Below are 55247 nucleotides of genomic sequence, written 5' to 3'. Positions count from 1 at the left end.
GTGCGGAGTTCGTCCAGGTTCACGCTGTCCGAGATGCCCAGGTGTTCCACGACGATCTCGGGGAGGTCGACGGGGTCCACCGCCATCGCGTACGCCGCCTTCGTGAGCGCCGCGACCAGCGGCTCGCGCACCTCGTGCTCGTCGGGCGCGCTCGCGGCGACCGTGTCGCGGTCGTGCGGACCGTCACCCCGCGCGGTGGCGAAGGGCGCGGCACGATGCTCCTGGAGGAAGCGCATCAGGCGCTTCTCGGAGAGGGAGTCGGTCACCCAGCGCGGGTGTTCGGACGCGTTCGCCGGGCCGCCGATCAGCAGCTTCAGGGACTCCGCCGCGTACACCTCCGGCTGCTGGATCAGCCAGCGGTGGTAGAGCCACCAGCGGATCCGCTCCACCGAGCCGTCCGCCACCTTGGCCTGCTCCAGGGCGCGCAGCCTGCGCTTGATCCGCGGGAAGCCCAGGGCGAACTTGCGGAAGCGGTCCCGGTCCGGGACCGGGCCCTTCGCGTCGTCGGCCAGCACGTCGCGGCGCCGCTCCGCCTCCTGCGCCCAGAAGGTCTGCTCGACCAGCGGGAGGAGGACGGCGAGTGCGGCCTCGGACGGGGACAGTTCCACGCCGTCCGCGAGCCGGTGCGTCAGGAAGCCGAGCCTGTCGTGGGTGCGCAGGGCCAGTTCGGAGTCGTGCCACGGGTCGGCGTGCAGGGCGGTCGCCGCCTTCTCGTACCCGGCGGCGAGACCCGTCGCGAGGGTGCCGCAGAGCTCGTGCAGGGTGTCCCGCGCCGGGCCCGGGCGCGTGCGCTGCCACACCGGGTGCTGGGCGACCGACCGGATCCACGGGTGGGTCTCGGTGTGCCGGTCGGGGCCGGGGAGGAGGGGGAAGTCCTGCTCGCCGGGCGGTAGTTCGGAGACCACTCTGAGGTGTTGCGGGGCGCGGGCCGGCTGTTTGTGCTGCTTGTACGCGCGGTGCAGAGCCGTGACGCGGGTCTGCGCCTCCTGGAAGAACTCCTGGAGCCGCATCGCGTGCGGGTTCTTCTCGATCACGTCGCCGACCGCGCGGGTGAACAGGCTGAACGACTCGCCGGGCGCGATGCCGGTGTCGGAGCCGGGCGCCGCGGTCTCCGACTCGCGTACGAACAGCGACTGTTGCGACGCCGAGCATCCGTACACGTACGCCACCTTGCGGCGCAGCGAGGCGGCGACCGCGCGGCGGGTCCAGCTCCGCATGCCGGGCGGGCCTGCCTTGGCGTCCCGTTGGACACCCTCGCGGCAGGCGTCGATGAGGAAGACGACGTGGCTCGCGGGCGACTCCTCCAGCTCCCGGCGCCAGTCGATCTCGACGCACGCGTCGGAGAACGGCTCGACGGCGTAGGTCGCGTCCTCGGGGACCAGGTAGTCCCGCCCCTCGAAGTGGAAGCCGTGCCCGCTGAGCAGGATCCACAGCGTGTCGTCGGCCCGCGCGTCCCGCAGGAACGCGCGGGCCTGGGCGTGCACGACGCTGGGGATGATGCCCCGCTTGCTCTCGACGATCTCCGCCGACCGGAAGCCGCGGTCGGTGAGGACGTCGCGCAGCCGCGCCAGGTCGTCCTGGATGAACGGCAGGCTGTCGAGGAGCGGCTCGTCGTAGTCGCTCGCGCCGATCAGCAGGGCCTTGTGCGCCACCGTCGCGCGCTCAGGCCGTCGGGCGCTTGAACGTCAGGGTCAGGCCCCTGGTCCCCTGCACCTGTCCGGTGCCGATGAGCTGGATGGAGCCGCTCGCGGTCACCTGGAAGGACAGCTGTGCCTCCGCGAAGGCGAGCGTGTCGTCCCGGTCCGCGACCTCCTTGAAGACCTGCTGGAGCGCGTCGACCGTCTCGGCGAGGTTCTTGCGGAGCGGTCCCAGGGGGACGGAGCGCAGTACGGAGTCGCCGTCCCGGCTGAAGAGGCCCTTCGAGTCGGCGCCGGGTCCTTCGAGGTCCGTGTCCTCGTCGGTGGCCTCGACCCAGAAGGCCAGCGACCGGCCCTCGATCCGGCCCTCGATCCGGTCCGTCGCGTCGTCGTTCGCCGTCGTCATGCTGTCCCACCCCTGGTTCGTGAGCCCCGGGGTCGCCGTGATCCGGGGCTCCGTCAACTCTAGTTCCAGGAGGGGATTTTGGTGACCTCGTCGGCCGGGCCCGGCGGGGTTGCCGGGTCCGCCGGGGATGTCGTGACGGCGCGGCTCGGAGCCTGGCGGTGCCGGCCCGGGGGGAAAGGAAGGGCTCAGGCCCGGCGCAGGCCGTACGCGTGGTGCGGGGCGCGGTCCGGGAGGCGGGTGTAGCCCGCCGCCGTGGCCACCTTCTGCGACGCCGTGTTCTCGGGGGTCGTCAGGGCCAGCAGAGAGGTCACCTCGGGGTGGGTGAGGGCCCAGGTGGAGAGCGCGCGGAGGGCCGTCGTCGCGTAGCCGTTGCCGCGGGCCTGCTCCACCAGGTCGTAGCCGACCTCCGCGCACCCGTTGTCGTCCGGCGGCCCGTGGAAGCCCATGCCGCCGACGGCCACCTCGTCCGCGGTGCGCACCAGTGCGTACACGCCCCACCCGGGCCGGTGCACCCCGGCGACGTACTTGTTGAACACGCTGCCCGCGGCCGCCCGCGTACCTCCGAAGGGCCCGCCGCCCAGCCACGTGAGCCCGCCCGTGCCGCCCTCGGCGAGATCAGCCGCCGCCGCGGGGGTGACCTCGCGCAGGGAGAGCTCGCCCGCGGGCAGCACGTGCGGGTTGTGCCAGCGCCACCGCGTGACGCGGGCGCGGCCCGGCAGGTCGCCGCGGCCCGTGGCCCACAGCAGGGTCGTCCAGGGCGTGCCGCCCGCGGGTGTCGGCGGGACGTGCGGGAAGAGGTGGGACAGGACCGCCTCGGGGAGCGTGGCGGGCGGCTCCGCGTCCACCCCGAGCGCCTGGGCGATGTCGTGCGTGTGGAGGAGGACCTCCGCGACGCCCATCGCCGCGAAGCCCGACGCGTCCGCGCCGCCCGACGGGTAGGAGTGGTAGGCGCGGACACCGCGCGGTGTCGTGCGGACCACCGCCGACAGCAAGCCGGCGGCCGCCTCGATCGCGTGGACCGCTCCCTCGGGGCCCGTGCCCACGTCGAGGGCGGTGTCGAGCGGCACCCAGCCGTCGGAGGCGCGGCCCGTCAGCTGGCACGCGTACGCGGCGAGGACACCCGCGATGTGTTCGGCCGTCTTCAGGCAGCTCCAGTCGACCCCGTCCGCCTTCACGCTCCAGTCGCGGTCGGCCGCCGCGCGCAGCACCGCGGTCGCGTGCGCGACGGCCTCGTCGATCCGGTCCCCACCCATGTGCAACATGGAGGAGAGCGTACGTACGCGTGTGGTCAGGGCGACAGCAGTTTTAGTTCCGTCGCCAGGTTCTCGCGCGCCGGGCTCTCCCAGTTCGACGTCCCGTACGGGGTACGGAACAGCCGGGGCAGTGCCATGAGCTGCCGCAGGACCTCCGCCCTGCCCTGCCGGAACGCCTCGTCCGGCACGAAGGCGTACTCCTCGCGGACCGCCGCCGCGTACGCCGCGTACGTGTCCGAGGGCGCCGCGAGGATCGCCAGGTCGGCGTCGCACAGCGTCTCGCCGTTGGTGTCGCCCTCGGCGGGGTCGTGCGTGACGGTGAGCCGCACCAGGCGGGCGACCTCCGCCGTCCGTTCCTCCGTCAGGCCCGCCTCGGGCAGTGCCCGTTCGGCCAGGCGGGCGGAGCGCTCCTCGTTCTCGGTGCGGTCGGGCGCGTACACCGCGTCGTGGAACCACGCGGCCAGGCGCACGAGTTCGGGGTTCTCGGCGTGCTCTTCCAGTACGTCGATGTGGTCCAGGACCGCCGCCAGGTGGTCGGTGGTGTGGTAGCGGCGCTGCGGCTCGGCCCAGCGGGCGAGGAGGCGCTCCGCGTAAGGGGCGGGGTCGGCGCCGGACGCGCCTCCGCTCGCGCGGAGCAGAGTCGTGGCCCAGCGGGCGTGGAGGTCCTTGTCGTCGGCCATGGATCCGACCCTAGCCCGAGGACCCCGGCCGTACGGTTTCACCGTTGCCACGGGAGCCCGTACACGGTTGGCTGCCGCCATGACCACGATCGACGAGAAGACATACGACCCCGAGCGCGCGGGACGCCTCCTCCGCGCCGAACGCGACGCCCTCGTACCGCTGTTGCGGGCCGCTCCCGACGACGCGTACGCGATCCGCACCTGCTGTCCGGGCTGGACCGTGCGGCATGTCGTCGCCCACTGCGGCTCGGCGCTGATGCGCGTGGTGGAGGGCCGCTTCGAGGAGGGCGTGTACTCGCCCGAGTGCAACGAACGCGACATCGCCGAGCGCGCCGACTGGTCGCACGCCCGTGTCGTGGACGAGCTGGAGCACGCCATGACGGAGGCCGGGCCCGTCCTGGCCGCCGCCAAGGGGTATCTGGACGGCGTCGCGCTGGGCGAGTGGGTGCACGCCGGTGACGTGCGCGAGGCGTGGGGGAAGCCGGGTGCGTACGGGGGCGACGGGCTCGACGACGCGCTGGCGCTGCTCGAACAGTTCAGCAGGTCGGCGCATGCCGCGTCGCCGCTGCCGCTGCACGCGGACCTCGACGGCAGGGACGAGCCGCTGACCCTGGGCGTCGCCGACGGCAAGCGGCCGCCCGCCCGCTACATCGGGGACGCCCCGACGCTGATCCGGCTGTGCACGGGGCGCCCGCTGGCCGGCACGCGGTACGAGCTGGCGGGCGCCACGGAGAAGGAGTTGTCGCTGTTCGGCTGAGGGGGAGCCGGGGGGAGTAGGGGGAGCCGGGGCGGGGGTGGAGGGGAGGAGCGGGAGCCGGGAGGGGGCTTCGGCAGTGGCGTTCGGGCGGCTTCCCATCAGTGCTGGTGGCCGCCGCCCTCCCCCGCCCCGCCGTCCTTCTCCACCCCGCCGTCCCCCTTGTCCGCCGCCCCACCCACGTACACCGTGAACGCCGCCGTACGGACCTCGCCCCCGTGCTTGAAGTCCAGGAACAGGCGGTACGCGCCCTTGCTCGGCGCCGCCGTGCCGAACGAGATGCCGGGGCCCGCCTCCGTCCTCCCGTCACCCGGGGTGCCGTTCGGGTGGACGTGGAGGTGGGCGAGGTCACCGGAGCGCAGCGCCACCAAGTGGCCGTACGCCCCCAGGTAGGGCTGCAGGTCGGTCACCGGCCTGCCGTTCTTCGCCACGCTCAGCGTGAGGTCGCCGCCCGCGCCCGTCTTGAGCTCGCCCTTCAGCGTGACGTCGTAGCCGTCGACCTTCGTGGTCGTGGTGCGCGCGGGCAGTTCCCGGGGCTCGTACGCTCCCGCCACGCCGAGGTCCGCGCCCAGCGTCAGGCCTTCCTTCGCGCCCTCGGGACGGAAGTCGGCGAAGACGCGGTAGCCGCCCGCCTCGGGGAGGCGGACGTCGGTCGACCAGGTGCCGTCCGCCGCGCGCGTCGGGTGGAGGTGGCGGTAGGTCGTCAGGTCGCGTGAGGCGACGACGAGGTGCAGCTCCTTGTCATGCTCCCGTGCGTACGCGGTGACGTTCCGGCCCGTCGCGTCCTCGACGACGGTGAAGCTGAGCCGCTGCTTCTTGTCCGCGGCGATGCGGGCGTCGGCGAGTTCGAGCGTGTAGCCGCCGTCGGAGATCTGCAGGCCGCCGGGCGTGTGTCCGGCTGCTGTGGGTTCCTCTTCCTTCTGCCGCGCGGGCTCGCCCTCCCCCTCGCCCTCGTGCTCTCCGTGCCGGGCCGTCGGCGCCTTGTCCCTGTCCGTGACCGGGTCGATGCCCGTGCCCACGCCGTACGCGGTGCCGAAGGTCGCTGCGACGGCGGCGGCGAATGCGGTGATCTTCAGGCCGGTGTTCATGAGGGCTCCTCCGGGGTTCGGGTCGGTGGTACGTAGGTCGAAGATACCCCCAGGGGGTATGAAGTCAAGCGGAGGTTTTGCTTGCTTCAGTTACCCCCCAGGGGTATACATGGACTCGTCAGCGATACCCGGCCCGGGTATCGGCGTCCCACCCGTACAGGAGACCCAGACATGGCCACCACCACCCCCGGTGCCGCCGCGGCGGCCGCGTCCGCGGCAGAGGTCGAACTCGCCATCGGTGGCATGACCTGCGCCTCCTGCGCCGCCCGCATCGAGAAGAAGCTCAACCGCATGGACGGCGTCGAGGCGACCGTCAACTACGCCACCGAGAAGGCCAAGGTCACCTACCGCGGCGACGACGTCTCCGTGCGGGACCTGATCGCCACCGTCGAGGCCACCGGCTACACCGCGCGGGAACCCGCCCCCGCGCCGACCGGGAACGCCGGTGACGTAAGCGGCGAGGAGGGCACCGGTGAAGGCGGTGAGGACAGTGACGCGCTGCGGCCCCTGCGGCAGCGCCTGACCGCCGCCGTCCTCCTCTCCGTGCCGGTCATCGCGATGGCGATGGCACCCGCGCTGCAGTTCGAGTACTGGCAGTGGCTGTCGCTCACGCTGGCCGCGCCCGTCGTGACGTACGCGGCCTGGCCCTTCCACAAGGCGGCGTTCACCAACGCGCGGCACGGCGCGGCGACGATGGACACGCTGATCTCCGTCGGTACGTCGGCCGCGTTCCTCTGGTCCCTGTGGGCGCTGTTCTTCGGCACCGCGGGCACGCCCGGCATGACGCACCCCTTCGAACTGACCATCGCCCGGAGCGACGGTGCGGGGAACATCTACCTGGAGGCCGCGGCCGGCGTCACCGCGTTCATCCTCGCCGGGCGCTACTTCGAGGCCCGGTCGAAGCGGAAGGCGGGTGCCGCGCTCAAGGCGCTGCTCCAGCTCGGGGCGAAGGACGTCACCGTGCTGCGGGAAGGCGGGCGTGAAGAGACGGTGCCCGTGAGCGAGTTGAAGGTCGCCGACCGGTTCCTGGTGCGGCCCGGCGAGAAGATAGCCACGGACGGCAGGGTCGTCGAGGGCACCTCGGCCGTGGACGCCTCCATGCTCACCGGCGAGTCCGTGCCCGTCGAGGTGGGCGTGGACGACGCGGTCACCGGTGCCACCCTCAACGTCGGCGGGCGGCTCGTCGTCGAGGCCACCCGCGTCGGCGCCGACACGCAGCTCGCCCGCATGGCCAAGCTCGTCGAGGACGCGCAGAACGGCAAGGCCGCCGCCCAGCGCCTCGCCGACCGGATCTCCGCCGTGTTCGTGCCGGTCGTCATCGGCCTGGCGCTCGCCACCCTCGGTTTCTGGCTCGGCAACGGAGCGGGACTCACCGCCGCCTTCACCGCCGCGGTCGCCGTACTGATCATCGCCTGCCCGTGCGCCCTGGGCCTCGCCACGCCGACCGCCCTCATGGTCGGCACCGGCCGCGGCGCCCAGCTCGGCATCCTCATCAAGGGCCCGGAGGTCCTGGAGTCCACCCGCAAGGTCGACACGATCGTCCTCGACAAGACCGGCACCGTCACGACCGGCAGGATGACGCTCCTCGCCACCCACACCGCCCCCGGCACCCCGGCCTCCGACGTCCTGCGATTCACCGGCGCCCTGGAGCACGCCTCGGAACACCCCATCGCCCGGGCCGTCGCCGCCGGTGCCGCCGCCGAGGTGGGCGAGCTGCCCGTCCCCGAGGACTTCGCCAACGTCGTCGGGCTCGGCGTGCAGGGCATCGTCGAGGGGCACGCGGTGCTGGTCGGCCGCGAGCAGCTGCTCGCCGAGTGGGAGATCCGGCTGCCCGCCGAGCTGGCGCGCGCCAAGTCCGAGGCCGAGGCGGCGGGACGTACCGCCATCGCGGTCGCCTGGGACGGCGAGGCGCGGGCGGTCCTGGAGGTCGCCGACGCGGTCAAGGACACCAGCGCCGAGGCCATCGAGCGGCTGCGTGGGCTCGGTCTCACCCCGATCCTGCTGACCGGCGACAACAAGGCGGTCGCCGCGTCGGTCGCCGCGGAGGTCGGCATCGCACCGCGGGACGTGATCGCCGAGGTCATGCCGCAGGACAAGGTCGACGTGGTGAAGCGGCTGCAGGCCGAGGGGCGCAGCGTGGCGATGGTCGGCGACGGCGTCAACGACGCGGCCGCGCTGGCCCAGGCGGACCTGGGGCTCGCGATGGGCACGGGCACGGACGCGGCGATCGAGGCGGGCGACCTGACGCTCGTACGGGGTGACCTGCGGGCGGCGGCCGACGCGATCAGGCTCTCGCGCCGCACCCTCGGCACGATCAGGTCGAACCTGTTCTGGGCCTTCGCCTACAACGTCGGCGCGCTGCCGCTGGCCGCCGCCGGTCTGCTCAACCCGATGATCGCGGGCGCCGCCATGGCGTTCTCTTCGGTCTTCGTGGTCGGCAACAGCCTGCGGCTGCGGGGATTCAAGCCGCTGTCCTGACCCGCCCCCCAGATCATTCCGGTCACCCCGGTGCGAGCGACTCGGCCCGCGCCGGGGTGTTCTGCGCGTAGGCTGTCAATTGGACTAGACCTATGTGACTGGGATCGCGATCAGAAGGAAGAGACATCCATGAGCAAGCGTGCAGTCCTGGAGGTGATCGCCCTCGACGCCGAGGACGCCGTCGCCGCCCAGGCCGGCGGAGCTGACCGCCTCGAGCTGGTGACCGACATGGCCGCGGACGGCCTCACCCCGTCCCGCGAGACCTTCGCCGGAATCCGCTCCGCCGTCGACATCCCGCTGCGCGTCATGCTCAGGCTGGCCGACGGATTCTCCGCGGGTGAGGCGGACGACGCGGACGGCATCGACGCCCTGGTGCGCCGCACCCGCGAACTCCGGAGCGAGGGCGCCGACGAGTTCGTGCTCGGCTTCCTCGACGAGGCGGGCGGCGCCGACATGCCCGCCGTCGAAGCGCTGGTCGACGCCCTCGACGGCTGCCGCTGGACCTTCCACCGGGCCATCGACCGCGCCGCCGACCGCGACGCCCTGCGCAAGCAGCTCGCCGACCTGCCCGGCCTGGACACGTACCTCACCGCGGGCTCCGCCGACGGCGTCGACGACGGTCTGCCGACCCTGCTCGCGGAGTCGGCCCGGCGCGGCGAACCCGGGTACGAGCCGCAGCTCCTCATCGGCGGCGGCCTGCGCCTCGACCACCTGCCGCGGCTGCGGGCCGCCGGTGTCGACGCGTTCCACATCGGCGGGGCCGCGCGCCCCGACGGCTGGTCGGCGCCCGTCTCCGCCGCGGCCGTCGCCCAGTGGCGGGCGGCGCTCGACGACTGACCGTTTTCCCGCGCGATCGATTTCCCGCGTGATCATTTCACCGCGGGACGCGATAGAACTGGGTCGACACTGAGGGGACTTCATGCCGACACCAGAGAACACGCGTCCCGCGGAGCGGACGCTCGTCGCCGGAACGCTGCCCGTGGCCGCGACGCTGCTCACCGGAACGATCGCGCTCTACATCGCGCTCGTCGCGTTCGGGAACATCACCGACTTCGAGACCAACCAGCAGTTCGTACGCCATGTCCTCGCGATGGACACGACCTTCAAGGACAACGGATTGAAGTGGCGCGCGGTGGAGTCCACCGCGCTCCAGGACGCGGCGTACGTCGGGATCATCGCCTGGGAGACCCTGGCCGCGCTGGTCCTCGGCACGGCGACGGTCCTGTGGGCACGGGCCCTGCGCCGCCCCGCCGAGCTGCTCCGGGCCCAACGGGCGGGCAGCATAGGCCTGATGATGATCCTGCTCCTCTTCGGAGTCGGCTTCATCGGGATCGGCGGCGAGTGGTTCGCCATGTGGCAGTCGGACGCCTGGAACGGGCTCGACGCGGCCATCCGCATGATCACGTTCGCGGGCATCGTGCTCATCGTCACGAACCTGCCGGCGGCGACGGCCGGCGCCCGCACGCCGTTCGCCGACGGCGCGGCGGACGGCGCGGCGTCGACGGATGGCGCGGCGTCGACGGACGGCCTCAAGGAGGACAGACCCTAGGACAGACCCTAGGACAGGCTCTCTAAGCCAATTGCCCCGGCAGGTCGGCCGCGTGGACGACGATCAGGCCGGACACCGCACGGGTCAGCGCCACGTACAGACGGCGCAGGCCCGTGCGCTCGTCGGGCTCGCCGGCCACGACGGCCGACGGCTCGTCGAGCACCACGTAGTCGTACTCCAGGCCCTTCGCGAGCGACGCGGGCACGAGTGTGAGCCGGGTGTCGGGCGTCGTCTCCTGACCGGGGTCGAGATACGTGATCCCGGCGGCCGTCAGCGCGTCGGCGAGGGCGGGAACGCGGGCGTCCGCGGCGATCAGGCCGACGGAGCCCTCCTGCCGCAGCGACTCCGCGCACGCCTCGATGCAGCCGGCGTCCAGGGCTCCGGTGTCCAGGACTTCGGCGCCCCCGGCACCCCCGGCACCCGGGCTGTCCCCGATGCCCCCGCTCCCCGCCACCCGGCGCACCGCGAGCGAACCCGGCGACTCACGCACCGAGTCGACCGCCGTGAGCCCGGGCGCGATGTCGGGCAGCAGCCGTGACGCGTACGCGATGACCTCGCGCGGTACGCGGAAACCGGCCGTCAGCTCCTCCACCACGGCGCCGTCCTTGCCGAGGTGCGCCAGCGCCTCGTCCCAACTCCGGGTCGCCCACGGGGTGGTGCCCTGCGCCAGGTCGCCCAGCACGGTCGCCGAGCCGGTCGTACAGCGTCGGCCCACCGCGCGGTACTGCATGGGCGACAGGTCCTGCGCCTCGTCCAGCACCACGTGACCGAGCGAATGGGTGCGCGTGACGAGGTCGGTGGCCTCGTCGATGAGGACGGCGTCCGCGGCGGACCACTTGGCGGACTTCACGCTCCGCGCGGGCTTCGCCCACAGGACGGCCTTCTGCTCGTCGGCACTCAGCACACCGTCCGCGTGCGCGGCGAGGAACTCGGCGTCGGAGAGCAGCCGCAGCACGAGCTTCGCGGGGTCCACGGGCGGCCACACCGCCTTCACGGCCGCCTTCACCGCGGTGTTGCGGGCCACCGCGTCCTGCACGCGGTCGTCCGGCGCCTCGCCCGCCTGCTCCATGCGGACCAGCACGGCGTGCGCGACGCGCTGCGGCAGGGCGTCCCGCGCGGCGCCGTACCGGATGTCCCGGGCGAGCAGCTCCCGGACGATCTCCTCCAACTCGTACGCGGGCACCCGCCACCGGCGCGATCCGCGCACCACCACGACCGGCTCGGTGGGCAGGGTGACGTGCGACCGCAGGGCCTTGCGCAGCACCTCCGCCATGCGGGCGTCGCCCTTGACGAGGGCGGCCGCGGCGTCGTCCGTGCCGCGCACCTCCACGTGGGCGACGAGGTCGTCGACGGTGGCCTGCTTGACCTCCAGCTCGCCGAGGGCGGGGAGGACCTGCTCGATGTAGTGCAGGAAGGAGGCGTTCGGCCCGATGACGAGGGTGCCGGTGCGGGCGAGGCGCTCGCGGTGGGCGTACAGCAGGTACGCGACCCGGTGCAGTCCGACGGCGGTCTTCCCGGTCCCCGGCCCGCCCTGCACGCACACACTGCCTCCCAGCCCGCTCCGGACGATCTCGTCCTGCTCGGGCTGGATGGTGGCGACGATGTCCCGCATCGGCCCCACGCGCGGCCGCTCGATCTCCTGCTGGAGGAGCTTGCTGGTGCGCTCGGCCTCCGTGGCGTCGCTGAGGTGCTCGTCCTCGTACGCGGTGAGGTCCCCGCCCGTGTACCCGAAGCGGCGGCGCAGCGCGATGTCCATCGGGTCCTTCTTCGAGGCCCGGTAGAACGGCTGCGAGACCGGCGCGCGCCAGTCGATGACCATCGGGTCCCCGTCGGCGTCGTGCACGTGCCGCCGCCCGATGTAGAACTGCTCGCCCTCGGCCCCCTCGGCCTGTTCCGCGCCGGGCGCGTGCAGGTAGTCGAGCCGCCCGAAGAACAGTGGGGTGTGCGCGAGATCGGCGAGGGACTTGATCCGCTCGTCGAGCTGCCGCGACAGGACGGCGGCGTTCACCCAGTTCGCGGTGACGTCACGGATGTCGAGGGCCTCGGCGTCCTCACGCATGGCGCGCAGGGCGGCACGGGACGCACCGAGATGCGAACGTTCCCTGGCCAGGGGCCCGGCGGACGGAAGGGAATCGGTGTGGGCGTGCACGGGGTGCCTCCGGCGGTTCTGCGGTGTCGTGTACGGGCCTCTGCTCTGCTGCTGCTCGGGCGAGGTGACCGACCGGTTTCCGTCCGGCCGACGGCGCTCCGCGGGGGAGGCGGGAAGGAGGCATCCTAGGCGGGAGAAGACTGCGGGGGCCAACGAATTAGCCGGGAACCCACGCCCGGGGCTGGGGCAGCCGGTCGCGGGGTCCTTCCAGGGGCGCGGGGAACTGCGCGATCGGCCACGACGGTCGGCACGGGGCAGACGGGCGGCGCTGTTCCGGTTCCGCCCTGGGCGAGGGGCGAGGGCGGCTGGTTGCGGGGTTCTTTTGGGGGCGCGGGGAACTGCGCGATCAGCCACGACGGACCGGCACGGGGCAGACGTGCGGCACTGTTCCGGTCCGGCCCTGGGCTGGGGCGGCTGGTCGCGGGGGGTTCTTTTAGGGGCGCGGGGAACTGCGCGATCGGCCACGACGGACCGGTACGGGAAGACGGCGGCGCTGCCCCGGTTCCGCCCTGGGCGAGGGGCGAGGGCGGCTGGTTGCGGGGTTCTTTTGGGGGCGCGGGGAACTGCGCGATCGGCCACGACGGGCCGGCGCGGGGGAGATGGGCGGCCTTGGTGCGGTCGCGCCCAGGGGGACTGCGCGGGCGGTCACGGCGGGCCCGCGCCGGGGAGGCGAGCGCCACCGCCCCGGCCCCGCTCAGTCGTCCGCGAGTTCGGCGACGCCCGTCACCCGGTGCAAGGGATACGTGCGGACCTCGTCCGCCGTGTGGTCGTAGGCCGTGACGAACCCGCCCTCCACCCGCACCGGAGCGATGACGCGCTGGCTCGCCGTGCCCTCCGCGTTGACGTAGCCGATCCAGAGCGTCTCGCCGGTCAGGACCGCCGCCTGCATCGTGGCGAGGGTCTCGGCCGCCGTCGTACGAGGCAGCCGGCCGTCCGACGGCGACGTCGGAGCCTCCTTGCGCGGCGCCGTGGACGCCAGGTCACCCGCGCGGATGGCCCGCACCGCCGCGCCGATGAGCGTGTCGCCGGGCAGCGGCGGCCCGTCCGGCACCGGCTCGGGGGCCGAGCGGGGAGGCGTGCGGTGGGCGTGGGCGCGGGTGATCAGGACGTCGCCCTCCGCGCTCTCCGCCGCCGGTGCGAAACCCATCGCGCGCAGCCCGTCGAGGAGCGTGCCGGGGTCCGCCTGGGCGGCGAGCACGGTGGGCGCGAGGCGGCGCAGCCGCAGGCTCTGGGCGCGCTTGTCGGCGAGGATCTCGTTGAGGAGGGCCTCGTCGTCGCAGCGGACGTACGCGGAGGCGGCGCCGATCCGCAGGTGGCCGTGTTTCCGCGCCACGTCGTCGATGAGATAGGCGAGGGGCTGCGGGACGGGGGTGCGTGAGTGCGCGGCCAGGAACGCGTGCAGGTCGGACGCGGACTGCCCCGCGTCGAGCGCACGGCGTACGGAACCGGGAGTGAAGCGGTAGACGGTGGCGCCGCCCTTGGACTCCACGTCGGCGAGGACGGCGAGCGCGTCGCCGAGCGGCCGCTCCAGCGGGCCGGGGGCCACGGCGGTGAGGTCGGCCTGGAGCAGGACGTGGTCGAGGGGCTCGGGGAGGAGGGGGGCGAGGAGCCGGGTGGCGTGGGCGGCGGCGAGGCTCCGCTCCGCGGACGTGCTGTCGGAGTCCGGCCACGACAGCAGCGCGCGTCCGTGCGACGACAGCGCCCCCCGCCCCGTCACGCCCAGCAACTCCGCCTCGTTCAGCGTCCACTGGGCGATGCGCGAGCGCAGATCCTGCGGGGCCGGGGTCGGTGAGTCGGAGGGGTTCGCCGCGCCGTCCTGGGCGGGCCGGCCGCGGGAGGCGGAAGGGCGCTCCCAGCGGAGCCGGGCCTGGAGGGACTCGGGGACGGGCGCCGTGCCCTCGGGCAGCGCGGCGGCGAGCGCGAGCACTCGGTGCCGTACCTCGGGGGCCGTCGAGCGGTCCAGGTGCGGGCCGAGCGCGGACAGCGTGCGGTCCTTGCCGTCGCGGCCGCCCACGAGCCCCGCCGTGCGCGTGGCCGCGAGCCAGGCCGTGGCCAGCGCCGTCCAGCGCTCGGCCGCGGGCAGCTCCTGCCACTCGTCGTACGCGGGCGTCGCGGCGTACCGCTCGTCGGCCTCGCCGTCCGAGGCGAGCAGCCCCGCCGCGTAGGCCAGTTCGACCCAGAACGCGGCGAGCGGCTCGGACGTGTCGAGCGCCACCGCCGTCCGCTTCAGGTCGCGCACGCTGAGACCGCCCGCGCGCAGCACCGCGGGCCCGCCCTCGTCCCAGTCCTTGAGGAGCTCCTCGACGGTGGCGAGCGCGGTGTAGGCCTGTCCGGCGGCGGCCGCGTCCACAACCTGTGGACGGTACTCGCGGGCGGCCTCGACGGCCGGCGGCACCGGCTCGGGCGTGCGGTGGGCGCGGCCCGCGCGCAGGTGCAGGGCCGCCTCGCGGGGCAGCACGACCGTGCCGGGCGCGGTGGGAAGCAGCAGGCCCCGGTCGAGGAGCCAGCGCAGGTGGCGTGCGGGGTCGGCGGTGACCTGGCCGTAGGGCGGGCCCCACACGAGCCGGGACAGCACCTCGACGGACTCCGCGGGCGCCTCGTCGAGCAGCGCCGACATCCGCGTACGGTCCGTGAACAGCGCGGTCAGCGACCGTACGGCGGACACCGGGTCGTGGGTGGTGGGCAGGCCGGCCGCCGCGACGATGTCCTGGATCCGGGTCGGGGACATCCCGGCGGTGGCCTCGGCGACGGTGGGGCCGAGACCGGTCGGGGACGGGTGCTGCGGGGCCGGGGCGAGGAGCTCGCGGGCGGTGCGCACGAGCCGCAGCCGGTCGTCGGGCCCCCACACCAGCGCCTGCTCGTGGAGGGTGGCGAGGGCGCGCGGCAGGGCGGCCTCGACGGCGGCGTCCCCGTCGTCCCCCGCGAGCAGCCGGCGCACCTCGTCGTACGAGGCGGGCTCCGACGCCACGGCGAGCACCTCGGCGACCTGCTGCGCGAACCGGTCGAGCCGCTCCAGCGCGCGCACCACGGAGGCCCGGGTCCCGGCACGGGTGGCGAGCTGCGTGAGGTCGTTCGGCACGGGGTTCAGGAGGTCGGGCCGGGCCCGCAGCAGCCCGGCGAGCGCGTCGTCGTCCCGGGAACGGAGCGCTTCGGCGAGGGACCGCGGCACGTCCGCCGCCCGCGGCGGTGCGGTGACGCTCGCGTCGGCGCTGTCCGTGGGCTGCGGCTCGTCGGTGCTCATCCGGTTCACGGTAGCGGGTCGGGCCGAGTCCCCGGTGTGCTGACGCCCGTGCGGGCCGCCCGCACCCGCCTCACCACCCGCCTCACCCCTGCCGTCCGTCGAGCGGCCCGAACACCGAGAGCGCCTCCGTGTCGCTGTCGCGGGCCCGCAGGTAGTGGTCCGCCCAGGCCGCGATGTCGGGGTAGTCGCACTCCCTGGTCAGGCGGGCGACGGCGGCGTCGATGTCGTACCGCGTGGTGCGCAGGTCGATGCCGGGGCCCAGGAGGGCCCAGTGGGCGCCCGAGCGGCCGTAGGGCATGCCGACGCTGCCGGGGTTGACGACCGTGCGGCCGTGGGCGAGGCGGACGAACGGCATGTGGGTGTGGCCGCAGACCACCGTGCGCACGGCGTCCTCGACGCCGTCGAGGACCTCCGCCCACCGCTCGGGGCGGGAGTCGACCAGGACGATCTCCTCGTCGTCGCGGGGCGTGGCGTGGCAGAAGAGGACGTCGCCGAGGCCGGAGAGCGTGAGGCGCGCCGACCGCGGCAGCCGTTCCAGGAGGTCCAGGTGGTCCGCGCCGAGCTGTTCCGCCGCCCAGGGGCCGATGGGGTCGGGGATGGTGTCGCGGTGGCCGCGGCGGTGTTCGAGCAGCTCACGGTCGGCGTTGCCGCTGATCAGGACGGCGCGGTCGCCGAGCCCCGCCAGCAGGTCGAGGACCTCGGCGGGCTGTGGGCCCGCCGTGATGTCACCGGTCAGCACCACCCGGTCCGCCGCCCGCACCTCCGGCTCCGCGAGGACGGCTTCGAGGGCGGGCAGGACGCCGTGGATGTCGGAGAGAACGGCCACTCGGGTCAGCATGATCACCACAATGGGACGCCGTCCCGCCCGGGTACAGCCGCTTTCGCTCCCCGCGTACCGCCGCCGGTGCGGCACACTGGACGTTTGGCCTACGGAAAGGGCGCTCGCGTGAACGGTCCCCTCATCGTCCAGTCGGACAAGACCCTCCTGCTCGAGGTCGACCACGAGCAGGCCGACGCCTGCCGTCGCGCCATCGCGCCGTTCGCCGAGCTGGAGCGGGCGCCCGAGCACATCCACACCTACCGGGTCACCCCGCTCGGGCTGTGGAACGCGCGTGCCGCCGGGCATGACGCGGAGCAGGTCGTGGACGCGCTCGTGGAGTTCTCGCGGTACCCCGTGCCGCACGCGCTGCTCGTCGACGTCGCCGAGACGATGGCCCGGTACGGACGCCTCACGCTCTCCAAGCACCCCACCCACGGCCTCGTGCTCACCACCACCGACCGGCCGGTGCTCGAAGAGATCCTGCGGTCGAAGAAGGTCCAGCCGCTCGTCGGCGCCCGGCTCGACCCCGACACCGTCGCCGTGCACCCCTCCGAGCGCGGCCAGATCAAGCAGACGCTGCTGAAGCTGGGCTGGCCCGCCGAGGACCTCGCCGGATACGTCGACGGCGAGGCGCACCAGATCGACCTGGACGAGGCGGGCTGGTCGCTGCGCCCCTACCAGCAGCAGGCCGTCGAGGGGTTCTGGCACGGCGGCAGCGGTGTCGTCGTGCTGCCCTGCGGTGCGGGCAAGACGCTGGTCGGCGCCGGAGCCATGGCGCAGGCCAAGGCCACCACCCTCATCCTCGTCACCAACACGGTCTCCGCCCGCCAGTGGAAGCACGAACTGGTGAAGCGGACCTCCCTGACGGAGGACGAGATCGGCGAGTACAGCGGGACGCGGAAGGAGATCCGGCCCGTCACCATCGCCACGTACCAGGTGCTCACGACCAAGCGGAAGGGCATCTACCCGCACCTCGAACTCTTCGACTCGCGCGACTGGGGCCTCGTCATCTACGACGAGGTGCACCTGCTGCCCGCGCCCGTCTTCAAGTTCACCGCCGACCTCCAGGCCCGCCGCCGCCTCGGCCTCACCGCGACCCTCGTGCGCGAGGACGGGCGCGAGTCCGACGTCTTCTCGCTCATCGGCCCCAAGCGGTTCGACGCCCCGTGGAAGGAGATCGAGGCGCAGGGCTACATCGCGCCCGCCGACTGCGTCGAGGTGCGGGTCAACCTCACCGACAGCGAGCGGCTCGCGTACGCCACCGCGGAGGCCGAGGAGAAGTACCGCTTCTGCGCCACCACGGCGACCAAGCGGAAGGTGACGGAGGCGCTGGTCAAGAAGCACGCCGGCGAGCAGACCCTCGTCATCGGGCAGTACATCGACCAGCTCGACGAGCTCGGCGAACACCTGGACGCGCCCGTCATCAAGGGCGAGACGACCAACGCGCAGCGCGAGAAGCTCTTCGACGCGTTCCGCCGGGGCGAGATCTCCGTCCTCGTCGTCTCCAAGGTCGCCAACTTCTCCATCGACCTGCCCGAGGCGACCGTCGCCATCCAGGTGTCCGGCACGTTCGGGTCGCGGCAGGAGGAGGCGCAGCGGCTCGGGCGTGTGCTGCGGCCCAAGGCCGACGGGCACGAGGCTCGCTTCTACTCCGTCGTCGCGCGCGACACCATCGACCAGGACTTCGCCGCCCACCGGCAGCGGTTCCTCGCCGAGCAGGGGTACGCGTACCGGATCGTGGACGCGGACGAGCTGCTGGCCGGTTAGCGGGCGGCGGTCAGGCGCCCGCGAGCATCGCCGCCGGGATCACCAGGACCGACATCAGGGCGAACGCCGTCCGCAGCCACGCCGCGCGCGAGCCGCGCGGCGTGAGCCAGCCCGCCGTCAGGCAGCCGACGCCGCCGAGCGTCGCGAGGACGTAGCGGGCCACCACGTCCTGGTGGGCCTGCGAGGAGGCGTCGCCGAGCTCCGCGTCGAGGGCGACCACGTACCAGCCGAGCGTGAGGAGCAGCAGCACGACCGGCGTCGCCAGGGCCAGGCCGAGGACGCGGGACGGGGGCGGGACGGGGTGCGCGGCGGCGTGGGCGGCGTTACGGGCGGCCCACTCGTGGCGGGACTCCGTCTCGGGGTCGTTGTGCATGGAGCGAGTCAACCCGCGGGCGCGGGGCCGGCACCTCGGTCCGCGTACTCAGGTACGTACTCAACATCGGTGGCAGTGCCAGTGCGAGCAGCGCGTACGGGGATGCCAGTGCCTGCTGCCACCACGCCAGGTGGAGGTCCAGGTCGCCCCGGTGCGGGAGCAGCCAGAACGTGCGGGCCGTGAAGAGGAGGGCCACCGCGGCCGCGAGGTACGGGCGGCGCCCGGCGGTCAGGACGGCCAGGAGCGGCACGCACCACACCCAGTGGTGCGACCAGCTGATCGGGGAGACCAGCAGGGCCGTGAACGCGGCCAGGAGCAGCGCGCGCGGCTCGTCGGGCGCGCGACGGACCAGCCACAGGCCGACGGCGGCCGTCACGGCCGCCGGGACCGCCCAGGCCGCGCCCGGCTCCGCGTCGTGCAGGAGCCGCGCGACCAGGCCCTGCAGCGACTGGTTGTCGACGATCCACGCCTTGCCGACCCGGTCCGTCTCGAAGAGCCGTCGCGTCCAGAAGTCGACGCTCGCGGCGGGCAGCACCAGCGCGCCGAGCAGCACGGTGCCCGCGAACCCGGCGAACGCGACGGCCGCCTCGCGGACGCGCCCCCGCAGCAGGAGGTAGCCGACGAACACCGCGGGCGTCAGCTTGATCCCGGCCGCGACACCGACGGCGAATCCCTTGCCGACGGCGCCGGGCGGCCGGGTGAGGTCCCACAGGACCAGGCAGGCGAGCGCGAGGTTGATCTGGCCGAACAGGACGGTCTGGAAGACGGGTTCGAGCCACAGGGCGAGGGCGGTCGCGGCGCAGAGGAACGGCGCGCGGACGGGGAGGCCGACCGGCTTGCAGGAGAGGCGGACCAGGAGGGCGAGGAGGGCGACGTTGCCGACGAGGAAGCCGGTCTTCAGGGCGCCGAGCGGCAGCCAGGTGGTCGGTACGAAGAGGATCGCGGCGAACGGCGGGTAGGTGGCGGGCAGTTCCCACTCGGTGACGGTGAATCCGTACAGGTCGCTGCCGTTGGCGACGGCGGCGCCCTCGGCCCGGTAGACCAGGGTGTCGGCCATCGGGACGTGCTGGACGACGCAGAGACCGGCCAGAGCGGTGAGGGAGACCGCGAGCAGCACACAGGCTGCGGGGAGTGGACGTGCCGTCACGATCCGTGTTGTCACGGCGTGACTTTAGTGGACGGCGGGCCGTGGGCGGTGGTGGACGGGCGGGTGTGCCCGGCCGGGGGCGTGTCAGCGGGGTCGTACGCCCGCTTCCTCGGCGAACTCGCCGAGCACGACGACGCCGAACGCGGCGCTCACGAGGACCTTGGCGGCGCGCAGGGCACCGCCGATGCCGCGCGGGTGCGGGGCGCCGTGCTGCACGGCGCCGGGGTCGGCGGACGAATGGGCGGACGCGGGGGTGAAGGTGGTTGCGCTCATGTGTCCATGATGGTTTTCACGCGCCCCCCGCACATCGGCCTGCGGTGCAACCCGCCCCTCGGTCTGGGGTGCAACCTGCGGCGGAGCCCCTACGCCTTAGGGCGGAGGCCGACCCCTAGGGCCTCCGGAGGAGGTACCGTCGAGAGCGCTGGGTACAACCGCGGCGCGTCAAGGCGGCCGCCCCGGAGGGGACTTCGTGGGGATCGAGAGCGATCAGCTGGTCTACGACTATCTGAGCCGGGTCGGAGACCTGGCCCAGCAGCGGCAGTTGCCGTCCGGTGACCGGATGCGGCTGGTCGCCGACCTGCGGAACCGGATCGACCGGGGCAGGGACAAGGCCGTCGGCGACAATCCGGCCTCCGTCCGCCGCATTCTCGCCCGCCTCGGCACCCCGGAAGAGATCGTGGAGGCGGCGGGCGGCACCTCGGGGGACGTACCGGGGGACGTGCCGGGACACACGCCGGGGCTCACGTCGGGCCCGGCACCGGGCGACGTACCGGCGAAACCGCGCGCCCTGCGCGTACCGAAGCCCCGCCGCGCCACCAGAAAGACACCGGGAGCGGCAAAAGCGCCGGAGGTCCCGGCCTCCCCGGAGGCGTCCCGGATCCCCGCCCCCGGCCACCCGCCCGACCTCTTCGAGGGCGCCGCGCCACCCCACCTCGCGGGCATCGACGAGCTGGGGCCCAGTGGCTCCCAGCCCGACTGGTGGCGCGTGGACAGCAGCCCGTTCGGCCACGCCGACAGTGTCCCCGGCTTCGTCGGCGGCATCGAGATCCCCGAACTCCTCAAGCCCCCGCCCGAAGCGGGCGCCAAGAAGGCCCGCGACGAGGAGGCCGAGGAGGAGACAGAGGACGAGGAGGAGACCGCGTACGAGGAAGCGGCGGAGGAGCCGGGACGGCGCCGGTGGCGACTGCCCCGGGCACGGGCCTCCGACGGCGCGGGGCCGACGTTCAGCAACCCGCTGCTCCTGCTCGCCGCCGCGCTCCTCACCGTCGGCGCGGTCCTCGGCAACCTCGTGGTCCTCGTCGTCGGCTGGCTCATCGCCTACGCCTCCCGCAGGCTCACCCGCGCCGAGGTGAAGTTCGCCGTGATCGGGCTGCCGACTCTCGCGGTGGCGGCCGGGATCACCTGGCTCTGGGGGCGGAGCGAAGGCCGCTGGGGCGACCCGATCAGGGAGGGTCACATGAGCGACGCCATCGCCGACACCTGGCCGTGGGTGGTGCGGGGGGCGGCCGTCGCCTCCGCGCTGTTCCTGCTGTGGAGGTCGCAGCGGCAACGGCCGTGAACAGCCGCGCCGCTACTCCCTCTCCGCCAGGTCGGCCCGCAGCTCGTCCAGGATCCGGTCCGCGGCGGTGTAGCCGATGCCCTGGATCCACAGCTCGTCGTCGACGGTGTGGACGTTGCCGGACTTCACCGCCTTCATGTTCTTCCACAGGCCGCTGCCCACGGTCCGCGTCTCCTTGGACTTCTTCGGATCGCCGTACGTGGAGCGGAAGATGACGTCCGTGTCCGCGAGGTCGATCTTCTCGGGGGACAAGTCGTAGGAGAAGCCGTCCTTGGCCTTCGCGGAGATCGGGGCGCGGCCGAGGCCGACGTCCTTGAGGAGGGTCGCGATGTAGCTGCGGTCGCCGTAGAGGCGGATGTCGGCGCCCTCGATGAAGCGCAGGACGTTGACCTCGGTCTGCTCGGCCTTCGCGGGGCCGCCGATGGCGGCGGTGACCTTCTTGGTGTGTGCCGTGTAGTCGGCGACGACCTTCTTCGCCTCGGCCCGCTTGCCGAGCGCGTCGGCGTGCACCTGGAAGTTCTCCTTCCAGGGGTAGCCGGTCGTCTCCGTCATGACGGTCGGCGCGATCGCCTTGAGCTGGTCGTACTTGGCGGCGTGCCGGATCTTCGACGTCAGGATGAGGTCGGGCTTCAGCGCGGCGATGGCCTCCATGTTCGGCGTCATCATCTCGCCGACGTCCTTGATGCCGCTGACCTTGTCCTTCGGCAGGTAGCCCAGGAACCCGGACGACGCCTCGACGTGCGTGGAGCCGACCGGTTTCACACCGAGGGTGATCGCGGAGTCCAGTTCGGCGGTGTCGAGGACGACGACGCGGCGCGGGTTCACGGGCACCTTCACGTCGCCCATGGCCGTCTTCACCGTGTGGGTCTCGCCGGAGCCCGCGGCCGTGTCACCGGAGTCCGAGGAGCCGCAGGCGGTCAGCGCCAGCGTGCCGGTGAGGGCCAGCGAGCCGGTGAGGAGCGCGCGGCGGTGGAGGGAGCCGCGGAATCGGGACCGGGGGGCGCGGGAGCGGGGCATGGGGACGCCTTTCATGGGGTCAGGCGGGACGGGAGGGGGACGGGGAGGGGAGGGGAGCCGACGCGGACCACGGCGCCCCGGGGACGACCAGCGGGGAGCCGGTCACGGGGTCGGGGACCACCACGCACTCCAGGCCGAAGACCTCGCGCACGAGCTCCTCGGTGACGATCTTCGCGGGCGCGCCCTCCGCGACGACCTCGCCCGCCCTCATGGCGACGAGGTGGTCGGCGTAGCGCGCCGCCTGGTTCAGGTCGTGCAGGACGACCACGATCGTGCGGCCGCGTTCGTGGTTCAACTGGCGTACCAGATCGAGGACTTCCACCTGGTGGGCGATGTCCAGGTAGGTGGTCGGCTCGTCGAGGAGGAGCAGGCCGGTGTCCTGGGCGAGGGCCATCGCGATCCACACGCGCTGGCGCTGGCCGCCCGACAGCTCGTCGACGGGGCGATCGGCGAGCGGGACGACGTCGGTGCGTTCCATCGCCTCCGTCACCGCCTTCTCGTCCGCGTCGGACCACTGCTGCCACCAGCGCTGGTGCGGCTGGCGGCCGCGTGCCACGAGGTCGGCGACGGTGATCGCCTCGGGCGCCACGGGTGTCTGCGGGAGCAGCCCGATCTGCTGGGCGATCCTCTTGGTGGGGAGCGTGGCGAGGGACGCGCCGTCGAGGAGGACGGCACCGCTCCTCGGCTTGAGGAGACGGCCGAGGGCCCGCAGCGTCGTGGACTTGCCGCAGGCGTTGGGGCCGACGATCACGGTGACCCTGCCGTCGGGGATCGCGAGGTCGAGGCGGTCGACGACCGTGCGGTCCTCGTAGGCGAGGGTCAGCTCGCGGGCCGAAAGGCGGGCGGCGGTCACGGCGTGCCTCCTGTGCGGACGATGAGCCAGATCAGGTAGGGCGCTCCGACGGCCGCGGTGAGGACGCCGACGGGCAGCTCGGTGGGGGAGAACAGCCGCCGGGCCAGCAGGTCGGCGAGGACGACGATCAGCGCGCCGAGCAGCGCCGAGCACAGCAGCGGGAGCTGCGCGGTGCGGGTCAGCCTGCGGGCGGTCTGCGGGGCGAGGAGCGCCACGAAGTCGACGGGGCCCGCGGCGCCGGTCGCCACCGAGGCGAGGACGACGCCGAGCAGGACGAGCCCGAGGCGTACGTGACCGAGACGTGTGCCGAGGGCCGTCGCCGTGTCGTCGTCCAGGCCTGCCGCGCGCTGGGCGCGGGCCGCCCACAGGACGAAGGGGAGCAGTACGAGCAGGGTCAGGCCGAGCGGGTTCGCCTCGGCCCAGCCGCGGCCGTTCAGGGAGCCCGTCATCCAGATCTGCGCCTGCTGGGCGATGAGGTAGTCGCCCTTGGTCATGAAGAGCGTCGTCACGGAGCGCAGGGCGATGGCGAAGCCGATGCCGATGAGGACGAAGCGGGTGGCGTGCAGGCTGCCGCGCCACGCGAAGACGTACACGAGGGCGGCCGCGGCGATCCCGCCGAGCACGGACAGGTAGGGCAGGACCGTGTACGAGGTGACGCCGAGAGTCATCGCGCCGACGGTCAGCGCGCTCGCGCCGTGGCTGATGCCGATGATGTCGGGGCTGGCGAGGGGGTTGCGGGCGACGGTCTGGATGAGCGCGCCCGCCACCCCGAACGCGGCGCCGACCAACAGGCCCACCACCATGCGGGGTTCGCGGAGCGTGCCGACGACCAGCTCGTCGGCGGAGGGCCGCCCGAGGACGACCTTCAGGACCTCGACGGGCCGGACGAAGGACTCGCCGACACAGAGGTACGCGAGACAGCTCGCCGCGAGCAGCACCGCGAGGGCCACGGCGACGGCGGCGGCCCTGCGGTGCACGAGGAAGGCGGCGCGGCGCACACGGAGCACCGCGTAACCGGCGGGCCGGACCCGGGCCGGGGCGACGGCGCTCATGCCGCAACCGCCTTGCGGCGGACGAGCGTCACGAGGAACGGCACCCCGATGAGCGCGGTCATCACCCCGGCAGGCACCTCGCTCGGCGGGAAGACGATCCGCCCGACGGTGTCGGAGACCAGCAGCATCACGGGCCCGATGAGCGCGGCCAGCGGCAGCACCCAGCGGTGGTCGCCGCCGATGAGGGCGCGGGCGATGTGCGGGACGGCCAGGCCGATGAAGGCGATGGGGCCCGCGGCGGCCACGCCCGCCGCGGTGAGGACGGTCGCGCCGAGCCCGCCGACGATCCGTACCGCGGCGACGTTCTGGCCGATGCCCTTCGCGACGTCCTCGCCGAGCGCGAGCGCGTCCAGGCCGCGGGCGACCGCGAGGACGAGCAGGAGGCCCACGAGCAGGAACGGCCAGATCCGGCCGACGATGTCGGCGTCGCGGCCGGAGAGCGAGCCGACCTGCCAGAACCGGAACTCGTCGAGCGCGGACGCCTTGGTGGTGAGGACGCCGGTGGTGACGGAGACGAGCAGCGCGTTGATGGCGGCGCCGCCCAGCGCGAGCTTCACGGGGGTCGCGCCGCCCCGGCCACCGGACGCGATGGCGTAGACGGCGACGGACGCGAGCCCGGCGCCGGCGAACGCCCACCAGACGTATCCGGTGAGGGTGTGGACTCCGGCGTAGGCGATGGCGAGGACGACGGCGACGGAGGCGCCCTGGCTGATGCCGAGGATGCCGGGGTCGGCGATGGGGTTGCGGGTGATGCCTTGCAGGGCGGTGCCGGCCAGCGCGAGGGAGGCGCCGACGAGGACGCCGGTCACGGTGCGGGGCACCCGCATCTCGCGTATCACCTCGGCGGAGTCGCCGTGCCCGCCGTGCAGCAGCGCGTCGAGCACGGCGGACGGCGCGATGGCGCGGGCACCGACGGCGAGGCTGAGCAGGACGGCGAGGAGCAGGGCCACGACGGCCGCCGTCAGGACGGTGGCGCGTCGGACGGGCACAGACATCGGCTGGGCTCGTTTCACCGGGAGGTAAGGGTGGGCTAAGTCTAGGGGCGGGCGGGGGGCCCGCCCTCGGCACAATGGGGCGCATGAGCTCACACACGCTGACCGTCGGCTTCGACCTCGACATGACCCTGATCGACTCCCGGCCCGGTATCAAGGCCGCCTATCAGGCGCTTACCGCGAGGACGGGGACGTACGTCGACGCCGACCTGGCGGTCACGCGGCTCGGCCCGCCGCTGGAGGAGGAGCTGCGGAACTGGTTCCCCGAGGAGAAGATCAGGGAGACGGGGGACCTCTACCGCGAGATCTACACCACACACGCCATCGAGCCGACCCTCGCGATGACCGGCGCCCGTGAGGCCGTGGCGGCGGTGCACGCGCACGGCGGGCGCGCGATCGTGGTGACCGCCAAGCACGAGCCCAACGCGAAGCTGCACCTGTCGCACCTCGGCATCGAGGCCGACGCCGTCATCGGCCGGCTCTGGGCGGAGGCGAAGGCGGAGGCGCTGCGCGAGCACGGCGCGACGGTGTACGTCGGGGACCACACCGGCGATGTACGCGGCGCGCGTACGGCGGGCGCGCTCTCCGTGGCGGTGGCGACCGGCCCGTGCGACGCAGCGGAACTGCGCGCGGCGGGCGCCGACGTCGTCCTCGGCGGACTGGCGGAGTTCCCGGCGTGGCTCGACGCGTTCGTGGCGGGGCGGGCCGTCAGCTAGTGCCGGCCCTGGCCTGCCGTCGCTGGAAGGCGATGCCGCGCAGCACCCCGATCCCCGCGATGAGGAACCCGACGCCCATCAGCATGCACACCGCGTACGCGATGGAAGGAAAGGGATCGGTGCCCAGGAACAGCGGGGCCACCGTGACCAGTGTGGCCACGGCTCCGACGAAGAAGACGATTGCTCCGGTCCGGACCATTCCGTCGCCCGGCCCGCTGGAATTCGCTTGGGTTTTGTCACGCACCCGACCAGGGTAGTTCCCAGCGCGAAGGAAGAATCCGGGGACGTCTTGTCACAGGACCACGGACCAATAGTCTTGGTTCCTGGCGGGTCGGGCGACCCGCTGTAGTGCTATCCAGAGCCGTTTTCGCTCCGTCGTTCCCGACGGGCGGGACCGGCACAGACGAGTACGAGGACGAGGACTTCACGTGCCTACCGGCAAGGTCAAGTGGTTCAACAGCGAGAAGGGCTTCGGCTTTCTCTCCCGCGACGACGGCGGCGACGTCTTCGTGCATTCCTCAGTACTGCCCGCCGGTGTCGACACACTCAAGCCGGGCCAGCGCGTCGAATTCGGCGTGGTCGCGGGACAACGCGGTGACCAGGCCCTTTCCGTGGCGATTCTCGATCCCACCCCGTCCGTCGCGGCCGCGCAGCGGCGGAAACCGGATGAACTGGCGTCGATCGTCCAGGATTTGACGACCCTGCTCGAGAACATCACGCCCATGCTGGAAAAGGGCCGCTACCCCGACAAGGCGTCCGGCGCGAAGATCGCGGGCCTCCTGCGGGCGGTCGCGGACCAGCTGGACGTGTAGAGCGGAGACCCGGGGCGAGACCGCCCCGGGCTCGAAGACAGGCTCTCGAGTCCCGCTAGGGAAACGACAGAGCGTCCGGACCGAGGGGCGGTACGAGTCCCTCGGCCGCGGCGCGGGTCAGCAGCCCGCGGACCGCCGCGTAACCGTTCTCGCCGAGGTCGGCCGTGAACTCGTTCACGTAAAGCCCGATGTGCTGGTCCGCCACCGCCGGGTCCATCTCCTGGGCGTGCTCCAGGACGTACGGACGCGAGGCCTCGGGGTCGTCCCACGCCATCCGCACCGAGGCGCGGGCGGCGTCGGCGAGGGAGCGCAGCCGCTCCGCGCCCAGCGACCGCTTCGCGATGATCGCGCCCAGCGGGATCGGCAGGCCCGTCGTGGACTCCCAATGCTCGCCCATGTCGGCGAGGCAGTGCAGACCGTAGTTCTGATACGTGAAGCGCGCCTCGTGGATGACCAGGCCCGCGTCGACCCTGCCGTCGCGCACCGCGGGCATGATCTGGTCGAAGGGCAGCACCACGATCTCGCCGACGCCGCCGGGCAGCGTGTCCGCGGCCCAGAGACGGAAGAGCAGGTACGCCGTCGACTTCTCGCTCGGCACGGCGACCGTCTTGCCGGTCAGGTCGACGCCCGCCTCCCGGGTCAGGACGAGCGGCCCGCAGCCACGGCCGAGCGCCCCGCCGCAGGGCAGCAGCGCGTACGTGTCGAGGACGTACGGCAGGACGGCGTACGACACCTTCAGGACGTCCAGGTCGGACGTCTCGGCGGCGGACGCGGCGCGCTCCGCGATGCCGTTCGTGATGTCGATGTCGGCGAACGTGACGTCGAGGGCGGGCGCGCCCGGCACCCGGCCGTGCGCCCACGCGTCGAAGACGAACGTGTCGTTGGGGCAGGGCGAGTACGCGACGCGCAGCGGGCGGTCGAGGGGGTCGACGAGGCTCTGGGGGCCGGTGGGGCTATCGGTCATGTGTGGTGCAACTCCTCAGTACCGGCGCGAACTTCCCGAACGCGTCGCTCAGCGCGGACAGCGCGTCGCCGATCCGCCAGGCCGCACGGTCGCGCGGGCCGACGGGGTTGGAGACGGCGCGAACCTCGATGACGGGCAGTCCGTGCAGCGCAGCGGCCTCGGCGACACCGAAACCCTCCATCGCCTCGGCCAGGGCGCGGGGGTGCCGCAGCCGCAGGGCGGCGGCGCGCTCGGCGGAGCCGGTCACGGTGGAGACGGTGAGGACGGTGCCGGTCGCGGCACCGCAGGCGTCGGCGAGTTCCCGTACGAGGGACGGCGGCGGACGGTGGGTGACCGCGCCGAAGCCCAGCTCGGTGACGGGCGCGAACCCTTCGGGGGTCTCGGCGCCCAGGTCGGCGACGGTGATCTCGTCGGCGACGACGAGGGAGCCGACGGGGGCGTCGGGCGGGAAGCCGCCGCCGATGCCCGCCGACACGACGAGGGTGTAGGGCCGCCCCTCGGCGACGGCACGGGCGAGTGCGGTCGCCGTGCCCGCCGCGGCGGCCGCGGGGCCGACGCCGACGGCGAGGACGTCGACCGACGTCCCTTCCGGTGCCCGCGGTGCCTGCGCCCCGGCCACCGCGTCCCGTTCGGCCGGGACGGCGGTGGCGACGAGGACGCGCGGGGCGGGCGCGGCGTGCGAGGTCAGGTCAGGAGTCCTTCTCGAACTTGAACGACCACAGGCCCGTCGCCTTGGACTCCGAGCCCTTGCCGCCCTCGAGGAGGCTGACGGTCGACTTCTTGCCGCCACCGCCGTACTGCTGGTTGAAGAAGACGCTGCCCGGGATGACGACGTACGTCTTCTTGCTGGCCTCGGTCAGCGGCTGACCGTTCATCAGCAGCGTCCAGCCCTTCTCGGCCATCTCCGGGTCGACACCGAAGCGGACCTTCTCGTCCGGGTCGATCTTCACGGACTTGACGTCCTTGTCCTGGAGGCAGGACTTGATCTGTGCCTCCTCGAGCTCCTTGCCGTCGTTGTAGCAGGAGGCCTCGGTGTTCACCGAGTCGCTGCCGACGGTGACGGTGGCGAGCGGCGTCGGCTTGTCGCAGGCCGAGAGGACGAGGAGTCCGGCGGAGACGGCGCCAAGAGCGGCCGCGGTGCGGCGGCGGCGCGCCGCGCTGTTCACATTCGCGGCTCCGCCGCGGAGCAGGGAGGTCATGGGCGAAGGCTATCGGGCGCGCCGGGGGGTGCTGTTACGCGGGGGGCATGGGCGTGCCGTCCGGGGCGGGGCGGCGGCGTGGCGGGGTCAGAGGACCCGGGGGCGGGGGCCCGTCCGGCGGGACGACGCGAGCAGGCCCCGTACGGTCGACAGCCAGCCCACCGCCACGATCACCGCCGCCACCGAGAGCCCCAGCGCGCCGATCAGCGGCAGCGCGATGCCGATGCCGCCGCCGACCACCCAGGCCATCTGGAGCAGCGTCTCGGAACGGGCGAACGCGGACGTGCGGACCTGCTCCGGGACGTCCCGCTGCAGCAGCGCGTCCAGGGACAGCTTGGAGAGGGCCTGCGCGAAGCCCGCGCAGGCGCCGAGACAGGCGACGCCCACCGCCCCGAAGAACACCGCGGACGTGATCGCCACGCCGAGCACCACCCCGACCACCGTCACGATGATCAGCTCCGGGGCCCGCGACTTCAGCCAGGCGCCGACGGCCGTGCCCAGCGCGTTGCCCGCGCCCGCCGACACCCCCACGATGCCGAGCGACACCGCCGCGCTCTGCCCGGCCAGCGGATGCTCCCGCAGCAGGAACGCCAGGAAGAAGATGAGGAAGCCCGACAGGCAGCGCAGCGACGCGTTCGCGGCCAGGGCGTGGGTGACGGCCGGCCCGACCGTACGCAGCCCGAGGCGCCGTTTGCGGGACGTGTCGGAGGCCGCCTCGGCGCGGGCGTGCAGATGCAGGTGCTCCTCGTCGGCGGCGAGCAGCGCCTTGCTCTCGCCCTTCGACGAGTCCACCTTGTGCGGCAGCGAGAACGACAGGATCATCCCCGAGACGAAGATCACGAAGGCGCCGAACAGCGGCCACCGCGGGCCGACCGCCTGGAGCCCCGCGCCCATCGGCGCCGCGACGGCCGTGGCGAGCAGGCCGCCGAGCGTGACCCGGGAATTGGCCTTGACCAGGGAGAACCCCGGTGGAAGGAGGCGTGGCACGACCGCGCTTCGCACCACCCCGTACGCCTTCGACGCGACCAGCACGCCCAGCGCCGCCGGGTACAGCTCCACGCTGCCCGACACGACCGCGCCCGACAGGACGAGCGCGAGCAGGGCCCGTGCCAGCATCGCGCCCGCCATCGCGGCGCGGCGGCCGTGCGGGAGGCGGTCCAGGAGCGGGCCGATGACGGGGGCGAGGAGCGTGAACGGCGCCATCGTGATCGCCAGGTACAGCGCGACGCGGCCGCGGGCCTCGTCCGTCGGCACCGAGAAGAACACGGTCGAGGCGAGCGCGACGGTGATCATGACGTCGCCGGCGCCGTTCACGGCGTGCAGCTCGATGAGCTTGCCGAGGCCCGACTCGCCCGCTCCGTGGGCGTGCGTGGCCTTGCGGATGCCGCGGGCGGTGCCGGTGAAGGGGAGGTGCAGGGCGCGGCCGAGCGCGCGGGCGGTCCGCCTCGCCGGGCCCGGCGAGACGGTTCCTACGGACATCGACCTGGTGGGGGCCACCCCGTCATAGTGCCCTGTTGGGGGGTCCACTAGTACGGATACTGGCTGTGAGCCCGTGGCGCCGTCTCTCCGCCGCTCCGCGGCTGGGGTGGGGCGAGTTGTCCCGCGCCCCTGTGCGGGAGTGCTTCGCCGCTCCGCGGCGGGTCTCCCGCCCACCCACCCGTTTGCCCCGCACCGTGCGGTGGGCGAGGTGGGGCGAGTTGTCCCGCGCCCCTGTGCGGGAGTGCTTCGCCGCTCCGCGGCGGGTTTCCCGCCCACCCACCCGTTTGCCCCGCACCGCCGGGCGGAGGCGGAAACCCCCTGCACCGCCAGGTGGAGGTACGTACGGGCGGCGCGCAGCGGCGACGGGGAGGGGGCGGCCGTGCCGAGGGGTTTTGGGGGGTGTGGGGGGCGGATCGGGGCGCGGTGGCGTACGTCGGTGTAGGCCCAGGGGCCAGGAGAAGGTAGCGTGCGTAGCGCGCCTGCGGCGGTTGTTCTTGGCCGCGCGCCTCTCGGTCATCCCGCAGAATGGGTGACGTAGGTGCGCCCCGGAACGTCGGGCGCGGACGTTGACGCGGCCCTCTGGTCCGCTCCGTCCGCACCCCCGCGTAAAGGTGGCGCACTCGTGAGACGGCGTAGGAGAGAAGCGATACCTGTGAGCGCAGCGACAACGCGAAGCCGTACCCCGCGCACCCCGCGTACCCCCGACCGCCTCTGCGCCGAGGCGGTGGACCTGGCACGTGCCGCGGCCGAGGAGGCCGCCGCGCCCGGTGTGGTCGGTGAGCATGTCGAGGTCGTCGTCGAGGGCGACCGCGTCGTCACGCACTTGTTCGAGTGCAAGGAGTTCGGCTACCGGGGCTGGCGCTGGGCCGTAACGGTCGCGCGTGCCTCGCGGGCGAAGGTCGTCACCCTCGACGAGACCGTGCTGCTGCCGGGCCCCGACGCGCTCCTCGCCCCCGAGTGGGTGCCGTGGAGCGAGCGGCTGCGCCCCGGCGACATGGGCCCGGGCGACCTGCTGCCGACGGACGCGGAGGACCTGCGTCTGGAGCCGGGGTACTCCGGCGAGGAGGAGCCGCCGCCGAACTCCGTCGTGTCGCAGGAGATGGCCGAGCTCGTCGAGGCGGAGGACGCGGAGGTGACGGCGGGGTCGCCCGCCGAGCTGCCCGTCCCGCCCGCCCGCGGCTCCATCGCGGCGGTCGCCGAGGAGCTCGGCATGCGCCGGGAGAGGGTCCTCTCGCGGTACGGGCTGCATGTCGCCGCGGACCGCTGGGACGAGGCGTACGGAGCGAAGACCCCGATGGCGCAGGCGGCGCCCGCGGCCTGTGTCAGCTGTGGGTTCCTCGTGCGGATCGGCGGCTCGCTCGGTCAGGCGTTCGGTATCTGCGGCAATGAGTTCGGGCCCGCGGACGGGCACGTCGTCTCGCTGTCGTACGGGTGCGGGGGCCACTCGGAGGCCGCGGTCATGCCGAAGCCGCCGCGTCCGGCGCCGCCCGTCCTCGACGAGACCCGCGTGGACGTGCTGCCGCTGCGGCCCGGGGCGGACTCCGGGTCCGTCAGCGCGGAGGGCCCCGGCGAGGACCTCGGGCACTCCTAGGCCGTCGGCGGCCAGTCCGTCACGAAAGGCGCGTAACCGACCGGGACCTCGCTGACCTCCAGGTCGGAGAAGACCAGCGTCAGGTCGTGCGCGTTGGTCCTGACGCGCACCTCGTGGAAGTCGATCCCGATCTCCTTCGACCAGTGGTCGGCCGCCTTCGAGTCCCGGACCAGCTCCGCACCCGGGTACATGGCGTGGCACCTCACGCCCCAGACGTAGCCGCCGAGGTCCGGGTCGGCGCTCTCGTGGCCCAGGAGACGGTCGTCCAGCGATTCCCGCCAGGTCTCGGGGGTCACGGACGTCTCGCACCGGGCCTCGACGCAGTACCGGAAGAGGTGGCGCAGGTACGCCGGGGGCACGCCGGTGCGCGGGTCGGCCGTCGCGTAGATGATGAGTTCGTAGTCGCGCATGTGTGCGGCGTAGCCGTGGTGCACGACGGCGTGGTCGAACGTCTCTTCCAGTTGCTGTTCGAGCAGAGCGATGTCCGTGCCGCTTTCCATCTCACCCGACCAGCAGGTCGACAGCGGGATTCGCCGGGTCGTCCGCGCCCCGACCCCCCTCCCCGGACGCGGTAGCGTTCGCCCGCAAGGCACGTCGCCCCACCCATGCACGCCCCCACCCCACGCACGCACGCCCCCCCAGAGGAGACAGTCGACCGTGAGCAAGACCGTGCGGCCGGCGGCCGAGGGTACGGATCCCTTCGGCACCGCCCGCCTCCGCCGCGGAGTACTCGACGCGTGGGCGGCGGCCCCGGCCCGTTTCCGTGAGGACGCCAACGCCGAGGAGGACCTCGCCCTCGGCGGCTACCGCGACCGCCTCGTCGTCGAGCTCGCGCAGAACGCCTCGGACGCCGCCGCCCGCGCGGGCGTCCCGGGCCGCCTCGCGTTGACGCTGCGCGGCGGGGTCCTCGCCGCGGCCAACAGCGGCGCTCCTCTCGACGCCACCGGGGTCGAGTCCCTCTCCACCCTCCGCGCCTCCGCGAAGCGGGAGCCGAGGGAGGGGGCCACCGCGACAGCCACCGGCACCTCCCCCGGCGCCGTCGGCCGCTTCGGCGTCGGCTTCGCCGCCGTCCTCGCCGTCTCCGACGAGCCCGCCGTCGTCGGGCGCACCGGCGGCGTTCGCTGGTCGCTGTCCGAGGCGCGGGAACTGGCCGCGGACACCGCCCGGTTCAGCCCGGGCCTCGGGGACGAGGTGCGGCGCAGGGACGGCCACGTGCCGCTGCTCCGCCTCCCCTTCGCCGCCGAGGGCACCGCCCCCGACGGCTACGACACCGTCGTCATCCTGCCGCTGCGCGACGCCGCCGCGGAGGACCTCGTGGCGCGGCTCCTCGACGGCGTCGACGACGCGCTGCTCCTCGCCCTGCCGGGGCTCGCGGAGGTCAGCATCGAGACCCCGGACGGGACGACGCGCACGCTGCGCCGCCGCACCGAGGCCCCGTACACCGTCATCGAGGACAGCCGCGACGGCACGACCCGCTGGCGCACCGTCAGCAGGCAGGGGCCGATCGAGGCCGGCCTCCTGAAGGACCGGCCCGTCGAGGAACGGCTGCGCCCGCACTGGTCGGTGACGTGGGCCGTGCCCACGGGGGCCGACGGCGCCCCGGAGCCGCCGGTCACCAGCCCCGTCGTGCACGCGCCGACACCGAGCGACGAGCCCCTGGGCGTACCGGCGCTGCTCATCGCCTCGTTCCCGCTGGACACCGCTCGGCGGCACGCCGCTCCGGGGCCGCTCACCGACTTCCTGGTGGAGCGGGCCGCGGACGCGTACGTCGAACTGCTCGCCGACTGGCGGCCGGTCACCGAGGGGATCATCTCCCTCGTGCCGGGGCCGCTCGGCAGGAGCGAGCTGGACGGCGCGCTGCGCCGGGGCATCCTGGACCGGCTGCCCCGTACCGCCTTCCTGCCGCCCGCGCTGCCTCGCGCGGAGGACGACGAGGACGAGCTGCCGGAGGCGCTGCGGCCGCGGGACGCGGAGGTCGTCGAGGGCGCCGGTGCCGAGACGGTCCGGGTCCTCGCCGAGGTGCTGCCGTGCCTGCTGCCCGCGGGTCTGGAGCGCCGCGCCGAGCTGCGCACGCTGGGCGTGGCGCGGATCGCGCTGACGGAGGCGGTGGACCGGCTCGCGGGTCTGGAGCGGGAGCCCGGCTGGTGGCGGCGGCTGTACGACACGCTGGCCGGGGTCGACCCGGACCGGCTCTCGGGGCTGCCGGTGCCGCTGGCGGGCGGGCCGACGCCTTCGCACGGCTACGAGGAGGGCGTGGGGGATGCGAGGGAGTCCGGTGGGCGCGCCGCGCGCACCACCATCGGGCCCCGTCAGGTCCTCCTCCCCACTCCCGCGGACGGGCACGGCAGTGACGCCGATCCCGCCGTCCTCGCCCGGCTCGGGCTGAAGATCGCTCACCCGGACGCCGCCCACCCGCTCCTGGAGAAGCTCGGCGCGCTGCCCGCCACGCCCCGCGCCGTCCTGACGACGCCGCAGGTCCGTGCCGCCGTGGCCGCGTCGCTCGACGACGACACGTGGGACGAGGAGGCCCTGGACGCCGAGGAGCTGGCGGACGTCGTGCTCGCGCTCGTACGGGACGCGAACCTCGCGCCCGGCGACGAGCCGTGGCTGGCCGCGCTCGCGCTGCCCGACGAGGACGGCGAGCTCGCCCCCGCCGGTGAACTGGTCCTGCCCGGCAGCGACTTCGCGCAGGTCATGCGGGACGACGAACTGGCGCTCGCCGACCAGGAGCTGGCCGACCGGTGGGGCGAGCAGCCGCTCGCCGCGTGCGGTGTGCTCGCCGGGTTCGCCCTCGTACGCGCCACGGATGTCGTCCTCGACCCCGACGAACTGGAGCCCCGTGACGGGGACTTCCCCGAGCCGGACGACGCGGGTCTGCTGGACGCCGTGGACGTGTGGTGCGAGGACGTGCTCGACCGGCTGCCCGACACGCCGGTGCCGCCGGTGGCGACCGAGATCGTCGCGGTGCGGGATCTCGACCTGGTCGACGACGACTGCTGGCCGCAGGCCCTCGCGATGCTGTCGCGTCCGCCGCTGCGGGACGCGCTGACGCAGCCGTTGCGGGTGCTGCTGCCGGACGGGACGACGGAGACGGTCCGTTCGTACACGGCGTGGTGGCTGCGCGGTCACCCGGTCCTCGGCGGCCGTCGGCCCGCAGGGCTGCGGTCGGCGGGCGGCGACCCGCTGCTCGTCGGTCTATACGACGCCGCGGACGCGTCCGGCTTCGAGGACGAGCAGGTCCTGCGGGCGCTGGGCGTGCGGACGTCCGTGAGCGCCCTGCTGGCGGAGCCGGGTGGCGCGGCCGAGCTGCTCGACCGGCTGGCGGACCGGGAGCGGACCGTTTCCGCGGCCCAGCTCCACGCGCTGTACGGGGCGCTGGCCGACCTCGACCCGGAGCAGGTGACGCTCCCCGACGAGCTGCGCGCGGTGGTGGACGGCGAGGTCGTGGTGGTCGACGCGGCGGACGCGGTGGTCGCCGACGCCCCCGACCTGCTGCCGCTGGCCGACGGGGTACCGCTGCTGCCGGTGCAGCCGGGCCGGGCGGCGGATCTGGCGGAACTGTTCCAGGTGCGGCGGCTCAGCGAGACGGCGGCCGTGGAGCCGTCGGGGGAGGGCGTCGAGCACGACGTTCCGGAATCGGTGCGGATCCTGCTGGGCGACGGCACCCCGGAGACGTACGTGGAGTACGACGAGCTGGTCGCGGGCGGCGTGGAGCTGGACTGGCGCCGCACCCCGGACGGCGCGGTGCACGCGGCGACCCTGGAGGGCGTCGCGGCGGGCCTCGCCTGGGCGGCGGGCCAGTGGCCGCGCCGCTTCGAGGTGGCGGCGCTGCTGGAAGATCCCTCGCGGACGGAGGAGCTGGCGCGGGACCGCTGGTTCGACTGAGGGGCGCCCCCTTCGGGGCGGGCGATGTGACGCGGTCATATTTTCTTCACATCGTGTACAACCAGTCGCCCCTGTCGAGAGTCTGATCTTGCGAGTCAACAGACTCCTAGATCACTTGGGACCCGCGTGACGCGCCTCGCGCTCCGCGGGACCCCTTCTCCACCTGGGGAAACACATGCGCATCCGTGCCACCGTGGCCGCACTGTCCGGCACCCTGGCCCTTTCCGCACTCGCCGTTCCGGCTGCGACCGCCGCCGACGGCCCGAGCACCCCGAAGCTCGCCGCCTCCGTCGCCAAGGCCGCCAAGGCGGCGGACGGCGCCAACGTCGGCGACACGAAGATCACCAAGATCACCGTCAACGGTGGCAAGGACGTCGTGCTGGGCACGACCGAGAAGAAGAAGTTCACCGTCGCCGTCACCGCGACGGACCCGGAGGGCATCGTCGCGGGCAGCGCCTTCCTCTGGCACGGTCCCGGCCAGGACCACGCCGACGGCCTCATCACGCCCGATGACTTCGAGGGCAAGTGCGTGGTCGTGAACGCGACCACCTCGACCTGCACCGTCACCGTCGTCGCGGACCCGAAGGTGGACTTCTTCTCGAACGACGCGGCCGGCGGCGGCTGGAAGGCCTTCGCGACCGTGGGCGCCGGCGGCACGGGTGAGGCCACCGTCGAGGGGGCCAAGACGGACGTCCGCATCCAGCGTGCCGCCCGCCTCACCACCAACGCCTCCCCCGAGCCCATCAAGAAGGGCAAGACCCTCACGGTCACGGGTGCCCTGACCCGTGCCAACTGGGAGACCTCGAAGTACGCCGGCTACACCAAGCAGTCCGTGCAGCTGCAGTACAAGAAGAAGGGTGCCAGCAGCTACACCACCCTCAAGACGATCAAGTCCGACACCAAGGGCAACCTGAAGACCACGGTGAAGGCGTCGGCCGACGGCTACTTCCGTTACGTCTTCGCGGGTACGTCCACGACCCCGTCGGTGACCTCCACCGCCGACTTCGTCGACGTGCGATAGGACCGCAGCACCCCTACGCCGGAAAGCGGCGGTCCACCCAGCGGTAGGTGACCTCGATGACCAGTGAGGCCACCGCCGCGATCGCGACCGCCGCCCACGGCATCGTCGTGCCCACCAGCTTCAGCTGGAAGAAGTCCTGGAGCCAGGGCACGGTCAGCACGAGCAGGAAGCCGAGACCCATCGCGCCGATCAGGCCGATCCGCCACCACGTGTAGGGGCGGGCGATGATGGCGAGGACCCACATGGCGATCAGGAACAGCGCCAGCGTGGCCGCGCTGGTCTCGGCTTCCCGCGCGCCCGCGCCGTCGTAGTGGTGGCGGGCGAGGAGGTACGTCACGAAGGTGGCGACGCCCGCGACGACGCCGCCCGGAATCGCGTACCGCATGACCCTGCGGACGAAGTGCGGTTTCGCGCGCTCCTTGTTGGGGGCCAGCGCGAGGAAGAAGGCCGGGACGCCGATCGTCAGCGTGGAGAGCAGCGTCAGGTGGCGGGGCAGGAAGATGTACTCGACCTGCGAGCAGACGACGAGCAGCGCGATGATCACCGAGTAGACGGTCTTCACCAGGAACAGCGTGGCGACGCGCGTGATGTTGCCGATGACGCGGCGGCCCTCGGCGACGACGGACGGCAGCGTCGCGAAGCTGTTGTTGAGGAGCACGATCTGGGCGACCGCCCGGGTCGCCTCGGAGCCCGAGCCCATCGAGACGCCGATGTCGGCGTCCTTCAGCGCCAGGACGTCGTTCACGCCGTCGCCCGTCATCGCGACGGTGTGGCCGCGCGACTGGAGGGCGCCCACCATGTCGCGCTTCTGCTGCGGGGTGACGCGGCCGAAGACGGAGTTGTCGTCGAGGGCCTCCCCCATCTCGTCCCGCTCGGCGGGCAGCTTGCGCGCGTCCACGGTGTTCTCGGCGCCGGGCAGGCCGAGCTTGCCCGCGACGGCGCTCACCGAGACGGCGTTGTCGCCGGAGATGACCTTGGCGGAGACGTCCTGCTCCTCGAAGTAGCGCAGGGTGTCGGCGGCGTCGGGCCGCAGCCGCTGCTCCAGGACGACCAGGGCGGTGGCCTCCGCGCCGGACGCCACGTCGGGGGCGTCGAGGTCGGCGCCTGCGCGGGCGAGGAGCAGCACGCGCAGGCCCTGCTTGTTGAGGTCCTCGATGTCGGCGAGCGACGCGTCGCCGTCGGGCAGGAGCACGTCGGGGGCGCCGAGCAGCCAGGTCGACGTGGTGCCGTCGCCCTCGCTGAAGGAGGCGCCGCTGTACTTGCGGGCGGAGGAAAAGGGCAGCGACTCCGTGCAGCGCCACTCCTCGCTGTCGGGGTAGGAGTCGATGATCGCCTGGAGTGACGCGTTGGGGCGTGGGTCGGATTCGCCGAGGGCGCCGAGGACCTTGCGCACGTACGTCTCGTCGGCGCCGCCCAGCGGGCGCAGCTCGGTGACGTCCATGCCGCCCTCGGTGAGGGTGCCGGTCTTGTCGAGGCAGACCGTGTCGACGCGGGCGAGGCCCTCGATGGCGGGGAGTTCCTGGACGAGGCACTGCTGGCGGCCGAGCCGGATCACGCCGATCGCGAAGGCCACGGAGGTCAGGAGGACCAGGCCCTCGGGGATCATCGGGACGATGCCGCCCACCGTGTACGCGATGGACTCCTTGAAGTTGTCGTCCTTGACGACGAGCTGGGAGATGACCAGGCCGATGGAGGTCGGCACCATCAGCCACGTCACGTACTTGAGGATCGTGGAGATGCCGGTGCGCAGCTCGGAGTGGACGAGGGTGAAGCGGCTCGCCTCCTCGGCGAGCTGCGCCGCGTAGGCCTCACGGCCGACCTTGGTGGCGGTGAAGGCGCCGCCGCCCGCGACCACGAACGAGCCCGACATCATCTTGTCGCCGGGCTTCTTGATGACGGGGTCGGCCTCACCGGTGAGGAGCGACTCGTCGACTTCGAGGCTGTCGGTCTCGACGGCCTCGCCGTCCACCGGGATCTTGTCGCCGGGCCCGAGCTCCACCAGGTCGCCGAGGACGATCTCGGATGCGGAGATCTCGGCGGCGCCGCCGTCGCGCCGGACGGTGGGTTTGGCCTCGCCGATGACGGCGAGGCTGTCCAGCGTCTTCTTGGCGCGCCACTCCTGGATGATGCCGATGCCGGTGTTGGCGACGATCACGAAGCCGAAGAGGCTGTCCTGGATCGGCGCGACGAACAGCATGATCACCCAGAGCACGCCGATGATCGCGTTGAAGCGGGTGAAGACGTTGGCCCGGACGATCTCGCCCAGGGAGCGCGAGCTCCGTACCGGTACGTCGTTGACCTCGCCGCGCGCGACCCGCTCGGCCACTTCCGCGGAGGTCAGGCCGGTGGCCCGCCCCTTGGGGGGTGGCACCGGGTGGACCGGGTCGAGCTCGGCGCCCGCGTCGATATGCGTCATGCATTCGACGGTAAAGGGGGTCTTGCGGCTTCACCCCTTGAATGCCCCAAAGATCCGACCAAGGTAGGACGGGTCCCGTCCTGTGGTTGTACGGACCGTCGGCGGATTACCGCGGCTGTGTGACCTTCGACCTCTTGATCGCGGCGTCGCGCTTGCGTACGTACCAGATGCCGATGAGGCCGAGCCCCGCGCCGGCCAGGCAGGTCCACACCCACCAGGTGGCGTCGCGGTCGTCGAACCAGCCGTAGAACGGCAGCTGGGCCAGGAAGAGGACGAACCAGAGGATCGTGCCACCTGTGATGGTGGAGACCACGGGGCCCTCCAGGGGCTCCGGCGCCTCGTGCTTGGGGGTCCACTTCGCCATGGGTACAGCTTACGAGGCGGGGTCGGGGGCGCTTGCACCCGCTGCCGACCGGCCATGCACTCGTCGCCGACCGCCCGCACACCCGTTGCCCCGCAGGGGTCTACGCGCGGAGATAGCGATTTCGGCTTCATGTATTCATACTGAAACGGCTCGTTAATGGCCGATTGCTTTCGTATGAAGGTACAAGTTCGCGAAGCTCGGCACTTCACCTTCTTCATTCACAGGTCATGAGGTTTTCCATGTCTTCCTCGGCCAGCGCTCCGGTCGATGCCCGTAAAGAGCCGCCGAAGGCCCCGCAGAACGGCCTCGACGCATTCTTCAAGATCTCGGAGCGCGGCTCGACCCTCGCCAGGGAAGTCCGCGGCGGCTTCGCCACCTTCTTCGCGATGGCCTACATCGTCGTGCTGAACCCGATCATCCTCGGCAGCGCGAAGGACATGTACGGGCATCAGCTCGACAACAAGCAGCTCGTCACCGCGACCGTGCTGACCGCCGCCTTCACCACGCTCCTCATGGGCGTCATCGGCAACGTGCCCATCGCGCTGGCCGCGGGCCTCGGCGTCAACACCGTCGTCGCCCTCCAGCTCGCGCCCCGCATGTCGTGGCCCGACGCCATGGGCATGGTCGTCCTCGCCGGCTTCGTCGTGATGCTGCTGGTGGCGACCGGTCTGCGGGAGCGCGTGATGAGCGCCGTACCGCTGGGCCTGCGCAAGGGCATCGCGATCGGCATCGGCCTCTTCATCATGCTGATCGGCCTCGTCGACGCCGGTTTCGTCTCGCGCATCCCGGACGCCGCGCACACCACCGTCCCGCTCCAGCTCGGCGGCGACGGACACCTCAACGGCTGGCCCGTCCTCATCTTCGTGCTCGGCGTGCTGCTCACCCTCGCGCTCCTCGTGCGCAAGGTGCCGGGCGCGATCCTGCTCAGCATCGTCGTCATGACGGTCGTCGCGATGATCATCCACTCCGTCGCCGGGCTCGACAGCCAGTCCTGGGGTCTGACCAGCCCGGAGTGGCCCGGCAATCCCGTATCGACGCCGGACTTCGGGCTCGTCGGCCAGATCAGCCTGTTCGGCGGCTTCGAGAAGGTCGGCGTCCTGACCGGCATCCTCTTCGTCTTCACCGTGCTGCTGTCGTGCTTCTTCGACGCGATGGGCACGATCATGGGCATCGGCGACGAGGCGAAGCTGACCGACGCCAACGGCAACATGCCCGGCATCAACAAGGTCCTCTTCGTCGACGGCATCGCCGTCGCCGCGGGCGGCGCCTCGTCCGCCTCGGCCACCACCTGCTTCGTGGAGTCCACGGCGGGCGTCGGCGAGGGCGCCCGCACGGGCTTCGCGAACGTCGTCACCGGCGGCCTCTTCGCCGTCGCGCTCTTCCTCACGCCGCTCGCCACGATGGTCCCGTCCCAGGCGGCCACGCCCGCCCTGCTCGCGGTCGGCTTCCTGATCCTGTCCGGGTCCATCGGGCAGATCGACTGGGCGGACCACACGATCGCGATCCCCGCGTTCGTGACGATGCTGATGATGCCGTTCACGTACTCGATCACGAACGGCATCGGCATGGGCTTCATCACCTTCACGGTGCTGCGGCTCGCGTCCGGGCGCGGGCGCGAGGTGCCGGTCGCGATGTACGCGGTGTCGGCGGTGTTCGCCTTCTACTACCTGATGCCCGCGCTGAACCTCACGTGAGGCGGCGCCCCCGGCGGGGCGCGCGGGCCGGGGCGTTCACGCCGCCCCGTAGAACTTCTCTGTCTCCTCGACGGACGCCTTGAAGCGCTCGTCGAAGTCGTCTCGGATGAGCGTCCGGACCACATAGTCCTGGACGCTCATTCCTCTTTTGGCCGCGTGCTGTCGGAGCCGGTCGAGCAGCTCACCGTCTATGCGCAGGCTGAGCACTGGCGATCCCATGCCTGACAGGGTCCTCGGCCGCGCGAGCCCGGTGCGTCACTTTCCGAAGTCACCTCACTCGTTCGGGTGACGAAATGGTTCGGTCTCGTACTTCTGGGAACTCAAGTGGTCTTTAGCATGGGTAATGAGTTACGCTAACAAACATGCCGGACCTCTCCCATGGTGACGATGCCGTCGCCGTGAACGCCTTGCGCTCCGCTGTGATGCGCCTGTCCCGTCGACTCAAGCACCAGCGTGTCGACGAGTCGCTGAGCCCCACCGAGATGTCGGTGCTCGGCACCCTCGCCCGCTGCGGCTCCGCCACCCCGGGCGAGCTCGCCCGCAAGGAGCACGTGCAGCCGCCGTCGATGACCCGCATCGTGGCGCTGCTCGAGGCCAAGGGCCTGGTCCGGCTCGAGCCGCACCCCGAGGACCGCCGCCAGAAGGTGGTGACCCAGACCGAGACCGCCGAGGCCATGCTCGAAGAGAGCCGCCGCAAGCGGAACGCCTGGCTCGCCGGCCTGACCGAGCACCTCGACGACGACGAGTGGGCGCGGCTCCGCGCCGCCGCTCCCGTGCTGGAGAAGCTCGCGCACCTGTAGTCCCGCGGCATCCCGCGGGTACCCGTAGTCCCGCGGCATCCCGCGGGCACTCCCGCCCGCCCGCGGGAGCCGTACGAACGCCAAGGAGGCGAACCAAGTTTGAGTTCGGGACCCGGAGCAGACTCCGCCCCCGCACCAACCGCCCTCGACAAACCCGTCCGCCCCGACAAGACCTCGATGTTCAGCTCGCTGAGGATCCGCAACTACCGGCTCTTCGCGACCGGCGCGGTCGTCTCGAACACCGGCACCTGGATGGCCCGCATCACCCAGGACTGGCTGGTGCTGAGCCTCACCGGATCCTCCGCGGCCGTCGGTATCACCACGGCCATGCAGTTCCTGCCGATGCTGCTCTTCGGCCTGTACGGCGGCGTGATCGCCGACCGCTTCGCCAAGCGCAACCTGCTCTTCCTCACGCAGGGCGCGATGAGCCTCAGCGGGCTCTTCCTCGCGGCGCTGACGCTCAGCGGACACGTCCAGGTCTGGCACGTCTACTTCGCGGCCTTCTTCACCGGCCTCGTCACCGTCGTCGACAACCCGACGCGGCAGTCCTTCGTGTCCGAGATGGTCGGACCCGACCAGGTCCGCAACGCGGTCTCGCTGAACTCCGCCAACTTCCAGTCCGCCCGCCTCATCGGCCCCGCCGTGGCGAGCGCGCTGACCGCCGCCGTGGGACCCGGCTGGGCGTTCCTCGCCAACGGTCTGTCCTTCCTCGCGCCGCTCACCGGCCTCATGCTGATGCGCACCGCGGAGCTGCACCACACCCCGCGCAAGCCGCGCGGCAAGGGGCAGCTGCGGGAAGGCCTGAACTACGTGTCGAAGAACCCCGAGCTGATCTGGCCGATCGTCCTCGTCGGCTTCGTCGGCACCTTCGGCTTCAACTTCCCGATCTGGCTGAGCGCCTTCGCGGACGACATCTTCCACGGCGGCGTGGGGATGTACGGGCTGTTCAACACCCTGATGGCGGTCGGCTCGCTGGTCGGCGCGCTGCTCGCGGCCCGGCGCGGCAGCTCGCGGCTGCGGCTTCTCGCCGGGGCGGCCATCGCCTTCGGCGTGCTGCAGATCGTGGCCGCCGTCGCGCCCGAGTACTGGATGTTCGTCGCGCTGATCGTGCCGATGGGCATCCTCGGCCTGACGGTGAACGTCACCGCCAACTCCTCGGTCCAGATGGCCACGGACCCGGAGATGCGGGGCCGCGTCATGTCGCTGTTCATGATGGTCTTCACCGGCGGCACACCGCTCGGCGGCCCGCTCTTCGGCTGGCTCGCCGACGCGTACGGCGTCCGGATCAGCATGGCCGTCGGCGGTCTCGTCTGCGCCCTCGCCGCGGTGGGCGTCGGCCTGATGCTGGCCCGCGCCGCCGACCTGCGGCTGAAGGTGGACCTCCGCCGCGGCCGGCAGCACGTGCAGTTCGTGCCGAGGGAGCGCGAGCTGGCGACCGCGGCGTAGCCGCGCCGTGGTGCGGGGCCCGGTCAGACGTGCTGTGCGAGCACCTGGCCGGGCCAGCTGCCGTCCGGGCCCGTGAAGGGTTCGGTGGCGGTGAAGCCGTTGCTCTCGTAGTACGCGACGAGGGCACGATCCTCGCCCCGGTAGCAGTCGACCCGCAGCAGCCGGACGCCCTGCCTGCGGGTCTCCTCGACGGCGTGCGCGAGCAGGGCGCGGCCCACACCGCGGCCCGCGAAGCGGCGGCGGTCGGCGGCGAGCAGGTGGATGTACCGCTCCGGTTCGTCCGCCGCGGGAATGGTGTCGCCGCCCGGCCCGTCGGTGAGCGTCACCGTGCCCGCCACCTCGCCGCCGATCTCCGCGATCCACGGTTCGCCCGTCGTCAGGTACTTCTCGACCAGCGCGACGGCCTTCGGGTTCTCCGACCAGGGCTTGGTGCCCCACTGCCCCGTGCGGCCCCGCGAGACGAGCCACTCCACGGCTCCGTCGAAGAGCGCGAGGACGGCGGGAATGTCGTCGGCCCCGCCCTGCCTGATCCCTATCGGTTCACTCATGCAGGGAGGCTAGGGCCTGAGCCACCGGACAGGTTTAGCGTCACTCCATGAGACTCTTCGCCGCGGTCCTCCCGCCGGACTCCGCGACCACCGAACTCGCCTGTGCGGCGCATACGTTGAAGGAGCTGCCCGGCGCCGACGGGCTGCGCTGGACGGCCCGCGACAGCTGGCACTTCACCCTCGCCTTCATGGCCGAGGTCGACGACGCGACGGTGCCGGACGTCACCGCCCGGCTGGAGCGTGCCGCGCACCGTACGCCGCCGTTCTCCCTCGCCCTGCGCGGCGGCGGCCACTTCGGGGGCCGGGCGCTGTGGGCGGGCGCCACGGGGGACGTGACGGCGCTGCGGCTGCTCGCCGCGCGGGCGGACGCGGCGGCGCGCAAGGCGGGCGTGACGATGGAGGAGCACCGGCGCTACCGCCCCCATCTGACGCTGGCGCGCACCCGCGGCGACGGCGATCTCGCGCCGTTCGCGGACGCGCTCGGCTCCTTCGAGGGCACCGCGTGGACGGTGCGGGAGCTGACCCTCGTACGCAGCAATCTGCCGAAGAGCGGGGTGGCGGGGGAGCGGCCCCGGTACGAGGTGGTCGGGCGCTGGGTACTGGGAGGCGGCGCGGGGGTGCCCGGCGGCTCCGGTTAACCTCGTGTGCGTGGACCCGAAAACCAGAAACCGGATCATGGCCGGTGTGCTCGTGATGATGTTCGTCGTGGTGGCGGTGGCGGCCGCGCTCGGCGGTTAGCCGGTTAGCCGGTCGGCCGGTCGGTCGGCGCGCGCCGCCACCTGATCACTCGGTCGTCACCAGGCGAAGGACTCCGGTGAGGGGCCGGGTCCGGGGAAGATCTCGTCGAGCGCGTCGAGGACCTCGCCGGACAGTTCGAGCTCGACCGCGCGCAGTGCGGATTCGAGCTGCTCGGCCGTGCGGGGGCCGACGATCGGCGCGGTGACGCCTGGCCGGGCCAGCAGCCACGCCAGCGCGACCTCGCCGGGCTCCAGGCCGTGCTTGTCGAGCAGGTCCTCGTGGGCCTGGACGCGCGCCCTGACCTCCGGCTTCGCGAGCTCGGCGGCGGCGCGGCCGCCGGTGCGGCGCGACCCCTCGCCCTCCTTCTTCAGCACGCCCCCGAGCAGCCCGCCGTGCAGCGGCGACCACGGGATGACGCCGAGGCCGTAGTCCTGGGCGGCCGGGACGACCTCCATCTCGGCGTCGCGGGCGGCGAGGTTGTAGAGGCACTGCTCGCTGACGAGGCCGTAGCCGCCGAGGCGCCGGGCGGTCTCGTTGGCCTGGGCGATCTTGTAGCCGGGGAAGTTGGAGGAGCCCGCGTAGAGGATCTTGCCCTGCGTGACGAGGACGTCGACGGCCTGCCAGATCTCCTCGAACGGTGTGTGCCGGTCGATGTGGTGGAACTGGTAGAGATCGATGTGGTCGGTCTGGAGCCGCTTGAGGCTGGCGTCGACGGCGCGGCGGATGCTGAGCGCGGAGAGCCGGTCGTGGTTGGGCCAGGGCTCCTCGCCGTGCGGGGCCATGTTCCCGTACACCTTGGTGGCCAGTACGACCTTGTCGCGGCGGCCGCCTCCCTGTGTGAACCAGGTGCCGAGGATCTCCTCGGTGCGGCCCTTGCCTGCGCTCTGGCCGTAGGTGTTGGCGGTGTCGAAGAAGTTGACGCCCGCGTCGAGCGCGGCGTCCATGAGCGTGTGGCTGTCGGGTTCGTTGGTGAGCGGCCCGAAGTTCATGGTCCCGAGCGTGAGCCGGCTGACCTTGAGCCCTGTGCGTCCCAGCTGCGTGTACTTCATGGGAGTCCAGCCAACGACGTGGAGTGGACTCCAGGCAAGGGGATTCCGGGGGCCGGGTCAGTCGCGGGGGAAGCCGTTGGTCTCGAGGACGAGGTCCACGACGGTGCCGGTCAGGTCGATCTCCTTGCCGAAGTCGGACTTCGACTCGGTGCGGTACTCACCGTCCTTGGGGTCGGTGTAGACGTGGCAGCGGCCCTGGTACGGGTCGGCGATGAGGTAGACGGGGACGCCGGCTTCGGCGTAGGTGGTCTTCTTCGGGCCGTAGTCGTTCAGGCCGGTGCCTCGGGAGATGACCTCGGCGATGAACTCCACGTCCTGATGACGCCAGTGCCCCGCCTCGTCCGTCTCCGCTCCGTCCTTCAGTTTCGCGAGGTCGGGGCAGAAACCGTTCTGATGGCCGGGGAAATCGATGCGTACGTCAGTCATCACCAGCGCATCCCGGCTGAACCTGTCATCCAGGGCGTAGAGCACCTTCCGGATGATCTGCCAGTGCACATTCCGCTGCGGCACCATATGGACGGCCCCCTCGACGACTTCCGCCTTGACTCCCTCGGGGACCATCCGCTCGATGAGCTCGAACCATCGGTCCAAGTCCCACTCGGCGTCGTCGTCGGCCATCTCGATCCTGTCGGTCATCACATCTACGACGGTCATCGTGGCGCTCCTCCCCGGCCGCGCTCCGTCGAACGCAGCCGCGCAGTACAACGATACGCACGGTGACAAGGTCACGAGCCGCCCAGCCATCCCGCCGCGTCGAGGCGGAACGCGTCCGGCGCTACGACCGCGCGGAGGGACGACTCCAGGTCGGCGAGGTGGTCCGCGCCCAGGGCCGCCGCCCACTCCGCCCGCAGCTCGTCGAAGACCGCCGCCGAGCGGCGGAGCGCGTCGATGCCGTGCGGGGTGAGGCGGACGAGTTTGCGGCGGGCGTCGGCGGGGTCGTCGGTACGGGCCGCGTAGCCGAGGGCGATCAGGCGGTCGACCGTCTTGCCCGCCGCCTGCTTGGAGACGCCGAGGCGGCGTCCGACCTCGCTGGCGGTGGCGCCGTCCGGCCCGATGGCCTGCATGGCGAAGCCGTGGGCAGGGCGCACGTCGGGGTGGCCCTGGCGGGCGAGTTCGGCGTGCAGGCGGTCGATGAGGGTGCGGAAGCCGGCGAAGAGGAGGAGGGGGAGCTCGTATCCCGGGGCGGCCGCCGGTCCACCGGCAACTCCCTTGCCGTTATCGACAACCTGGTTTACCTTCTTGTCGTCAACCATGTTGTCGATTTTAGGGGGTACACATGTTCACCGCGCACACACCGGACACCGCGCCGCCCGCCTCGCGCGCCGCGATGGAGCGCACCGCCGCCGCCTTCGGGCAGGTGCCGGACGCCGTGGCGCGGCTCGCCGAGTCGCCGGAACTCCTCAACGGATTCCTGGAGATGACCGCCGCCTTCGACCGGGCGACCCTCGACCCCGTCGCCCGCGAGGTCGTCATCATGACCGTCGCCGTCCGCAACGACTGCCACCTCTGTGTCACCCTGCACACCGGCAAGCTGCGCAAGCTCGGTGCGGGGCCGGCGCTGGTGGCCGCCCTGCGCGAGCAGCGCCCCCTGGACGACGAGCGCCTGGAAGCCGTCCGGCGGTTCACCCTCGCCGTCCTCGCGACGGCGGGCGGCGTCCCGGATGACGACGTCAAGGCGTTCCTCGCCCACGGCCACACCGAACGCAACGCCCTCGAAGTCGTCCTCGGCATCGGTACGTACACGATGTCGACGCTCGCGAACCGCCTCACGCGGGCGGCCTGACCGCATCGCGCGGCACGCGTCAACTCCATTGCGCTCCAAGTGACTTGACTGACACTGAGCCCATGGATGTCGTTGCTGAAGCGGTGCGCGTGGTGGCCGGGTTCGCCGGTGGGGCGGCGGGGGCCGTGGGGGCCGAGGTGGGACAGGGCGTGTGCGACCTCGTGCGGCGGCGCGTCGGGGCCGACCCGTCCGGGCAGGCCGCGCTCGCCGTCGTGGACGAGCGGCCGCGGGACCCGGCGGCCCTGGCCGCGCTGACGCAGGCCGTACGGGAACGGGTCGCCGCCGACCCGGAGTTCGCCGCAGGACTGGCGCAGGCCCTCGCGCAGGCGTTCGCGGGCCCGCCACCGCCCGATCCGCCACCACCGTCCGCCCCGGCGTCCCCGTCCGAGCCGCTGCCCCCGTCCGAGCCTCCGCGGCGGTACACGGGCAGCATCGTCATCGACGGCGGCGCGAAGGTGCGGGGCAGCACGCTGTCGCTGGGGCCCGTGACCTTCAACAACACCCCGGCCGGGCGCACGGCGCTCGGTGCGTGTCTGGCCGTCCTCGTCGCCCTCGTGGTCCTCGCCGTCTACGGCGGCACGCAGGCGTTCAGCGGTGACGACTCGCCGGGCGGGGGCGGGGGCGGGGACGGGGTGGCCGCGTCCGGCGTGGAGGCGGGCGACGCCGCGGTCGGCGGCACGGGCGACGGGTCGGGCGACGGGTCCGGGAGTGGTGCGGGAGACGGCGGGCAGGGTGACGGGGAGGGGAAGCCCGAGCCGCTCACCGACGCCGACGCGGTCATGCGGGTCCTGCCCGACCCGACCAGCCTGGCGTCGGGCTGGACGGTGAGCGTTCCGCCCACCGCGGACGTCTCCTCGCAGGACGACGGCTCGACGTACGAGGGCAAGGCCGAGTACCTGCCGAGCTACGGCATGGACACCCGGTTCCGCGTCCTCGCGTACCCGAGCGCGAGCGAGGCCTCCGCGGCCTTCCGTGCCAGGAGCCGGGAGGCGGCCGAGGAGGGCGCGCGGCGGCTGACGATGCCGGCGGTCGGCGACGAACTCATCGCGTTCTCCCTGTCCGAGAGCCGCGGCGAGGGGTACGTCACCGAGACCACCAACCACACGATGGTCCGCACCGGCACCGTGCTCACCTTCGTCAGCGGCAAGGACACGGAGAGCCGCCACTACGACAGCGACGACCTGCGGTCCGTCACCCAGCTGATGTCCGCACGGGCCCGGAGTGCCCAGTCGGGCTGAGGCTCCCCGCGCTCCGGTCCCGGTACCGGCCGGGCGTCGTGCCGAACGTGCGCGTGAAGGCGTGGGAGAGGGCGTACGGGGAGCTGTAGCCGACCTGGCGGGCCACCGTGTCCAGAGGGGCCGTCGAGTCGCGCAGGAGGGTGGCCGCGCGGGACATGCGCCACCAGGTGAGGTACGCCATGGGGGCGCGGCCCACGAGGGACGTGAAGCGACGGGCCAGCGTGGCGCGGGAGACGCCGGTGCGGGACGCCAACTCCTCGTTGGTCCACGGCGCTTCGGGTGCTTCGTGCAGGAAGCGCAGGGCCCGGGCGACCACCGGGTCGCCGAGCGCGGCGGGCCACCGGGCCGGGCAGTGGGACGCGGCCTGGGAGTCCGTCAGCCAGGCGCGCACCATGTAGACCAGGAGCAGGTCGAGGAGGCCGGCGACGGCCACGTCCGCGCCACAGCGGGAGGCGCCCGCCTCCCTGCCGAGCAGGTCGATCGCGGCCCGGAGTTCGGGGTGGTGGCCGGCCCGGCGGGGCAGGTGGACGATGTCGGGGATCTCGTCGAGCAGCGGGTGCGCGTGACCGCGGTCCAGGTGGTACTTGCCGCAGAGCATCTCGACCGCGGGCCCGGGGGAGCCGCCGGGCGCGTGGTCGTGCGTCACCGGCAGGGCGTGCTGCTCCAGCCAGAGGTCGAACGGCGCCGCCCGCTCCACCGCGGGCCCGTCGGCGGGCGAGTCCGCGAGGATGTGCCCCGAGCCGCGCGGCAGCAGCACCACGTCGCCCGCCGCGAGCACGAACGGGGCGCCGCCGTCGTCGGGGAGCAGCCAGCAACTCCCCTCCAGGAGCACGCGGAAGCCGAGTCCGTCGTACGAGGGGATCCTGGTGCACCACGAGCCGGACGCCCTGATCCGGTTGGAGACCGGCTGTCCGATCCGTGCCGCCGAGATCGCATCACTGACCACGTCCATGGCCGGAGCCTAACGCGTGAGACGTACGCGTATGAGGTTGAGGCGTACGGGCATTGAGGCGCTCACGCAGTCGTCCGTAGGTTGAGCCCATGAGCGAACTCAGTGCGCAGAAGGTCATGTTGGGCGACGTCGAGGTCAGCCGCGTCGTGGAAGTCGGGAGGTTCCCGCTGCCGACGCAGGTCATCGCACCCGAGGTGCCCGAAGAGGTGTGGCGCGGCAACGAGGAGTGGCTCGCGCCCGACCACTGGGACCCGGGCAGCGGCGACGCCCTCGCGGTCATGCAGACCTGGGTGCTCAGGAGCGAGGGCGGGACCGTCCTCGTCGACACGGGCATCGGCAACGGCAGGGAGCGCCCCGGAGTGCCCGCCTTCGAGCACCTCGACACGGACTACCTGGACCGGCTCGCCGCCGTCGGGGTCCGCCCCCAGGACGTCGACGTCGTCGTCAACACCCATCTGCACGGCGACCACATCGGGTGGAACACACGTAACGAGGGCGGGAGTTGGGTGCCCACCTTCCCCAACGCCATTTATCTCATCCCGGCCGCCGACCACGCCTTCTACGGTCCCGCGCGCGGAGACGCCGTCCGCGCGGACCACAGGTACGGCTTCGCGGACAGCATCGCCCCGGTCGTGGAGGCCGGTCAGGCCGTGCTGTGGGAGGGCACGCACCGCATCGACTCCCGGCTCACCCTGGAGTCCGCGCCCGGCCACACCCCCGGCTCCTCCGTGCTGCGGCTGCGGTCAGGCACCGACCGCGCGGTCTTCGTCGGCGACCTGCTGCACGTTCCGGTGCAGATCCTCGAACCGTGCTGCAGCAGCACCTTCTGCGAGGACCCGAAGGAGGCGGCCGCCTCGCGCGTCCGGGTCCTCGGACGGGCCGCCGACGAGGGGGAGCTGGTGGTTCCGGCGCACTTCGCCGGGCCGGGCGCCGTGGAGGTGCGTCGCGAGGGGGAGAGGTTCGCGATCAGCCGGTGGGTGTGACGGGCCGCTCGGCGTCGTAGGGGCCGCCGATGCCCCACGCCTGCGACAGCGCGTCGGCGAAGGCCGCCGCCAGTCTGTGTTCGCCGCTCGCGTTCGGGTGCGTGCCGTCGTACGTGTCGACGTGGATGTCGTACGCGGGCGGGCGCGAGGCCAGGAGGAGCGGCGAGCGGGGCGTGTCCAGGTCCGCGGCCGCCTTCGCGAGGAGTTCGTTGAAGCGGGTGACCTCGGCGGCGAAGGGGGCGTCCGACTCGGCGCGGATGTTCGGTATGACGGGGAGCAGGACCATGCGGACGTGCGGGTTCGCCGAGCGGGCCGCGGTGACGAAGGCGCGGACGTTGTCCGCGGTCTGCTCCGCGTTCGTGTAGAAGCCGAGGTCGATGAGGCCGAGGGAGACGAGCAGGACGTCGGCGGGGTCGCGGGTGAGCGCGCCGGCGATCCGCGGGGCCATGTGCAGCCAGCCCTCGCCCCAGCCCGCGAGGTGGTTGCGGGGGAAGTCCGGTGAGGCGGCGGGGTGGTGGTCGTGGGAGACCGGCTCTCCCGTCGCCTTGTCGTGCAGCGCGGTGCGCGGGCCGACCACGGCGACGCCCCTGGGGCCGAGGGTGCCGCGCAGGTGCTGCCACATCCGATGGCGCCAGGTGTGTTCCCCGGCGCTTCCGATGGTCATCGAGTCGCCGACGAACATGAACCTGAGCATCCGGTCATCATCCCGGACGGGGGCGGCCGTCTGCGATGTGAGGCTGCGCACGCTCCCCGCCCGGGCGGTGGGAGGGCGAGGACGGATGGCACGCTTGGCCCATGCGTTCGCTTCGGGCTGTTCCGTCTGCTCCGTCTGTTCCGTCTCTCCTCGCCGGTGTCGGCGCCGCGCTGGTCCTCGCCGCGGCCGCCGCCGTGCCCGCCGCGGCCGACGGCCACGACGGGTTCACGATCGAGGACCCGCGCATCGTCGAGTCCAGCGGCCTCGCCGCCTCCCGCGCCCACCCCGGCGTCTACTGGACGCACAACGACCAGGACAAGGGTGCCTTCCTGTACGCGGTCGACTCGAGGACGGGGAAGACCGTCGCCACCGTCACGATGACCGGCGTCGGCGCGCCGCGCGACGTCGAGGCGATCTCGGTCGGCGGCGACGGGAACATCTACGTCGGCGACATCGGCGACAACCTCAACGGCACCTGGAAGAACGTCTGGGTCTACAAGCTCCCCGAGCCGAAGACCCTGAAGGACCAGACGGTCCGCGCCACGCAGTACGTCGTGAAGTACGCCGACGGCGCGCGGGACGCGGAGGCGCTGATGGTGCATCCGAAGACGGGCCGGATCTACATCGCGAGCAAGAACGAGGACGGCGGCGGTCTGTACGAGGGCCCGGAGCGGATGTCCACGTCGGGCACGAACGTCTTCCGGCGGATCTCCGAGATCGACCTGTGGGTGACCGACGGCGCGTTCTCGCCCGACGGCGAACAGCTGGCGCTGCGCGGGTACTTCGGCGGCATCTGGTACGCGTGGAAGGGCGCGGGCGAGAAGCCGCAGCGCAAGGGCCGGCTGAGTGTGCCGCTGCAACGGCAGGGCGAGTCGGTGACGTACACGCTCGACGGGACCACGCTGATGTACGGCACCGAGGGCGAACAGAGCGAGGTCAAGCCCGTGGAGGCGCCGGGCGGCGGGTCGGGGGGCGGTTCCGGCGGGTCGTCCGGCGGTGCGGGGTCCGGCGACGGGGGCGGGGGCTCCGGCGTCGAGGGGGGCGTCAAGACGGGCGCGATCGTCTTCGGGGCCGTGCTGCTCGCCGTGTTCGGCTGGAAGCGTCTGGGGCGGCGCGGCGGCGCCCGCAGGTAGCCGTACCGGCCCGGGGCAGGTAGCCGTACCGGCCGGGGGCCTCAGTCCTCGGTGCTCTCGGCGCGGCGCCGGGCCACCAGGACGTCCAGGCCGTCCAGGAGGCGTTGCAGGCCGAACTCGAAGTGGTCGAAGTCCGGGCCGAACGAGTCGTCGGCGAGGCCCGCGAGCGCCGGGTAGCGGCCGCTCCTCATGATGCGTTCGAGGGTCGGGGCCTGAGCCTCCCAGAAGTCCTGCCCCGACAGGCCGCTCCTGTTCACGGCCTCCATCTCGTGCACCTGGGTGCGGGCGACCCCGGTGACGTACCCCTCCGTCATGACGATCACCCCGATCAGCTCGGGGTCGGTCAGGCCCATCGGCTTGATGCGGGACAGCACGCGGTCGAGGCCGCCGACGGCGCCGGGGCCGAGGACCGGGCGGGCCTGGTTGACGTGGAGCAGCCAGGGGTGGCGGCGGTAGAGGACGAGGGTCTCGCGCGCGAACGCCTCGACGCCCTCGCGCCACCCGCCGGTGAAGGGCTCGTCCTCCTCCGGTGGCGTGTTGACGCGGTCCAGCATCAGGTCGACGAGGTCGCCCTTGCCGGGGACGTACCGGTACAGGGACATCGTGCCGGTGCCGAGCTCCGTGGACAGGCGCCGCATGCTGACGGCCGCGAGTCCCTCGGCGTCCGCGAGCCGCACCGCCTCGGTGACGATCCGGTCCAGCGTGAGCCCCGGCTTGGGGCCGCGAGCCGGACGGCCGCCCTCGCCCCAGAGCAGCTCCAGGCTGCGGGTGATGTCGCTGCCGGTGCGCCGGTCGTCGCCGCCGTTGGTGCTCGTCATGACGCTCAGCCTAATCGCAGACACCAAAACTGGGTACGGTGTACCCACAGAACTGGGTACGGTGTACTCTCCATTGGGTACGGCGTACCCAGATGACGTGGGGAGAGGGGCAGTCGGTGGACGGAAACAGCTATGCGGTGCGGGCCGAGGGGCTGGAGAAGCGGTACGGGGAGAAGCGCGCGCTGGACGGTTTCGACCTGCACGTCGAGCGGGGCACGGTGCACGGGCTCCTCGGGCCCAACGGCGCGGGCAAGACCACCGCCGTGCGCATCCTCTCCACGCTCGTCCGGCTCGACGGCGGCCGCGCCGAGGTCGCGGGCGCCGACGTCGTGCGCGAGTCCGCGCTGGTCCGCGGCCGCATCGGCCTCACCGGTCAGTACGCGGCGGTCGACGAGATCCTCACCGGCCGGCAGAACCTGGAGATGTTCGGCCGCCTCTTCCACCTCGGCGGCAGGCGCGCGGCGCGGCGCGCCCAGGAACTCCTCGAGCAGTTCCACCTGGAGGAGGCGGCGGAGAACGGCGCGGGCCAGTACAGCGGCGGCATGCGGCGCAGGCTCGACCTCGCCGCGTCGATGATCCTCGCGCCCGCCGTCCTCTTCCTCGACGAGCCGACCACCGGCCTCGACCCGCGCAGCCGCCTCGAAGTGTGGGACACGGTGAGGGGGTTGGTGGCGGACGGCACGACCGTGCTGCTCACCACCCAGTATCTGGAGGAGGCCGACCGGCTCGCCTCCCGCGTCACCGTCATCGACCGGGGCCGCGCCATCGCGGACGACACCCCCGACGGCCTGAAGAACACGGTGGGCGGCAGCCACCTCGACGTCGTGGTGCGCGACCACGCCGACCTGCCCGCGGCCGTCAGGGCCGTGTCCCGCGTCTGCGACGGCGAACCGCTGGCCGTCGACGTGGAGCGCCGCGTGCAGGGCGCGGTGACGGATCGCGTCACCGCCCTGACGGAGGTGGCGCGGACCCTGCGGGACGAGGGCGTCGCGGTCGAGGACATCGGCCTGCGCAGGCCCAGCCTCGACGACGTGTTCCTGCGGCTCACGGGCCAGACGTCCGGGGCGAAGGAAGCGGCCGCGGAAACGACCACGAAGAAGAAGGAGGAGGTCGCGGCATGAGCGCCACCCTCACACCGACCGCTCCGGCCCCCACCCCGCGGCACGGACGCCTCTTCTGGGCCCTGTCCGACTGCTGGAACGTCACCCGCCGCTATCTGACGCACTTCCTGCGCCAGCCCGTCACCATCGCCTGGCAGCTCGGCTTCCCCATCATCAGCGTGCTGCTGTACGGCTTCGTCTTCGGCGAGGCGATGAAGGTGCCCGGCGGCGGGGAGGACGGCGACTACAAGCAGTTCCTGATGCCCGGCATGTTCGTGATGACCATGGCCTTCGGCTTCATGAACACCGCGATGGGGGTCGTCACCGACTCGACGAAGGGCGTCATCGACCGGTTCCGCTCGATGCCGATGGCTCCCTCGGCGGTGGCGTCGGGCCGCGGTCTCGCCGACCTCATCGTGGCCTGCGCCGAGCTGACCATCCTCGCGCTGACCGCACTGGCCATCGGCTGGCGCTCCGACGCGGGCGTCGCCGACACGCTGCTCGCCTTCGGCCTGCTGCTGTTCCTGCGCTTCAGCCTGATCTGGGTGGGCGTGTACCTGGGCCTGGTGGTCCCGACCCCGGAGGCGGCGGGCGGCCTCTACGCGGTGGCGTTCCCGCTCACGATGATCTCCAGTGTCTTCGTGGCGCCGTCCCTGATGCCGGACTGGCTGGCCCCGGTCGCCGCGTGGAACCCCGTCTCGTCGACGGGCACGGCCACGCGCGAACTCTTCGGCAACCCCGGCGCGGGCGGCACGAGCTGGGTCGAGCAGCACGCGGTGCTGATGGCGGTGGTGTGGCCGGTGGTGGTCTCGCTGGTGTTCCTGCCGATGGCGGTACGGAGGTTCAGGCGCCTGAGCCGCTGAGCTGCAGTGCGGGCCCGGGGGGGGGGGAACCACAGGGGAGGGTTGTCTTCCCCCGGCCTCTCTGGTCCTTCCCCCCCCACCCCCCAGCCCAGGCAACAAAGCACCACACCCCCCCTCCCCCCACCCATGCCCCCCAAAACACACCCC

The 55247-nt window shown here is 72.7% G+C and carries 52 protein-coding genes (1 of these 52 running past the window's edge); 21 read left to right on the top strand and 31 right to left on the bottom strand.

Going from position 1 to position 55247, the window contains the following annotated elements; genetic code table 11:
- From AC07DO_RS20265 to AC07DO_RS20250, 4 genes are all read right to left on the bottom strand, one after another.
- A protein-coding gene (locus tag AC07DO_RS20265; protein ID WP_479061328.1) for an HD domain-containing protein crosses the window boundary here: on the bottom strand, positions 1–1652 show its 5' end (the start). Its footprint begins 3061 nt before the window's first position; only the first 1652 of its 4713 coding nucleotides appear in the window; it begins with the start codon at positions 1650–1652; its stop codon lies off the left edge, out of view.
- A gap of 10 nt (positions 1653–1662) precedes the next feature.
- Complete coding sequence (locus tag AC07DO_RS20260) at positions 1663–2043, bottom strand: Pepco domain-containing protein (RefSeq protein ID WP_479061326.1); 381 nt, start codon at positions 2041–2043, stop codon at positions 1663–1665.
- Between the two features lie 185 nt (positions 2044–2228).
- Positions 2229–3305: a GNAT family N-acetyltransferase gene (locus tag AC07DO_RS20255; protein WP_479061325.1), complete on the bottom strand. Its 1077-nt coding sequence runs from the start codon at positions 3303–3305 to the stop codon at positions 2229–2231.
- 26 nt (positions 3306–3331) lie between these two features.
- Positions 3332–3976, bottom strand: a complete 645-nt coding sequence (locus tag AC07DO_RS20250; protein WP_479061323.1) for an HD domain-containing protein — start codon at positions 3974–3976, stop codon at positions 3332–3334.
- A gap of 79 nt (positions 3977–4055) precedes the next feature.
- Here AC07DO_RS20250 and AC07DO_RS20245 point away from each other — a divergent pair, with 79 nt between their 5' ends.
- On the top strand, positions 4056–4733 hold the full coding sequence (locus tag AC07DO_RS20245; protein WP_479061321.1) for a maleylpyruvate isomerase family mycothiol-dependent enzyme: 678 nt from the start codon (positions 4056–4058) through the stop codon (positions 4731–4733).
- A gap of 98 nt (positions 4734–4831) precedes the next feature.
- Here AC07DO_RS20245 and AC07DO_RS20240 read toward each other — a convergent pair whose 3' ends face one another.
- Entirely contained in the window at positions 4832–5818 is a 987-nt protein-coding gene (locus tag AC07DO_RS20240) for a hypothetical protein (protein ID WP_479061319.1), read from the bottom strand.
- Between the two features lie 171 nt (positions 5819–5989).
- Between AC07DO_RS20240 and AC07DO_RS20235 the strand changes: the two genes are divergently transcribed.
- The 3 genes from AC07DO_RS20235 (at position 5990) to AC07DO_RS20225 (ending at position 9845) form a co-directional block, all read left to right on the top strand.
- Positions 5990–8296, top strand: a complete 2307-nt coding sequence (locus tag AC07DO_RS20235) for a heavy metal translocating P-type ATPase (protein WP_479061318.1) — start codon at positions 5990–5992, stop codon at positions 8294–8296.
- Between the two features lie 129 nt (positions 8297–8425).
- A complete protein-coding gene (locus AC07DO_RS20230; protein WP_479061317.1) occupies positions 8426–9133 on the top strand; it encodes a copper homeostasis protein CutC in 708 nt (235 codons plus the stop codon).
- A gap of 82 nt (positions 9134–9215) precedes the next feature.
- A complete protein-coding gene (locus AC07DO_RS20225; protein WP_479061316.1) occupies positions 9216–9845 on the top strand; it encodes a DUF2165 domain-containing protein in 630 nt (209 codons plus the stop codon).
- 22 nt (positions 9846–9867) lie between these two features.
- On the opposite strand, the gene AC07DO_RS20220 is transcribed toward AC07DO_RS20225, so the two are convergent.
- The 3 genes from AC07DO_RS20220 to AC07DO_RS20210 form a co-directional block, all read right to left on the bottom strand.
- Positions 9868–11904 (bottom strand): HelD family protein, encoded by a 2037-nt coding sequence (locus tag AC07DO_RS20220; protein WP_479061314.1) that lies wholly within the window; start codon positions 11902–11904, stop codon positions 9868–9870.
- Between the two features lie 784 nt (positions 11905–12688).
- Positions 12689–15235: a helicase-associated domain-containing protein gene (locus AC07DO_RS20215; protein WP_479061312.1), complete on the bottom strand. Its 2547-nt coding sequence runs from the start codon at positions 15233–15235 to the stop codon at positions 12689–12691.
- An 82-nt stretch (positions 15236–15317) separates the two neighbouring features.
- On the bottom strand, positions 15318–16073 hold the full coding sequence (locus tag AC07DO_RS20210; RefSeq protein WP_479061311.1) for a metallophosphoesterase family protein: 756 nt from the start codon (positions 16071–16073) through the stop codon (positions 15318–15320).
- A gap of 108 nt (positions 16074–16181) precedes the next feature.
- On the opposite strand from AC07DO_RS20210, the gene AC07DO_RS20205 reads away from it, so the two are divergent.
- Entirely contained in the window at positions 16182–17822 is a 1641-nt protein-coding gene (locus AC07DO_RS20205) for a DNA repair helicase XPB (protein WP_479061310.1), read from the top strand.
- A 10-nt stretch (positions 17823–17832) separates the two neighbouring features.
- On the opposite strand, the gene AC07DO_RS20200 is transcribed toward AC07DO_RS20205, so the two are convergent.
- From AC07DO_RS20200 to AC07DO_RS20190, 3 genes are all read right to left on the bottom strand, one after another.
- On the bottom strand, positions 17833–18195 hold the full coding sequence (locus tag AC07DO_RS20200; protein ID WP_479061308.1) for a hypothetical protein: 363 nt from the start codon (positions 18193–18195) through the stop codon (positions 17833–17835).
- Complete coding sequence (locus tag AC07DO_RS20195) at positions 18146–19309, bottom strand: glycosyltransferase 87 family protein (RefSeq protein ID WP_479061621.1); 1164 nt, start codon at positions 19307–19309, stop codon at positions 18146–18148. Before AC07DO_RS20195 ends, AC07DO_RS20200 begins: the two co-directional genes overlap by 50 nt.
- A gap of 117 nt (positions 19310–19426) precedes the next feature.
- Entirely contained in the window at positions 19427–19615 is a 189-nt protein-coding gene (locus tag AC07DO_RS20190) for a hypothetical protein (protein WP_479061306.1), read from the bottom strand.
- A gap of 196 nt (positions 19616–19811) precedes the next feature.
- Between AC07DO_RS20190 and AC07DO_RS20185 the strand changes: the two genes are divergently transcribed.
- The gene (locus tag AC07DO_RS20185; RefSeq protein ID WP_479061305.1) at positions 19812–20900 is read left to right on the top strand and encodes a hypothetical protein; all 1089 of its coding nucleotides are present in this window, start codon (positions 19812–19814) and stop codon (positions 20898–20900) included.
- A 12-nt stretch (positions 20901–20912) separates the two neighbouring features.
- Here the strand turns inward: AC07DO_RS20185 and AC07DO_RS20180 are convergent, their stop codons facing one another.
- The 4 genes from AC07DO_RS20180 to AC07DO_RS20165 are packed head-to-tail and all read right to left on the bottom strand — an operon-like array spanning position 20913 to position 24817.
- Positions 20913–21917, bottom strand: a complete 1005-nt coding sequence (locus AC07DO_RS20180; RefSeq protein ID WP_479061303.1) for an ABC transporter substrate-binding protein — start codon at positions 21915–21917, stop codon at positions 20913–20915.
- 19 nt (positions 21918–21936) lie between these two features.
- Complete coding sequence (locus AC07DO_RS20175) at positions 21937–22770, bottom strand: ABC transporter ATP-binding protein (protein ID WP_479061301.1); 834 nt, start codon at positions 22768–22770, stop codon at positions 21937–21939.
- Positions 22767–23822, bottom strand: a complete 1056-nt coding sequence (locus AC07DO_RS20170; RefSeq protein ID WP_479061299.1) for a FecCD family ABC transporter permease — start codon at positions 23820–23822, stop codon at positions 22767–22769. Before AC07DO_RS20170 ends, AC07DO_RS20175 begins: the two co-directional genes overlap by 4 nt.
- Complete coding sequence (locus AC07DO_RS20165; protein WP_479061298.1) at positions 23819–24817, bottom strand: FecCD family ABC transporter permease; 999 nt, start codon at positions 24815–24817, stop codon at positions 23819–23821. The genes AC07DO_RS20170 and AC07DO_RS20165 overlap by 4 nt, the downstream gene beginning before the upstream one ends.
- Before the next feature lie 83 nt (positions 24818–24900).
- On the opposite strand from AC07DO_RS20165, the gene AC07DO_RS20160 reads away from it, so the two are divergent.
- Positions 24901–25530: an HAD family hydrolase gene (locus AC07DO_RS20160; protein ID WP_479061297.1), complete on the top strand. Its 630-nt coding sequence runs from the start codon at positions 24901–24903 to the stop codon at positions 25528–25530.
- On the opposite strand, the gene AC07DO_RS20155 is transcribed toward AC07DO_RS20160, so the two are convergent.
- Entirely contained in the window at positions 25523–25774 is a 252-nt protein-coding gene (locus AC07DO_RS20155; RefSeq protein WP_479061296.1) for a hypothetical protein, read from the bottom strand. The genes AC07DO_RS20160 and AC07DO_RS20155 overlap by 8 nt on opposite strands.
- Before the next feature lie 184 nt (positions 25775–25958).
- Between AC07DO_RS20155 and AC07DO_RS20150 the strand changes: the two genes are divergently transcribed.
- Positions 25959–26342 carry a cold-shock protein gene (locus AC07DO_RS20150; protein WP_076685560.1) on the top strand — a complete coding sequence of 128 codons (384 nt, stop codon included), beginning with the start codon at positions 25959–25961 and terminating at the stop codon, positions 26340–26342.
- Positions 26343–26397: 55 nt separating this feature from the next.
- Here the strand turns inward: AC07DO_RS20150 and AC07DO_RS20145 are convergent, their stop codons facing one another.
- From AC07DO_RS20145 to AC07DO_RS20130, 4 genes are all read right to left on the bottom strand, one after another.
- Positions 26398–27306 (bottom strand): 1,4-dihydroxy-6-naphthoate synthase, encoded by a 909-nt coding sequence (locus tag AC07DO_RS20145; RefSeq protein WP_479061294.1) that lies wholly within the window; start codon positions 27304–27306, stop codon positions 26398–26400.
- Positions 27296–27925, bottom strand: coding sequence for a futalosine hydrolase (locus AC07DO_RS20140; RefSeq protein ID WP_479061293.1), 630 nt, complete (start codon positions 27923–27925; stop codon positions 27296–27298). Before AC07DO_RS20140 ends, AC07DO_RS20145 begins: the two co-directional genes overlap by 11 nt.
- Before the next feature lie 70 nt (positions 27926–27995).
- Positions 27996–28505 (bottom strand): DUF2771 domain-containing protein, encoded by a 510-nt coding sequence (locus AC07DO_RS20135; RefSeq protein ID WP_150217794.1) that lies wholly within the window; start codon positions 28503–28505, stop codon positions 27996–27998.
- Between the two features lie 87 nt (positions 28506–28592).
- Positions 28593–29984 carry an MFS transporter gene (locus AC07DO_RS20130; RefSeq protein WP_479061619.1) on the bottom strand — a complete coding sequence of 464 codons (1392 nt, stop codon included), beginning with the start codon at positions 29982–29984 and terminating at the stop codon, positions 28593–28595.
- Positions 29985–30636: 652 nt separating this feature from the next.
- Between AC07DO_RS20130 and AC07DO_RS20125 the strand changes: the two genes are divergently transcribed.
- Positions 30637–31575 (top strand): DUF3027 domain-containing protein, encoded by a 939-nt coding sequence (locus tag AC07DO_RS20125; protein WP_453859783.1) that lies wholly within the window; start codon positions 30637–30639, stop codon positions 31573–31575.
- On the opposite strand, the gene AC07DO_RS20120 is transcribed toward AC07DO_RS20125, so the two are convergent.
- Complete coding sequence (locus AC07DO_RS20120; protein ID WP_479061290.1) at positions 31572–32075, bottom strand: YxiG-like protein; 504 nt, start codon at positions 32073–32075, stop codon at positions 31572–31574. The genes AC07DO_RS20125 and AC07DO_RS20120 overlap by 4 nt on opposite strands.
- Before the next feature lie 157 nt (positions 32076–32232).
- On the opposite strand from AC07DO_RS20120, the gene AC07DO_RS20115 reads away from it, so the two are divergent.
- A complete protein-coding gene (locus tag AC07DO_RS20115; RefSeq protein WP_479061289.1) occupies positions 32233–35460 on the top strand; it encodes a sacsin N-terminal ATP-binding-like domain-containing protein in 3228 nt (1075 codons plus the stop codon).
- A gap of 175 nt (positions 35461–35635) precedes the next feature.
- Positions 35636–36481, top strand: a complete 846-nt coding sequence (locus tag AC07DO_RS20110) for a calcium-binding protein (RefSeq protein ID WP_479061287.1) — start codon at positions 35636–35638, stop codon at positions 36479–36481.
- Positions 36482–36494: 13 nt separating this feature from the next.
- Here the strand turns inward: AC07DO_RS20110 and AC07DO_RS20105 are convergent, their stop codons facing one another.
- Together AC07DO_RS20105 and AC07DO_RS20100 are read right to left on the bottom strand one after the other, a co-directional pair.
- Positions 36495–38897 (bottom strand): HAD-IC family P-type ATPase, encoded by a 2403-nt coding sequence (locus tag AC07DO_RS20105; protein WP_479061285.1) that lies wholly within the window; start codon positions 38895–38897, stop codon positions 36495–36497.
- A 106-nt stretch (positions 38898–39003) separates the two neighbouring features.
- Positions 39004–39261, bottom strand: coding sequence for a DUF2530 domain-containing protein (locus AC07DO_RS20100; RefSeq protein WP_479061283.1), 258 nt, complete (start codon positions 39259–39261; stop codon positions 39004–39006).
- 239 nt (positions 39262–39500) lie between these two features.
- Between AC07DO_RS20100 and AC07DO_RS20095 the strand changes: the two genes are divergently transcribed.
- Positions 39501–40955, top strand: coding sequence for an NCS2 family permease (locus AC07DO_RS20095; protein WP_479061282.1), 1455 nt, complete (start codon positions 39501–39503; stop codon positions 40953–40955).
- 36 nt (positions 40956–40991) lie between these two features.
- Here AC07DO_RS20095 and AC07DO_RS20090 read toward each other — a convergent pair whose 3' ends face one another.
- Positions 40992–41174, bottom strand: coding sequence for a ribbon-helix-helix protein, CopG family (locus AC07DO_RS20090; protein ID WP_079075028.1), 183 nt, complete (start codon positions 41172–41174; stop codon positions 40992–40994).
- A gap of 143 nt (positions 41175–41317) precedes the next feature.
- Here AC07DO_RS20090 and AC07DO_RS20085 point away from each other — a divergent pair, with 143 nt between their 5' ends.
- Together AC07DO_RS20085 and AC07DO_RS20080 are read left to right on the top strand one after the other, a co-directional pair.
- Complete coding sequence (locus AC07DO_RS20085) at positions 41318–41755, top strand: MarR family winged helix-turn-helix transcriptional regulator (RefSeq protein ID WP_479061279.1); 438 nt, start codon at positions 41318–41320, stop codon at positions 41753–41755.
- 99 nt (positions 41756–41854) lie between these two features.
- On the top strand, positions 41855–43201 hold the full coding sequence (locus tag AC07DO_RS20080) for an MFS transporter (protein WP_479061277.1): 1347 nt from the start codon (positions 41855–41857) through the stop codon (positions 43199–43201).
- A gap of 23 nt (positions 43202–43224) precedes the next feature.
- Here the strand turns inward: AC07DO_RS20080 and AC07DO_RS20075 are convergent, their stop codons facing one another.
- A complete protein-coding gene (locus AC07DO_RS20075) occupies positions 43225–43749 on the bottom strand; it encodes a GNAT family N-acetyltransferase (RefSeq protein WP_479061276.1) in 525 nt (174 codons plus the stop codon).
- Between the two features lie 47 nt (positions 43750–43796).
- Here AC07DO_RS20075 and thpR point away from each other — a divergent pair, with 47 nt between their 5' ends.
- Positions 43797–44387 (top strand): RNA 2',3'-cyclic phosphodiesterase, encoded by a 591-nt coding sequence (gene thpR / locus AC07DO_RS20070; RefSeq protein ID WP_479061274.1) that lies wholly within the window; start codon positions 43797–43799, stop codon positions 44385–44387.
- A 156-nt stretch (positions 44388–44543) separates the two neighbouring features.
- Here thpR and AC07DO_RS20065 read toward each other — a convergent pair whose 3' ends face one another.
- The 3 genes from AC07DO_RS20065 to AC07DO_RS20055 form a co-directional block, all read right to left on the bottom strand.
- The gene (locus tag AC07DO_RS20065; protein WP_479061273.1) at positions 44544–45536 is read right to left on the bottom strand and encodes an aldo/keto reductase; all 993 of its coding nucleotides are present in this window, start codon (positions 45534–45536) and stop codon (positions 44544–44546) included.
- Between the two features lie 57 nt (positions 45537–45593).
- Positions 45594–46190 (bottom strand): Uma2 family endonuclease, encoded by a 597-nt coding sequence (locus tag AC07DO_RS20060; protein WP_479061271.1) that lies wholly within the window; start codon positions 46188–46190, stop codon positions 45594–45596.
- Between the two features lie 71 nt (positions 46191–46261).
- On the bottom strand, positions 46262–46789 hold the full coding sequence (locus tag AC07DO_RS20055) for a MarR family winged helix-turn-helix transcriptional regulator (RefSeq protein ID WP_479061270.1): 528 nt from the start codon (positions 46787–46789) through the stop codon (positions 46262–46264).
- Positions 46790–46812: 23 nt separating this feature from the next.
- On the opposite strand from AC07DO_RS20055, the gene AC07DO_RS20050 reads away from it, so the two are divergent.
- Together AC07DO_RS20050 and AC07DO_RS20045 are read left to right on the top strand one after the other, a co-directional pair.
- Positions 46813–47319 (top strand): carboxymuconolactone decarboxylase family protein, encoded by a 507-nt coding sequence (locus AC07DO_RS20050; RefSeq protein WP_479061269.1) that lies wholly within the window; start codon positions 46813–46815, stop codon positions 47317–47319.
- A gap of 62 nt (positions 47320–47381) precedes the next feature.
- Positions 47382–48557, top strand: a complete 1176-nt coding sequence (locus AC07DO_RS20045; RefSeq protein WP_479061268.1) for a hypothetical protein — start codon at positions 47382–47384, stop codon at positions 48555–48557.
- Here the strand turns inward: AC07DO_RS20045 and AC07DO_RS20040 are convergent.
- On the bottom strand, positions 48511–49509 hold the full coding sequence (locus AC07DO_RS20040) for an AraC family transcriptional regulator (RefSeq protein ID WP_479061267.1): 999 nt from the start codon (positions 49507–49509) through the stop codon (positions 48511–48513). The two genes, AC07DO_RS20045 and AC07DO_RS20040, sit on opposite strands and share 47 nt — an antisense overlap.
- 89 nt (positions 49510–49598) lie before the next feature.
- Here AC07DO_RS20040 and AC07DO_RS20035 point away from each other — a divergent pair, with 89 nt between their 5' ends.
- A complete protein-coding gene (locus AC07DO_RS20035; protein WP_479061266.1) occupies positions 49599–50492 on the top strand; it encodes an MBL fold metallo-hydrolase in 894 nt (297 codons plus the stop codon).
- Here AC07DO_RS20035 and AC07DO_RS20030 read toward each other — a convergent pair.
- Positions 50476–51186, bottom strand: a complete 711-nt coding sequence (locus AC07DO_RS20030; protein WP_479061265.1) for a GDSL-type esterase/lipase family protein — start codon at positions 51184–51186, stop codon at positions 50476–50478. The two genes, AC07DO_RS20035 and AC07DO_RS20030, sit on opposite strands and share 17 nt — an antisense overlap.
- A 101-nt stretch (positions 51187–51287) precedes the next feature.
- Between AC07DO_RS20030 and AC07DO_RS20025 the strand changes: the two genes are divergently transcribed.
- Entirely contained in the window at positions 51288–52319 is a 1032-nt protein-coding gene (locus tag AC07DO_RS20025) for a TolB-like translocation protein (RefSeq protein WP_479061264.1), read from the top strand.
- A gap of 41 nt (positions 52320–52360) precedes the next feature.
- Here the strand turns inward: AC07DO_RS20025 and AC07DO_RS20020 are convergent, their stop codons facing one another.
- Positions 52361–53137 (bottom strand): TetR/AcrR family transcriptional regulator, encoded by a 777-nt coding sequence (locus AC07DO_RS20020; RefSeq protein ID WP_479061263.1) that lies wholly within the window; start codon positions 53135–53137, stop codon positions 52361–52363.
- A 92-nt stretch (positions 53138–53229) separates the two neighbouring features.
- Between AC07DO_RS20020 and AC07DO_RS20015 the strand changes: the two genes are divergently transcribed.
- Together AC07DO_RS20015 and AC07DO_RS20010 are read left to right on the top strand one after the other, a co-directional pair.
- Positions 53230–54258 carry an ATP-binding cassette domain-containing protein gene (locus AC07DO_RS20015; RefSeq protein WP_479061262.1) on the top strand — a complete coding sequence of 343 codons (1029 nt, stop codon included), beginning with the start codon at positions 53230–53232 and terminating at the stop codon, positions 54256–54258.
- Positions 54255–55100 carry an ABC transporter permease gene (locus AC07DO_RS20010; protein ID WP_479061261.1) on the top strand — a complete coding sequence of 282 codons (846 nt, stop codon included), beginning with the start codon at positions 54255–54257 and terminating at the stop codon, positions 55098–55100. The genes AC07DO_RS20015 and AC07DO_RS20010 overlap by 4 nt, the downstream gene beginning before the upstream one ends.
- Positions 55101–55247: the final 147 nt, after the last annotated feature.

This window comes from Streptomyces sp. NPDC045678 (assembly GCF_056432085.1).
This window is presented reverse-complemented; position numbering and strand designations above follow the sequence as displayed.

Excerpts from the sequence above, each read along its gene's own strand:
- AC07DO_RS20260 (WP_479061326.1), bottom strand. The coding sequence starts at position 2,043 with ATGACGACGGCGAACGACGACGCGACGGACCGGATCGAGGGCCGGATC.
- AC07DO_RS20255 (WP_479061325.1), bottom strand. The coding sequence starts at position 3,305 with ATGTTGCACATGGGTGGGGACCGGATCGACGAGGCCGTCGCGCACGCG.
- AC07DO_RS20250 (WP_479061323.1), bottom strand. The coding sequence starts at position 3,976 with ATGGCCGACGACAAGGACCTCCACGCCCGCTGGGCCACGACTCTGCTC.
- AC07DO_RS20245 (WP_479061321.1), top strand. The coding sequence starts at position 4,056 with ATGACCACGATCGACGAGAAGACATACGACCCCGAGCGCGCGGGACGC.
- AC07DO_RS20240 (WP_479061319.1), bottom strand. The coding sequence starts at position 5,818 with ATGAACACCGGCCTGAAGATCACCGCATTCGCCGCCGCCGTCGCAGCG.
- AC07DO_RS20235 (WP_479061318.1), top strand. The coding sequence starts at position 5,990 with ATGGCCACCACCACCCCCGGTGCCGCCGCGGCGGCCGCGTCCGCGGCA.
- AC07DO_RS20230 (WP_479061317.1), top strand. The coding sequence starts at position 8,426 with ATGAGCAAGCGTGCAGTCCTGGAGGTGATCGCCCTCGACGCCGAGGAC.
- AC07DO_RS20225 (WP_479061316.1), top strand. The coding sequence starts at position 9,216 with ATGCCGACACCAGAGAACACGCGTCCCGCGGAGCGGACGCTCGTCGCC.
- AC07DO_RS20220 (WP_479061314.1), bottom strand. The coding sequence starts at position 11,904 with ATGCGTGAGGACGCCGAGGCCCTCGACATCCGTGACGTCACCGCGAAC.
- AC07DO_RS20215 (WP_479061312.1), bottom strand. The coding sequence starts at position 15,235 with ATGAGCACCGACGAGCCGCAGCCCACGGACAGCGCCGACGCGAGCGTC.
- AC07DO_RS20210 (WP_479061311.1), bottom strand. The coding sequence starts at position 16,073 with ATGCTGACCCGAGTGGCCGTTCTCTCCGACATCCACGGCGTCCTGCCC.
- AC07DO_RS20200 (WP_479061308.1), bottom strand. The coding sequence starts at position 18,195 with ATGCACAACGACCCCGAGACGGAGTCCCGCCACGAGTGGGCCGCCCGT.
- AC07DO_RS20190 (WP_479061306.1), bottom strand. The coding sequence starts at position 19,615 with ATGAGCGCAACCACCTTCACCCCCGCGTCCGCCCATTCGTCCGCCGAC.
- AC07DO_RS20180 (WP_479061303.1), bottom strand. The coding sequence starts at position 21,917 with ATGCCCCGCTCCCGCGCCCCCCGGTCCCGATTCCGCGGCTCCCTCCAC.
- AC07DO_RS20170 (WP_479061299.1), bottom strand. The coding sequence starts at position 23,822 with ATGAGCGCCGTCGCCCCGGCCCGGGTCCGGCCCGCCGGTTACGCGGTG.
- AC07DO_RS20165 (WP_479061298.1), bottom strand. The coding sequence starts at position 24,817 with ATGTCTGTGCCCGTCCGACGCGCCACCGTCCTGACGGCGGCCGTCGTG.
- AC07DO_RS20160 (WP_479061297.1), top strand. The coding sequence starts at position 24,901 with ATGAGCTCACACACGCTGACCGTCGGCTTCGACCTCGACATGACCCTG.
- AC07DO_RS20145 (WP_479061294.1), bottom strand. The coding sequence starts at position 27,306 with ATGACCGATAGCCCCACCGGCCCCCAGAGCCTCGTCGACCCCCTCGAC.
- AC07DO_RS20135 (WP_150217794.1), bottom strand. The coding sequence starts at position 28,505 with ATGACCTCCCTGCTCCGCGGCGGAGCCGCGAATGTGAACAGCGCGGCG.
- AC07DO_RS20130 (WP_479061619.1), bottom strand. The coding sequence starts at position 29,984 with ATGTCCGTAGGAACCGTCTCGCCGGGCCCGGCGAGGCGGACCGCCCGC.
- AC07DO_RS20120 (WP_479061290.1), bottom strand. The coding sequence starts at position 32,075 with ATGGAAAGCGGCACGGACATCGCTCTGCTCGAACAGCAACTGGAAGAG.
- AC07DO_RS20110 (WP_479061287.1), top strand. The coding sequence starts at position 35,636 with ATGCGCATCCGTGCCACCGTGGCCGCACTGTCCGGCACCCTGGCCCTT.
- AC07DO_RS20105 (WP_479061285.1), bottom strand. The coding sequence starts at position 38,897 with ATGACGCATATCGACGCGGGCGCCGAGCTCGACCCGGTCCACCCGGTG.
- AC07DO_RS20100 (WP_479061283.1), bottom strand. The coding sequence starts at position 39,261 with ATGGCGAAGTGGACCCCCAAGCACGAGGCGCCGGAGCCCCTGGAGGGC.
- AC07DO_RS20095 (WP_479061282.1), top strand. The coding sequence starts at position 39,501 with ATGTCTTCCTCGGCCAGCGCTCCGGTCGATGCCCGTAAAGAGCCGCCG.
- AC07DO_RS20090 (WP_079075028.1), bottom strand. The coding sequence starts at position 41,174 with ATGGGATCGCCAGTGCTCAGCCTGCGCATAGACGGTGAGCTGCTCGAC.
- AC07DO_RS20085 (WP_479061279.1), top strand. The coding sequence starts at position 41,318 with ATGCCGGACCTCTCCCATGGTGACGATGCCGTCGCCGTGAACGCCTTG.
- AC07DO_RS20075 (WP_479061276.1), bottom strand. The coding sequence starts at position 43,749 with ATGAGTGAACCGATAGGGATCAGGCAGGGCGGGGCCGACGACATTCCC.
- thpR (WP_479061274.1), top strand. The coding sequence starts at position 43,797 with ATGAGACTCTTCGCCGCGGTCCTCCCGCCGGACTCCGCGACCACCGAA.
- AC07DO_RS20065 (WP_479061273.1), bottom strand. The coding sequence starts at position 45,536 with ATGAAGTACACGCAGCTGGGACGCACAGGGCTCAAGGTCAGCCGGCTC.
- AC07DO_RS20060 (WP_479061271.1), bottom strand. The coding sequence starts at position 46,190 with ATGACCGTCGTAGATGTGATGACCGACAGGATCGAGATGGCCGACGAC.
- AC07DO_RS20055 (WP_479061270.1), bottom strand. The coding sequence starts at position 46,789 with ATGGTTGACGACAAGAAGGTAAACCAGGTTGTCGATAACGGCAAGGGA.
- AC07DO_RS20050 (WP_479061269.1), top strand. The coding sequence starts at position 46,813 with ATGTTCACCGCGCACACACCGGACACCGCGCCGCCCGCCTCGCGCGCC.
- AC07DO_RS20045 (WP_479061268.1), top strand. The coding sequence starts at position 47,382 with ATGGATGTCGTTGCTGAAGCGGTGCGCGTGGTGGCCGGGTTCGCCGGT.
- AC07DO_RS20040 (WP_479061267.1), bottom strand. The coding sequence starts at position 49,509 with ATGGACGTGGTCAGTGATGCGATCTCGGCGGCACGGATCGGACAGCCG.
- AC07DO_RS20035 (WP_479061266.1), top strand. The coding sequence starts at position 49,599 with ATGAGCGAACTCAGTGCGCAGAAGGTCATGTTGGGCGACGTCGAGGTC.
- AC07DO_RS20030 (WP_479061265.1), bottom strand. The coding sequence starts at position 51,186 with ATGCTCAGGTTCATGTTCGTCGGCGACTCGATGACCATCGGAAGCGCC.
- AC07DO_RS20025 (WP_479061264.1), top strand. The coding sequence starts at position 51,288 with ATGCGTTCGCTTCGGGCTGTTCCGTCTGCTCCGTCTGTTCCGTCTCTC.
- AC07DO_RS20020 (WP_479061263.1), bottom strand. The coding sequence starts at position 53,137 with ATGACGAGCACCAACGGCGGCGACGACCGGCGCACCGGCAGCGACATC.
- AC07DO_RS20015 (WP_479061262.1), top strand. The coding sequence starts at position 53,230 with ATGACGTGGGGAGAGGGGCAGTCGGTGGACGGAAACAGCTATGCGGTG.
- AC07DO_RS20010 (WP_479061261.1), top strand. The coding sequence starts at position 54,255 with ATGAGCGCCACCCTCACACCGACCGCTCCGGCCCCCACCCCGCGGCAC.